Genomic DNA, 57,671 nt, shown 5'->3' on the forward strand with positions numbered 1-57,671 from the left:
GATGACGTCCAGAGTGGGCGCAACCCGGTCGAACTCGCGTTCGATATAGGAGGCGACGTTGATCGTGCTCAACCCATCGGAGGCGCGATACACCAGCTTGGCGGTCGGATTGATGCGCTTGGCGAGCTCGATAAAGGCCACGGCAATGCCGCTTTCGAACACGATGACATCCGCCTCGCGCATCCAGTCCAGCAACTGTTTCGGCGGATGTGCGGCATACCAGCGGAACATCGCATCTTCCACAGACTGCAGCCACGCCCTGCGCGTATTGAACGGATGCACCGTAGTACGCCAGAGATAGCACTCCACACCCTTGTGCGACACCACGGTATTGGCAGTGTCATCCAGCGGCAGCCGCATATCGCCCTTCATCCGCGACAGGCGGCTGTAACGCAGCGAAAAAAATCGCGTCGTCCCGCGCAGCGCGAGCTGATCGGTGATGAAGTGGATGTTGGCGCGGCGCGGTGTGCGGTAATCGTGTGCGGACAAGACCAGATAGCAAGGCCGGCGGATGCCGGAAGCAGCGGCGGCGGGTGTGTCGCTCATGGGCCGTGTCCTATGAATGAGTGGGAGAAAGCATGCCCGAATGCAGGCGAAGACAATGTCGATCTCATCGACGCGCCTTGGCCTGACTCAGCAACTTGCGGATGTTGACGATGGAGATCACATCGCGACGGAACGACGGCCAGATGCCCAGCATCAGCAGGCACACTGCAGCCATCGCCGCTGCGCCTGCGGCCAATTGCTGCCATAGCGGGCCGCCGACGGTGATCGAGGCGTAATACGCGCAGCCGCCGGCAACGCCATACGCCACCATCGCGCGTACCGCGTTGGTGAACAGCACGCCCACCGGCGTATCGGAAATCTTGCCGACCCAGATCAGCGACATCGGCCAGGTGACCAGCAGCCCGAACGAGTAGCCAACCGCGACCCCCATTGCGCCCCAACGCGAACCGACGAAGATGCAGGCGATCAGCACAACGCGACTGACCAGCGAGAACAGCAACTGCTCGCGCATCAAACCGCGCGCCAGAAACACCCAATATGTGGCGTAGGACGCGGTCTGGAAAATACCGCCCAGTGCGAGCACCTGGAACAACGGCACTGCCTCGCGCCATTGTTCGCCAAGCACCAGCACGATCAACGGCATCGCCACCGCACAGGCGAACGAGAACAGCGCCACGATCAGGTGCACCATCACCGTCTGCCCACGCAGCAGAAACGCGCTGAAACGCTCGCGGTCGTCCTGCAGCTGCGACAGCACCGGCAACGCCACGCTGGTCGCCGGTGCATTGATCTGGTTCAAAGGCATCATCAACAGCTGGAACGCGCGGTTGTACAGACCCAAAGCATCGGGCCCGGTGCGCCAGCCGATGATCACCTGCCCCACATTGCGGCTGGCGTAGCCCAGCAACTGCGCGGCCATCAGGTTCCAGCCGAAATTCATGAAATCGCGCATCGGCGCGTCGCGTCGATAGCCACCGGGCAGCCAACGTGCGCAGCTGCCCGCGATCACCAGGTTGACCACCGCCTGCACCACCTGCTGTACCACCAATGCCCAGTAGCCCCAGCCCAGCAGCGCAGCGGCAACGGCGGCGCCCAACCCCAGCACTTGCGAGCCCACATCGCTCAGCGCCACCTGCCCAAAACGCAACCCACGGCTCAGATGCGCGCGGTATTGCGTGGTCATGCCGTTGATCAGGAACGTCACCGCAAGCGCTTGCGAGATCGTGACCAGCGCCGGCTCTTTGTAGAAGTTGGCGATCACATGCGCCGAGGCGAACACCACCACCGAAAGCACCAGACCGATACCGCTATTGATCCAGAACAGGTTGTCGCGTTGTTCGCGGCTGACGTGCTTGGCCTGCACGGCGGCCGCCGACAAGCCGAAATCGCGCAGGATCTCGGCTGCACCGACAATCGCGGTGACCATCGCCATCAACCCGTAGTCGTAGGGTGTCAGCAACCGCGCCAGCAGGATGATGCCGCCGAACTGCACGACCATCTTGGCCGACTGGCCCAGCATGGTCACCGCCGCGCCGCCGGCAGCGCGCGAGCCCAGGCTGCGTTGCGGCGGCGGTGTGGGAGAAGACGTCGTGGGGGTTTCTGCGGTCACAGCGCGGCGTCTCCATCCTTGCCCAGCGCTTCGAGATAGGTGCGGTAATGCAGCTGCCCGATGCGCGGCCAATCGCGTTGCGATAGATCCGGTGCCGGCCCGCGTGGTGCAGCGCGCACCGTGTCGAGCATGCCGGTCAACAGCGCCGCATCGAATTCGCCTTCGTACAGAAACACCCAGCCCGGCCCCACTTCTTCGGCAATCGCCGCATTGGATTCGCTCCACGGCGCCAGCACCGGGCGGGCCAACGACAATGCGAGCAGCAACGTGCCGGAGTTATGCATCTGCCGGTACGGCAACACCACCAGCTCGGCCTCGCTGACCTCGCGTGCCAGCACCGGCTCTTCGACATAGGCGAGTAATGCGCTGATGCGCGGATCCTGCGCACTGGCTTCTTCCACCAGCGTGCGCATCTGCGGCGTGGCCGGGTTACCAACGATGCGTAGATTCACGCGTGGGTCGCTGACCTCGCGCATGACCTCCAACAGCGTTTCCACGCCCTTGTACGGACGAATCAGACCGAAGTGCAGCAGCCGCCCTGGCACGGTGGTGCCTTGCGGCATCGTCGCGAACCAGTCGCGGTAGTGACCATGCAGGATGGTGTCGGTAAACGGCGGGCGCACCGGCGTGGTGGCATTGATGCGGATCCAGCGGCGCGTCAGACGATCGGTCCAGCGCAACAAGCTACGTTCGCGCCAACCGCGATCTTCGTGCGGGGCCAGGTTGTGCAAGGTGCGCACCACCGGCGTACCGGTGACCTGCAACTTCAGCAGCAACAATGCCGCGCAAAGCTGCTTGGCCAACGTGCCCACGGCGCTGGGATGGCGCAGCAGGTATTCGGGCCAGTGCAGATGCAGCACGTCGTAGTGCGACAGCAAGGCATCGCGCATCGAAAAAAAGCGCGGCTGCACCGCATCGGGCAACGCGTCGTAGAGCTGGGTCAGATACGGGTTGGTGCTGGCATTGGGTTTTTCGGTGGAGAACAGCACCGTGACCTGCGGCTTGGCCGCCGCACGTGTCATTGATGCAGATGCAAGCGCGCTCATCGCGGCGTCTCCTGCGGGCGCGGCGTGCCCAGCGCACTGTGGTACTCGTCGATGTAGCGCCCCACCACATGCTTCCAGTCGTAGCGGCTCACGTAGGCCATCGATGCCGCACGACGCGTTGCGAAGTCGCCATCGGCCGTCAGTGCGAGCGCCTGCACTTGGTCGGCCGCCGCTTCGATCCTGTCGCGGTTGACGATCACGCCCTGCCCCGACTCGCTGGCCAGCCGCACGAACGGCGGAATATCGCTGAGGATGGGAATCAGGCCCGCGCTCATCGCCTCGACCGCGGCAATGCCAAAGCCTTCGTGGCGCGACAGGCAGACGAAGAACTGCGCCTGCTGCATCAATGCGCGCAGCTGTTCCTGAGACGGCGACATGCTCAGCTGCACCTTATCCTGCAACCCGCGCTCGGCAATCGCCTTGCGCAAGTCGGCTTCATTCAGATCGTATTCGCGGCCGGCGATGATCAGCTGCCAGTGCGGATCGCGCGCAAGCATCGCCTTCAGCAGCTCCAGCGTTTCGATCAGCCCCTTGTTCACCGACCAGCGCCCGAAATACAGCATCGTCCGACCCGGAGTAGCCGCACCCTGCCCCGCATATTTCTCCACGTCCACGCCGTTCTCGATCACCCGCAAGCGTGCCGGCGATACCACCTTGGCAAACAGATCGCCATCGTTTTCGCTGGTTGCGATCACCCGCGAATACGCCAACGCCGAGGTGCGCGTGAGTGTCTGGAACCACAGCTGCTTCATGCGCGACGCATACGCGGTATGGAAGAACCCACCGTGTGTGGACACCACCATCGGCTTGCTGTGCAGCAGTTTGGTCACTGCCAGATAGTCGTAGAAAAAATCGATTCCATGCAGATGCACCACATCAGCGGATCCAATCGCACCAAGTACCGATGGCGCCAACGGATAGCGCGACGAACCGCGATAGCCAATCCGGCGGATCGGCAACCCTTGATAGGTTTCCTGCGGCGCGAGCTGCGCACCCGGATCGGTGAACACGCGATCCAGTGTCACTACTTCCACCGTGTCGGCGCTGTTGGCCTGATGCTGGCGGGCAACATTGAGAACGACTTCTTCCATGCCCCCGATCGAGGGGTGGAATTGGCGGACGACATGCACCACTTTCATTACGCCAATCTCCTGTGCCAGTGACGCGCACGCATGTGCCGCGACAACTGATGATTCTTGAAATTCGTCATTGACTCTTCAACCCCAACATCCATGGCGCAGCACGCACCAGCACCGCGCGCATCGGCACCGCGCACGCGATCGCGAATGCGCTGAGCCCCATCGCCCACGCCGGCGTACCAATGAGGCCGCGATCGATGACTCCGGTGCGCGCAACCACACTAGTGACCACCAGGAACACCAGCGTATGCGTGCACAGAATCAGCAAGGTGTTGGTACCGATCCACTGCACCCACTGCCAGTGCCGGACGAAATACGCGACGCATAGCGTCATCGCAGTCCCCAACAGACTCACCAGCAGGAACAGCGCAGCCGATTGCCCGAACAGCAGATTGTTCACGTCCACCTGCCCGTTCGCTCCGGCCAGTAGCCACCATGCCGTTGCGACGACCGGCAGCGCCAACGCCCACACCCATGCCGGAAGCGCGCGCAGCGCATCGGCAAAGCGCGACAGCCATCCACCCACCGCAATGAAGAACAAAGCGATCGGCAACACGTCCAACGCGAGTGGCAAGCGCAGCTGCAACGAGGGAAACCATCCCGCCCATGCCAGGGCGATCGGCAAGCTGAGCGCCGCTACCACCGTCGTGCTCAAACGTGCACGCAATGCAATGTAGGTCAGCGTTGTGACAAACAACGCCGGCAAGAACCACAACGCCGGCAGCACGTAGAGGCGCGTGCCGTTGGCCCAGAACACGCCGAGGAAAGGGTCCCACCACGCCCGTGCGCCCGGCTGCTGGAACGCATGATTGAGCACGCCCGTCAGCAACCACAGGCCGTATGCCACCAGGAAGAACGCCAGGTACGGGATCAACAACGTCCGCGCCAGCTTTTTCACCGTCGACACATTCAACCCGCGACGTCCGAAGCGCTCGCCGACCCAGCCGGAAAGCACAAAAAACAACGGCACATGGAAGCTGTAGGCGAACAGTTTGTAGGCAGGCGGCATGACGCTCGCGTGCCCCAGCACGACCAGCACGATGGCCAGCGCCTTTGCCGCATCGATCTGCCAATCGCGGGCCAGCGCCGGCGCACGACCGGGCATTGCCACGGTTTTGTCGTGTCCGGCTTGCGGGGGATACGGAGCAGTCGTCATGCCGCGGCGCCGGTCATGCCGCCACCGTGCGCGCACCCAAGGCCCAGGGGGCAAAACGCATAAACACCCAGCGCATCGGCACGCACGCGACCAGCGCGAACACCGTCACGAAGACCGCCCAACCCAGGCCCGGCCGCCCTGCACCGAATCCGCCCGCCACCGCGGCAACACCGGACAGCACGAAGAACACCAGCATATGCGTGCACAGGATCAGCAAGGTATTGCGGCCGATCCACTGTACCCAGCCCCAGCTCTGCACCAGCCGCGCCGCGCAGATCACCATCAACGACCCCAGCACCGCACTGAGCAGGAACACGGCATGGTCGCGGCCGAAGCCGAGCATGTTGACGTCGATACGCCCGTTACGTTGCGCCAGCCACGCCACCGCAAGCGCCAATGCAACGGTCACCAGCGCACTGACCGGCAACGAGGTCGGCAGACGTGGCGACACGTAAATCAACAGCGCGCCAAGCGCGTAGAAGCACAACGACACCGGTAGCACATCGAGCCCGAAAAAAAGCCGCACTCCCTGCGCCGGGAACCAGTTCATCCAGAACCACGCCAGCACCAATCCCGCCGCCGCAATCGCCAGCGGCGGCAGCAAGCGGCGCAGCAATACGTAGCTCACCACAGTGACCAGCATCACCGGCAAAAACCACAGCGGCGGCTGCACATACAGGTCCGGACCGATCCCGGTAAACAGCGACACAATCGGCTCCCACCACGGGTGACTTCCCCAGCGTGCGGCCTTCTCGCCGATATTGCGGGTCAGCAGCCAGTACGCGTAGCCCAGCAGATAGAACGTGACATACGGCAGTAGCAGACTGCGCGCCTGCTTGGTGATCGTCTGCGCCATGCTGGTGGTACGCGAGGCATAGCCAGCAGCCAACCAGCCAGACACCAAAAAAAACAGCGGCACGTGGAAGCTGTAGGCAAACAAGGTCATGTCATGCGGCACGCCCTTGGCATGGCAAAACACCACCAACAAGATCGCGATGGCCTTGGCCGCATCGATCCGCTGATCGCGCGCCTTCCCGCCGGCCGCAATCCGCACGCCGGAATCAGACGCGACCGACGACGACGCTGCCGCCGCCGAGCTCATCGCCCCGCTCCCGCAGGCAATGGCAACTGCGCGCCATCAACCGTTGGATCATCCTTGATCGAAGCAGCGGAGACCGCCGACGCAGACCAGGTCGGACGCATATGCCACAGGCAGCCGCACACGAACCACCACAGCGCCGAGGTCTTGATCGAAAAGTAGCCGTTAGACACCAGCAGACTCAGCGCAAACGCGAAGATGGCCAGGTTCTTGAACAGCTGGCCTTCCTTGCTCGGCATCAGCAGCAGGAACGAATACGACAGCAGGAATGCCAGCACCCCGACGATCGACTGCGACGCGATGAAGTACGAAATGCCGCTGTCGAAGTAACGGTAGGCCTGCGCAAAATCCAGCCCCAGCCAGGACTCGAACGACAGGTTGTTCATCGAGTAAACGGTGAAAAATATCCGGCCCATGGTGGTGTCCTGGTAGGCCGTGATCCCGGTGATCCACACCAGCAGCCACGCACTCATGATCACCAACAAGAACACCAGAAACGCCAATCGCTGATCCAGGCGTTTCAATAGCGGCGTCAGCAACACCATCAGCACGCAGGTGCCCGCCGCCAATCGTCCATCCGAGGCGACGATCATGAAGCCGATCAACCCCACCGACAGGATCAGCGCCGCCGGCCGCATCCAGCGCCAGAACACCAGCACGATGGCGGTAAAGAAGCAGATGTAGTTACCCATCGTCACCGGCTCGATGAACATCGAGGAGGCGCGCGGGAGATTGGAACCCGGCAGGAAGTTGCGTTCGCCCGGCCGCGTGGCGCTGACGAACAGGTTGCTGTCTTCGTTCCAGAACCCTTCGGCGCTCATGCCACGCGCGTTGACGAAGAAGCTCTTCGGATTGACCAGGTCGCCGTAGGCCCTCGGCATTGCCAGCTCGAACGCGGCAACCAGCGAGACGATGATGGTCATGCGGATGAACAACTTGGGCACCGAGCCGGTATAGGCAGAGCCCAGCACCACGAACGCGAACACCACCAGGGCATCGCGAAAGAATTTCGGATCGACTTGCCAGTTCACCAGGAACCGCACGAACATCAGCAGGACGATCAATCCAAGCCCGCTGATGATCAGCGCAATGCGTTTACGGCTCAGCGAGCCCAGGCCCAGCAGGAAGCAGGCCGCGTAGATCATGAACTCGACGGCGTAGGTGATCACCGGACGCACGGTGAACACGTTCGCGTTGATCAGCGCCAGCACCAGGTTGTAGCCCACGCCGACCAGCAGCGTCAGTTCGATCAGCAGGTTATGCCAGCGAACGCGGGTTTCCTCGCTCATTCGGATCAGCATGCACACGCCTGCCTGAGAGGGGCGGCTGCACTGCAGCCGCCCGCGACGCCTGACGCACCAGGTCGCACGCTCCCCGCCATCATCAGTACGCGGTCTTCTGTCCGAACACGCGTACTGCAGTCAGCACGATGATGCGGATATCCAGCCACAGCGACCAACGACGGATGTAGTCCAGGTCGTACTGGATACGCTTCTTCATCGTCCGCAGCTCCGGGGTTTCGCCACGGAAGCCATTGACCTGCGCCCAACCGGTGATGCCCGGCTTGACGTAATGGCGCTGCATGTAATGGTTGATCAGCTTTTCGTAGTGCGTGTTGTGCTGCGCGGCGTGCGGGCGCGGGCCCACGATCGACATGCTGCCACCCAGCACATTGAAGATCTGCGGCAACTCATCCAGGCTGCTGCGCCGCAGGAACGCACCGAAACGGGTGATGCGGGTGTCGTTCTTGGTCGCCTGCTGGATGGTGGTGCCATGATCGTCATGCACGCGCATCGAGCGGAACTTGAACATGTAGAACTCGCGACCGCCCAGGCCGTGACGACGCTGGCGGAAGAACACCGGACCCGGCGAGCTCATCTTGACGCCGACGGCAATCGCAGCCATCAGCGGCCACAGGCCCATCAGCGCGATCACGGCCAGGATCTTGTCCTGCAGCGCCTTGGCAACGACGAAGTAATTGTCGCGATCCACACCGCCCTGACGCAGGTTGATCACCGGCGTGTTGCCGATCTGCTCACCAGACTGGTTCAACAGACCGAAGTCGAACAGATCGGGCACCAGCTTCACGTTGATCGGATAACGGTCCAGACGCTGCAGCAGCTGCTTGATATGGTCGCGCTCGCCCAGCGGCAGCGAAATCCACACCTGCTCGACCTGATTTTCCTTCAGGTAATCGATCAGTGCATCCGGTTCGCCCAGGCACGGCAGCGACTGGCGCTGTTCGGTCACGGCAATGTCATACGGCGTGCGGAAGTAACCGACCAGGTTCATACCGACCCACGGATTGCGGCTCAGGTAATGATTGATCTTCATCACCGGATGGCGCAGACCGACGACCACCACGCGCTGGACGTCAACGCCCTGCGCACGCAGGTGGTTCAGGAAGCCGCGCAACAAGGTGCGTGCCGCCACCAGCGATGCCAGGCCGCCAACGAACCACAGGCCGATCCAGCCGCGAGAGACCTGCTCTCCAACCTGCACGATCAGCGCATGCACCGCAAACAGCGCAAACACGCCGCCAAAGGCACCGCCCAGCACCATCAGCTCGCTCAACAATCCGCGACCGCGCCAGCTGCGATACAGCGGAAACAGCGCAAAGCAGATCACCGAATACAACAGCGTGGTGGCGATTGCGACACGATATGGCGCTGCCGGGACCCAGGAGCCGAACACGATGCGGTATGCGATCAGGCCCGACACGACCACCATGGTCAGGTCGAACACGCGCAGCACCAAGTCGGCTGCCGCCGAGTACTTGGACAACAATCGCGGCGAGGATGTCGTGTACGTCGCGCTACTCAAGTCTGCCAAAAGCATGGGGATGTCCTCCAAACTCGATACGGCGCATGCGGGGGAACATACGAATCGCACGCGAGCTTTCAATCATCTCCGTCGAGCGATCACCGCGGTAATACCTACCGACCCCAGATCACTCGACAGCCCTTTGTTTCAACAGAGACAAACTTTCAAAACGAGGGAGCCCGAAACATACGGGATCCGACTTTTTCTACGCTGAATCGGTTGTCACTTTAATTAACCACTGTTTTGCAACATCACGATGTCAGTTCAATCGTGTTTCCGGCCCGGTGCCCCGCAGGAAGTAACGCACAAGCGCCACAGCCAACCCAAGGAATACGCCAAAGATGAAGCCTAACGCGAGGTTCAATTTGAGTTTCGGCGAAGTCTTCGACGTAGGCACATCTGCAGTGTCGACGATGGTCACGTTGTTGGCGCCGACATTGCTCGCCACACCGATTTCCTTGTAGCGCTGCAGGAGCGCATCGTAGAGCTGACGGTTGGTATCGACGTCGCGCTTGAGCATGTTGTAGCGGATGCTGCGGCTCTGCAGGTCGAGTTCGTTGGTGCGCAGACCGGCAATGCGTTCGTTGAGCAATTGCTCCTGATGCACAGACGCGTCATAGGTTGCCTTGAGCGACTGGCGAACGTTGATGACCTCACCATTGATCTGACGGCGCGACTCTTCGATCTGCGCTTTCAGGCGCTGCATTTCCGGGTAATCCGGCTTGAAGGTCGACAGCTTCTGCTGATACTCACTGGTCAAGCGCACCTGCTCGCCGCGCAAGGTCTGGATCAGCGGGCTGCTCAACACCTGCGGCAACGACATCGCATCGCCGGTGGCGGCCTGACGCCAGGCGGCCTCGGCCTTGATGCGCGCATCCTGCGCCGACGCCAGCAACGCATTGAGGTCGGTCAGGTTCTGCGCCGGCAACGACGGCTTGTCGTCGCCTACGGAGACGATCTGCTCATCGGTCGAGTACGCAACCAACGTTTTTTCCGAGTCTTCCACCTTGTCGCGCAACTGCTCCAGACGCTCGGCAAGAAACTTGGTCGCAAACGAAGACGCCTTCATGCGGCGCTCCTGCGTGCTAACGATGAACACCTTCGGATAGGTGTTGGCAATCTTCGCCGCAAGCACCGGGTCCGGCGAATCGTAATTGACGTAGACCAGGCGCGAATTGAGGATCGGCTCGACCACCAGACCTGCTAACAAGGTGTCGGTCAGGCTGCGCTCGATGATCGCCTGACGCGAGTCCACCGACTTGCCCGCTTCCGGATTCTTGGCGGCTGCCTTTTCCAGCGCATCTTCGACTTGCTGCTTGAACGCCGGCTCCTGATCGAGCTTGGCTTCGCGAATCACCGCACGTGCGAGCGAACGGCTCTGCAGCAGCTGGTACTGGGTCTGGTAGAAGTCGCGATCCTGCGGCGACTCGACCGGCATCAGGTTGTCGACGTTCACCACGTTGAGCGAATCGCGCTCGATCTGCAGCGTACTGGTGGCGCGATACTTTTCCGGCATCAGGAAGGTGATCACCAGCGCCAGCAGCACGGCGGCGATCGTGATTAGGATGATCAACCAGCGCTGCGACACCAGGGCACGCCAGTAGTCGAGCAAGCTGACGTCGGCCAGTTCGAGATGCCCATGACGCTGCGACGGCGAGGAACGATTGTCGGAATTCATACTCATCGGTAAGCGCGCCACACCATCACTAAGGGGGTCAGTTCCAGCATGGTGCGCAACCAGACGCGCGCATCCGAGCGATACACCACGACGATGTCGCCACCGTAGATTTCAGGGTCAGGATTGGCGCCCTTCTCGATCTCGGTCAGGTCGAAGCGCGCGATCATTTTCTGCCCGTTGACCATGCGGAACACGATGACATTGCCGCGGCTTGCCACAGTGCTGACGCCCTTGGCCTGCGCCACGGCCTGTTGCAGCGTCAGATTGGCACCGATCACCGGGTAGATGCCGGGCTCGGTGACGGCGCCGGTCACGGTCACGCGACGGCCATTGGATTCCTGCACGAACACCGACACCTGCGGATTCTGCAGGTAGCCGCCGCGGTAGCGATCGGCGACCAGCTTTTCCAGCTCGCCGACACCCATGCCGGCGGCGTTGACGTCGCCGATCAGCGGCAGCGAGATGTGGCCGTTCTGATCGATGCGGACCTGCCGTTCCAGATCGTCGACCTGAAACACCTTGACCAGCAACAGGTCGCCTGGGGAGAGTCGATACTCGGGCTGCACCGCGGACATTGCCAGCGGATCGGGAAGCGGCAATGACGACGCCATGTTCTTCCCGGTGCTGCATGCACCCAGGGCCATCGAGCAGATCAACGCCAGGCTGAGGCCTTGGCAGAATCGTCCGATCAGTTTCTTCATGCGTATGGCTGGCTGCCTCGGTTGGGTGGGACAGGAGCTCGCGCAGCATTCAACCGGCCAACGCGCCAGCACGAACGTACGACAGAGAAATTCATCCCAGAAACATCGGGATCACGAAAAGGTACTGCGTGTTGCACTGCACTATGGCACAGAACGATCGCATCGCAAGGCATGACACGCCATTTTTTTGACGGCGTTGGCCTATTGATTCAAGTTCGTCGTTGTCGCGTTAAAAAACCGTGATCCACGTTCTAATCTCAAGCTAATGATTTGGAACGTTTCCGGACACTTAGCATCGTTCCGTGACCCAAGTCCATAGCGAACTGGACCGAAATAAACGGGCACTCGTGCACGGTTCATGCTGCACTGCGATATGCCGATCTACATAGTGAGCGACCGCTGCAGGGACACAAAAATGCAATGTTGCGACGCAACAAAAAAGCCCATGTCGGAAGGACATGGGCTCGATGTTTGGTCGGGGTAGCCGGATTTGAACCGACGACCACTAGTCCCCCAGACTAGTGCGCTACCAGGCTGCGCTATACCCCGAAGATGCTGCATCCCGTCGCGAGGACGGCCTGCGATTATAGCGGCTTTGCGACACGTTTTCCTAGCGGCGAAGCAGCTGCAGGACTTCTTCCAGTTCCATGCGCACCTGCTTGATGATCTGGTTGCTCAGCGCCGACTCGCTTTTGGCGCCATCGCCTTCCAGCCGCAGACGCGCGCCGCCGATGGTGTAGCCCTGCTCGTAGAGCAGGCCGCGGATCTGCCGGACCATCAGCACATCGTGTCGCTGGTAGTAACGGCGGTTGCCGCGTCGCTTGACCGGCTCCAGGCTCGGAAATTCCGTTTCCCAGTACCGCAACACATGCGGCTTGACGTCGCACAGCTCGCTGACCTCACCAATGGTGAAATAGCGCTTGGCCGGAATCGGCGGTAGTTCGCGATTACTGCCCGGATCCAGCATAAGCCTCCACCCGTTCCTTGAGCTTTTGGCCAGGGCGGAAGGTCACCACCGTCCGGGCCGAGATCGGAATTTCCTCACCGGTCTTTGGATTGCGACCGGGCCGTTGATTCTTGCGCCGCAAATCGAAGTTGCCGAACCCCGACAGCTTCACCTGACGACCCTGCTCCAGCGCATCGCGTAGCACGTCGAAAAACGCGTCGACAAATTCCTTCGCCTCGCGCTTGTTCAGACCAACCTCGTCGAACAGACGTTCGGCCATCTCCGCTTTCGTCAATGCCATGCCAATCCCCTGGTTACCGCCTCAACTCCGGATCCGGGCGCGGTGCTCGCGCTCGATCACGGCCACCACATCGGTAACGACCGCATCCACGTCCCGGTCGGTGAGAGTGCGCGAGTTATCCTGCAAAATCAAGCCCATAGCCAGACTCTTGAAACCTGGCTCGACCCCCTGCCCGACGTACCGGTCGAACAGCTGCACCTCGCGCAGCAACGGGCCGACCGTGGTCTGCACGCTGGCCGACAACGCCGCCCAAGTCACCTCGTCCGGCACCAGGAAGGCCAGATCGCGGCGCACCGACGGGAACCGCGACAGCTCGCCGGCGCGCGGCAGGGCGCGCTGCACCAGCGGCGCCAGCTGCAGTTCGAACGCGATCACATCGACGTCGATTTCCAACGCCTTGGTCAGGCGCGGATGCACCTGGCCGATCCAGCCGATGCACACGCCATCGCGATAGATATCAGCCGACCGACCCGGATGCCCGAACGGCTGGGCGGAGGGCTGAAACTCCAGCACCGCGCCGCTGGCCGCTGCCAAAGCGATCAGGTCGCCCTTCACATCATGAAAATCCACCTTGCGCGCGGGCTCGCCCCATTGCAACGCAAGCGCATCGCCACACACCGCGGCGGCGACATGCTGGGATTCCTGCGGGGCAGCGCCCGCCTGCGCGGAAGCCGCAAACACCTTACCCAGCTCGAACAGCCGCACCCGCCCAGCCTGACGGGCGGCGTTGCGGCCCAGTGTCGCGACCAAACCCGGCAGCAAGCGCGGACGCATGATGGCCAGCTCGGCACTGAGCGGATTGGCCAGCGGTACCAGGCCGTCGGTCAACTGCCAACGCTGCAGCAACGCCGCATCGACGAACGCGTAATTGATGGTCTCCTGCAGCTCGCGCGCCACCAGCTGGCGGCGCACGGTCAGCTCGTCGAGCTGGGTTTCGCTGGGCATCGCGATCCGGCTGGCACCGCCCGGCAGCGTGGTCGGTACGCGATCGTAGCCGTGGATGCGCGCCAGCTCTTCGATGAGGTCTTCTTCGATGGCGATATCGAACCGACGGCTCGGCGCAACGACCTGCCAGCCTTCGGAAACCGCATCGAGCTGCATGCCGAGCGCACTCAGAATGCGCACGACATCGGCGTCGTCGATGTGGATGCCAAGCACCCGCGCGATGCGTGCGCGACGCAGCAGAATGCGCGCGGGCTGCGGCAGATGCTCCGGCAGTTGCGCATGCACCACCGGGCCCGGCGTACCGCCAGCCAGTTCCAGCACCAGACGCGTGGCCACCTCGATCGCCTGCGGCGGCAACGCCGGATCCACGCCGCGCTCAAAGCGATGGCCCGCATCGGTATGCAGGCCGAACTTGCGGCCACGGCCCATGATCGCGGCCGGATCGAAATACGCCGACTCCAGGAATACGTTGTGCGTTTTGTCGGTGACGCGCGTGTCCAGCCCGCCCATCAACCCGGCCAGCGCCACCGGGCGGCCGGCATCGGTGATGGTCAGGAAACTGTCGTCCAACGTGACCTGACGCCCATCCAGCAGCGCCAGCTGTTCGCCACTGCGCGAGCGACGCACACCGATCGGCCCCTGCAAGGTATCCAGATCGAAGGCATGCATCGGCTGACCGAGCTCCAGCATCACGTACTGGGTGATATCCACCAGCAGCGAAACCGGACGCACGCCGCTGCGACGCAGACGCTCGGCCAGCCACACCGGCGTCTTCGCCAGCGGGTCGATGCCTTCGATCACCCGCCCGCAATAGCGCGGCGCCTCCTTGCCGGCCTCCAGCTCAACCGCCAGAGTCCGCGTGGACACCGGCGCAACCGCACCGGCGTCGAAGGCCACCACTTCGCTGGCGCATGCTGCAGCCACATCGAACGCAATGCCACGCACGCTGAAACAGTCGGCGCGATTGGGGGTGAGCTTGATTTCGATGCTGGCATCCGGCAAGCCCAGATACTCCGCAAGGGCTTGACCCACCGGCGCGTCGTCCGGCAACTCGAACAAGCCGGACGCATCGCTATCCAGGCCCAGCTCCTTGGCCGAGCACAACATGCCGTTGGATGGCACGCCGCGCAGCTTGGCGGCCTTGATGGTCAGCTCGCCGATCTGCGCGCCGACCAGCGCCAACGGCGCCACCAGGCCGGCACGCGCATTGGGCGCACCACACACGATTTGCAGCAACTCGCCCTGCCCCGCATCGACACTGCACACCTGCAGGCGATCGGCTTCCGGATGCCGCACGGCCTCGACGATACGCGCCACCACTACCTGACCAAGCGCCTCACCCAACGGCGTGACGTCTTCGACTTCCAGACCGATCGCCGTCAGCGTGGCGGCCAGTTCCTCGCGCGAGGCCTGGATCGGAACGTGGCTACGCAGCCAATTTTCAGAGAATTTCATGGAGAGCCGGGAATGGAGAATAGGGAATCGGGAATCGCAACAGCGGGAGGTCTTCGGAGATTTGGAAGGTGGGCTAGGAGCGCGCTTGGCTGCTCCGATTCTCCACTCCCGATTCCCGATTCCCCGCCGTCAAGCAAACTGCCTGAGAAACCGCACGTCATTTTCGAAGAACGCGCGCAGGTCGTTGACGCCGTAGCGCAGCATCGCAAAACGCTCCACGCCCAGACCGAACGCAAAGCCGGTGTAGCGCTCCGGGTCGATGCCGACGCTGCGCAATACGTTCGGGTGCACCATGCCGCAGCCCAGGACTTCCAGCCAACGGGTGCTGCCGTCGGGCTGCTGCCAGGCGATGTCCACTTCGGCACCCGGCTCCACGAACGGGAAATAGCTGGGGCGAAAACGCATTTCGAAATCGCGCTCGAAGAACGCGCGCACGAACTCGGATAAGGTGCCCTTGAGATCGGCAAAATTCGAATGCTCGTCCACCAGCAGACCCTCGACCTGATGGAACATCGGCGAGTGGGTCTGGTCCGAATCGGAGCGATACACCTTGCCGGCCGCAATCATGCGCAGCGGTGGTTTGTGCGCATCCATGTAGCGCACCTGCACACCGGAGGTATGCGTGCGCAGCAGACGACCGTCGCCGAAATAGAACGTGTCGTGCATCGCGCGCGCCGGATGATGCGGCGGAAAATTCAGTGCTTCGAAGTTGTGCCAGTCGTCCTCGATTTCCGGGCCATCGGACAACTCGTAACCCAACCGCGCAAAAATCTCGACAATGCGCTCGAGCGTGCGCGTCACCGGATGCAGGCCGCCGCGCTCGCCACGGCGGCCCGGCAGAGTGACATCGATGCGCTCGCCAGCAAGACGTGCGTCCAGCGCAGCGGTTTCCAGGGTCGTTTTGCGCTCCGACAACGCTGCGCTCAGCGTATCTCGGGTTTGGTTGATCGCCTCGCCCGCAGCCTTGCGCTGCTCGGCCGGCAGCGTGCCGAGCTGCTTGAGCTGGGCGGTGATACTGCCACTCTTGCCCAGCAAGGCGACCCGCAAGGCTTCCAGTTGGTCCGGTGTCTGCGCGGCGGCGACATCGGCCAGCGCGCGCTCGGTCAGGGATTGAATCTCACTCATTGCACTCGCGCCTCAACTACTCAGCCGAACGGTGTTTCCGGATGCACCGGAATGCATGACCACTCACTATGCTGCCAGCCCCTTGCATCACTCCAAGCTGGCAGCCCAAAACGCAAAAGGGGAAGGACTCGCGCCCTTCCCCCTGCATATCTGCGTTCCCTCGTCGACATCTGCACACGTATGTGCGGATGTCGCGATGACCTACCCCTTCAAAAGTCCGCACATGGATGTGCGGGCTCTTGCGAGGGACTCGCACCTACGCTGTGCGGGCTCTCGCGAGGGACTCGCACTTATGCCGCCAGCGCGCCCTTTGCCTTTTCGGCCAGCGCGGCAAAGCCGGCGGCGTCGTGCACGGCGATATCAGCCAGCACCTTGCGGTCCAGGGTGATGCCAGCCTTGAGCATGCCATTCATGAAACGGCTGTAGCTCAGACCATTGATGCGGGCAGCCGCATTGATGCGGGTGATCCAAAGCGCACGGAACACGCGCTTCTTCTGCTTACGGCCAATGTAGGCGTACTGCTGCGCCTTGATGACCGCCTGCTTTGCAACGCGGAAAACCTTACGACGGGCGTTGTAGTAGCCCTTCGCCAGATTCAGAATTTTCTTGTGGCGGCGGCGCGCCTGCACACCACGCTTTACTCGTGCCATGGTTCAGTCCTCAGAGATAGGGAAGCATACGATCGAGACGGCCTGCGTCCTCGGGACGGACGTGATTCGTCTGCCGCAAGTTGCGCTTCCGCTTGGTCGCTTTCTTCGTGAGGATGTGGCTACGGTTTGCGTGGCCGCACTTGTACTTGCCGGAGGCGGTCTTGCGGAAACGCTTGGCCGCCGCCCGGTTGGTCTTGATCTTGGGCATTGCAATGTCCTTGATGGTGTTTTGTCACTGACACGGGCGGCAGTCTTGCGACCACGCTTTCCATCCTTGCCCTTGCCTGCTTGTAAGTCCTTGATCGAACACGATCGGGACAGGTCCTGTGCCGCTTGCGCGGCTCCCGGCAAAACCGGGCCGCGCAGTCTACCCGTTGCCGGGAATTCTTGCAAATCGACGGATTCGCCACCCTGACGGACCCGCTCGGGGGCCGCCATGGTGCGGAATCAGATTTTCTTCTTAGGCGCGATCATCATGACCATCTGACGCCCTTCCAGGCGCGGACGGGACTCAATGACGATGTCTTCGCCCAGGTCGGCCTCGATCCGTGCCGCCATCTCGCGACCCAGTTCCTGGTGGCTCATTTCGCGGCCACGGAAACGGATGTTGACCTTGACCTTGTCACCCTCTTCCAGGAAGCGACGCATGTTGCGCAGCTTGATCTGGTAGTCGCCCTCGTCCGTGACCGGACGGAACTTGAGTTCCTTGATCTCGACCTGCTTGGTCTTCTTCTTGGCCTCGTTGGCCTTTTTCTGCTGCTCGAACTTGAACTTGCCGAAATCCATGATCTTGCAGACCGGCGGATCGGCCTGCGGCTGGATTTCGACCAGATCCAGGCCTTCTTCCTCGGCCTTGGCGAGCGCTTCGTCGCGCGACAACACGCCGACCATCTCACCGTCACTGCCGATCACGCGGACGCGCGGCACACGGATTTCTTGGTTCTTGCGGTTCTGTTTGTTGTCAGGGGTACTGATATTGCAATCTCCCAGGGGAATCGAACCGGCGCATCCGGATCATCCAGACCGGCCGGGGTTGGCTCACGCTGCCTGCTCTGCCTGCAGGCGTTCGATGAAGGCAGAGACCGTCATGGTCCCGAGGTCCTCCCCCGAACGCGTCCGCACGGCGACTGCGCCATTTTCCTTCTCGCGGTCACCGACGACGAGCAGGTACGGCACGCGTTGCAGCGTATGCTCGCGAATCTTATAACCGATCTTCTCATTACGCAAATCGGCGTTGACACGGAAGCCTTGATTTGCAAGGGTTTTCCGAACCGAGTCCACATATTCGGCCTGAGCGTCGGTGATATTGGCGACAACGACCTGGACCGGGGCGAGCCAGGAGGGGAACGCGCCGGCGTGATGCTCGATCAAAATGCCGATAAAACGCTCCATCGAACCGACGATGGCCCGGTGCAGCATCACCGGATGCTTTTTCTGGCTGTGCTCGTCCACGTACTCGGCGCCGAGACGGCCCGGCATCATGAAATCGACCTGCATCGTGCCCAGCTGCCAGGTGCGGCCGATGGCGTCCTTGAGGTGGTATTCGATCTTGGGGCCATAGAAGGCACCCTCGCCCGGTAGCTCCTGCCACTCCACACCGCACACGCCCAGCGCGCTGCGCAGCGCGGCTTCGGCCTTGTCCCAGGTGATGTCGTCGCCCAGGCGCTTTTCCGGGCGCAGCGCGATCTTGATCTCGATGTCGTCGAAGCCGAACGCGGTGTAGACCGCCAGTGCCTGCTGATGGAAGGCGGTGACTTCGGCTTCGATCTGCGATTCCAGGCAGAACACGTGGCCGTCGTCCTGGGTGAAACCGCGCACGCGCAGGATGCCGTGCAGCGCGCCGGAGGGCTCGTTGCGGTGGCAGGCGCCGAATTCGCCGTAACGGATCGGCAGATCGCGGTAGCTGTGCAGGCCCTGGTTGAACACCTGCACGTGGCCGGGACAGTTCATCGGCTTGACCGCGTAGGTGCGCTTCTCCGACTCGGTGAAGAACATCGCGTCCTGGTAGTTGTCCCAGTGGCCGGACTTCTGCCACAGCGATACGTCCAGGATCTGCGGGCAGCGCACTTCGCCGTAGCCGCTGTCGCGGTAGACCTTGCGCATGTATTGCTCGACCACCTGCCACAGCGACCAGCCCTTGGGGTGCCAGAACACCAGGCCGGGGGCTTCTTCCTGCAGATGGAACAAGTCCTGCGCCTTGCCGATGCGGCGATGGTCGCGCTTGTCGGCTTCTTCCATGCGCAGGATGTAGGCATCGAGCTGCTTCTTGTCGGCCCAGGCGGTGCCGTAGATGCGCTGCAACTGCTCGTTCTTGGCATCGCCGCGCCAGTAGGCGCCGGAAATGCGGGTCAGCTTGAAGGCCTTGAGGAAGCGCGTATTGGGCACATGCGGGCCGCGGCACATGTCCACGTATTCCTGGTGGTAGTACAGACCCATCGCGGTGATGTCGTCGGACATGTCCTCGATCAAGCGCAGCTTGTACTCCTCGCCGCGCTGGGCGAACACCTCGATCACTTCCGCGCGCGGGGTGACCTTCTTGATCACCTCGTAATCCTGCGCGATCAGCTCCTGCATGCGCTGCTCGATCGCCGCCATGTCGTCTGGCGTGAACGGGCGCTCGCTATAGATGTCGTAGTAGAAGCCTTCGGCGATGACCGGGCCGATTACCATCTTGACGTCCGGGTACAGCTGCTTGACCGCATGCCCGACCAGATGCGCGCACGAGTGGCGGATGATCTCCACGCCTTCGGGGTCCTTGGCGGTGATGATGCGCAGGCTGGCGTCATGGTCGATGACGTCGCTGGCATCGACCAGCTGGCCGTCGACCTGACCGGCGATGGTGGCCTTGGCCAGCCCGGCGCCGATCGACTGGGCGACCTGCATCACCGAGACGGGGGATTCGAATTCGCGGCGGCTGCCGTCGGGGAGCGTGATGTTGATCATGGGCAAGAATGAGGTCTGGGCTGGCTGCAGCAGTGAGCTGCCATGAGAGATCTGCCCACTGCTGGACAGGCTCGGAAAGAACGTACGAGACGTGCTGCGCGGGACAACGGCACGCGGGCGCTGGCTGCGCTGGGGCCGGTCCGGATCAACGGTGGGCGGTGATAGTGCTCATGTCGCACGCTGGGCCGGCGCGGAGCGCGGGCCACCTTCTCGCAAGGGGTCTTGGACGTGAATGGTAAACCAATCAGGCGGCCACCGGGCAGTGCGGCACGCCGCCACCGGGCGCGTGGCATGATGCCGGCCACTTGTCCTGTCCGTTGCCGACCATGACCATCAAGGGTAAAGCCACCTCGCTGGATATCGCCTACCTGGCCGGTGTGTCGCAGCCGACCGTCTCGCGCGCGTTGCGCGGCAGCCCGATGGTCAACGAGGAAACGCGCAAGCGGATTCTGCGTATCGCGCATGAGCTGAACTACAAGGTCGACAAGAACGCCTCCTCGCTGCGGCTGCGCAACGCCGGCACGCTGGCGCTGCTGTTCTTCGAAGACCCCACCGCCGACGATTCGCTGATCAACCCGTTCTTCCACTCGATGCTGGGCTCGATTACGCGCGCCTGCGCGCTGCAGGGCTACGACCTGCTGGTGTCGTTCCAGCAGCTGTCCAAGGACTGGCAGGCCGATTACGAAGACAGCAACAAGGCCGACGGCATTATTTTGCTGGGCTATGGCGATTATCAGGAATCGCGCCAGCGACTGCAGTTGCTGGTGGAGCAAGGCACGCACTTCGTGCGCTGGGGCGCGGCATTGCCGGGCCAGCCGGGCATTTCCATCGGCAGCGACAATTATCAGGGCGGGCTGGACATCACCGAGCACCTGTTGGCGCAGGGGTGCCGACGCATTGCGTTTCTTGGCCACGCGTCCAATCACTACCCCGAATTCGAAGAGCGCTACCGGGGCCACGTCGCGGCGCTGGCGCAGCAGGATCTGGTCGCCGATGCCGCGCTGCAGTTCGATGCGATCACCACCGAATCGTCCGGGCATGCGGCATGCCTGGCGCTGCTGGAGAGCGGCAAGGCGTTCGATGCGGTGTGTGCGGCCAGCGACCTGATTGCGATCGGTGCGATGCGCGCGTTGCGCGAACGCGGTTTACGCGTGCCGCAGGACGTGGCGATCAGCGGCTTCGACGATATCGCGCTGGCCGCATCGGTTGCGCCGGCCCTGTCTACCGTGCAACAGGACACCAAGCAGGCCGGCGCGTTGTTGGTGGAAAGCCTGGTCGCGCTGATCCGTGGCGAAGCCGCGCAGAGCCGCACGATCCCGGTGCGGCTGGCATTACGCGATTCTTCGCGCAGCAGCGGGTTGCAGCCACCGCTGGGCTGGTCGCCGGCCGCGGCGGCGGAAACCGGCGATGGCGGGCGTGGGCGAGCCGCTGATGTGCCTGGGACGCTTTGAGGATTCGGGATTCGGGATTCGGGATTCGGGAATCGGGAATCGTTAGAGCATGCACGACGGGCTGCAATAGTGGCTGCAGACCATTGATGCCTCGTAGGAGCGCACCCGAGCGCGACGAGGCGTTACCGATCAACTCCCATCGCGCCCGCGTGCGCTCCTATCTGTTGCGGGCGTCGCGGACGGCTTGATCGGCCATCTGGGCGTCGAGTTGTTTGCGTAGTGCAGGGTCGGTGATCGGCGCATCCGAGAGCAAGACGCGTAGACCATGCGCCGGCACCGGAAGCCGCAGGTGCCGCTGCACCGGCACCTGCTCACCACTCATCGCATCACGCCACGTGCCCGGCTGCAGAAAGCGCGTCACTTCGATGTTTGCGGCCGCATCGCCCTTGTTGAGCAACACCAGGGCGGTCTGGCTGGTTCCTGCGTGCTGATAGACGCGAAAAAAAGCAGCCTGGTTGCCGCGCAACATTACGTCGACCTGCACGCCGCGCTGCAGCGCGGGCGTGTCACGACGCACGCGGGCGATCTGCTTCAGCGGGCCGAAGATCGGGCTTTGCGGTGCTGCTTTAATGCGCTCGACGCCGAAGTAATTACGATTGCCCGCATGCTCCGCCCGCCCACGCATGAAGCCGATTTCCGAGCCGTAATAGATCACCGGGATGCCGCGCGCGGTGAACAGCCAGTTGTGCGCATCGATGAAGCCGGTGTCGCTGGCATCCAGCCGCGCCATGTCGTGGTTGTCGTAAAAGCTCATCAGCTCGTACGGGTTCGCATACGGCCCCTGACGCAGAAACAACGGTTTGGCGAGCTGTTCGAAGCCCTCTTGCGCGTGGCCGAAGACTGCCGACAGCTGCTGCTTCAACGGGAAATCCAGCACACTCACACCGGCGTTGCGTGCCCAGGTGTGGCCGGCAATCTTGTCGGCGTTGTAATCGAACGCCTCGCCAAACATGAAAAATCCCGGCCGTTTTTCGCGGATGCGCGCAACGAAGGCATGCCAGAAGCGGTCCGGCATCCAGCCGATGGTGTCGATACGGAATGCATCGGCACCCTGCTCCATCCATTGCAGATACGCGCCGGCCAGGTAATCGAGCACCGCCGGGTTGTTCTCGTTGAGGTCGGACAATTCCGCCAGACCGCCACCGGTGTTGTAGAAGGCGTGCAATGGATTGTGCTGCGGATCCAGCTGTGCCGGCGGCAGATTCTGGTGATCGGCAACCAAGCGACCACTGGCATCGTAGAGCTTGCCGAAACCGGGCTGCGCCACCGGCATGGTGTAGGCCGGCGAGCCGTGATTACCCACGATATCCAGCACCACCTTCAACTTGTTGGCGTGCATGGCGCGGGTGAAGCCGGCAAAGTCCAGTCCCGGGCTGGGGAGATGCTCGTCCAGCGTGTAAAAGTTGACACCCCAGTAACCGTGATAACCGGTCTTGCCGTGGTCGCTGAGCGTGCTGCCGCAGGTGATTGGTTTGCCGCCGGTAAATGCCTGGTCCGGGTTGTCGACGATCGGCGTGATCCACACCGCACCGAAACCAAGGTCGCGAATGTAGTCGGCCTGCTCGACGATGCCTTTGAAATCACCGCCCAGGTAGCCGATGTTGTCATCGCTACCATCGGCGCACGGGGTGGGCACATCGAAGGTACGCTGCGCACCGCCCTGCTCGCGCTGATCGTTGCCGGTATCGCCGTTGACGAAGCGATCGGTGACCACGAAATACACCGCATCGGCGGCGAACGGCTCCAGGGTGCCGTAATACTCCCTGGAGGCAGGCGCGGCGGGCGCCACGCCCGCATACATCGTCAATGCCAGATAGATCGCACTACGCATCACTGCCCTCCCGAGGCGACGGGGACCCGCACCACGCATACGCCTGCAATCAACAGGCTGAGCCCGCCGATGGCCAATGCATAGATGGGCTGGCCACCCAACCAGACGCGGAGCACAAAGCCCAGTGCGCTGGCAGCGACCAACTGCGGAATCACGATAAAGAAATTGAAGATGCCCATGTACACGCCCATCTTGGCGGCGGGTACGCTGTCGGACAGCAAGGCGTACGGCAGCGAGAGAATCGATGCCCAGGCAAAACCGACGCCCAGCATGGACAGCAGCAACCATTGCGGGTCACGAATCACCAACATCGACAGCAAGCCCGCAGCACCCAACCACAGGTTGCACAGGTGGCTCCAGCGCAGGCCAATCGCACGCACCAGCAAAGGAATGATCAACGCTGCCAGCGCTGCAAATCCGTTGTAGGCGCCGAACAGCACACCCACCCAGTTCGCACCATCGTTATAGGCTGCCGAGACCGTATCGGTCGCGCCGAAGTGCACCTGCGTCACCGCTGCGGTGGTGTAGATCCACATCGCAAACAGCGCAAACCAAGAGAAAAACTGCACCCAGGCCAGGCGTCGCATGGTCATCGGCATGCTGCGCAAGTCCTGCACGATGACGACCAGCATGCTGGTGCCCGGCAGTACACGCGTCAACGCGAGCAACGCGCCATAGGCGATGCACAGGCCGGCCAGCACATACAGCATGCGATCGCCGTGCTGCCAGGCGATGGCCGCAGCAAGCACGACGCCAGCAACGCACCATGCTGCGCTTGATGCCTGCGACGGCAGCGCACCGCTGCCCATTTGCGTTGCAGCGGGCGGGTGCGCATCGTCGAAGCTCGCCAGCTGCGCGGGGCTGTATTCGCGGGTGCGTAGCACCGTCCATGCGATCGACAGGAACAACACCGCCGCACCCAGGTAGAACGCGTAGCGCACGCTGTCGGGCAGTTGCCCGGGCGGTGCGGTATTGGCTACGCCCCAGCGCGTGAGCAGCCACGGCAGAAAGCTCGCCACGATCGCACCAACACCGATGAAGAAGCTTTGCATTGCATAGCCGGTGGGCCGCTGGGGGGGTGGCAGCTGGTCGCCCACCAGTGCGCGGAACGGCTCCATCGAAATATTGATCGATGCATCCAGCACCCACAGCGTGCCGGCAGCAATCCACAGCACCGGCGCGTTGGGCATCACCAGCAGCGCCAGCGTGGTAAACACCGCGCCGACCATGAAATACGGGCGCCGACGGCCCCAGGGCGTCCAGGTGCGATCGGACAGATAGCCGATGATGGGCTGCACGATCAGCCCGGTGAGCGGTGCAGCGATCCACAATCCCGGTACATCGTCGACCTGCGCGCCCAGGGTCTGGAAGATGCGACTGGCATTGGCGTTCTGCAGCGCGAACCCGAACTGGATGCCGAGAAAGCCGAAGCACATGTTCCAGATCTGCCAGAAGCTCAGGCGTGGTTTGGCGGTCATTGCGCTGTCTCCATGATGGCTGCAGGCCCCACGATCAACGCGCTGATCTGCGCCGTATTAACCACCCCATCACGACCGCCACGGCCGCCGTTGTACTGCGCAAAGTGCGCCAGGGCGCTCATGTTGAAACCATCGTCCAGCCGAAACGCACAGGCCTGCCCCGCCACCACATCGAAGCTCGCCTGCGTGGAGATCTGGTCGCCCACGCTATGCGGCATCACGATGACATGCGATTGCGCAGCTTTTCCTGGGCATTCCAGCACCAGCTGCTTCACTGCGGCAGTGACGCCGGTATTGATCGGGCCATTGTCGTTGCGATAGCGCAGCGACACGCGATGCTGGCCGCTACGCAACGGCTGCCACGTCCAGGCTTGGCTGCCGCGCAGTTCCTGCGCCGGACCAAGCGTCAACGAAGGACTGTGCAGCGATTCGAGACCTGCCACACGCCGGGTCAGGCTGAGCACATGCAACACGCCGTCATCGGCAAGATCCCAATGTTCATTGGCGTCCAACGCACGGCCATCCATGTACAGCGTCGCGCCAGCGGGAATGGCGATGCGGTGACCGCTGCCCCGCCGTTGCGCGACCGGCATCGCTGGCGTTTGCGGTGCAAACATCTGCACCGGCTGCGGCGGCGCGGCCAGATCGGCTTTGCGACCGACCAACTGCACCTGCGTGGTCTGGCCCCGCTGAGTGACACGGCCGGCCACCAGTAACTCGCCCTCTTCATTTGTCGGGCGCAACAACACGTACCGACGAGTGCCCTGCTCCAGCACGATCCGCTCGCGGTCGCCGAACAGCAGCGGCAGCAGGCTGCGCGGCAATTTCGGGGCAACGCTGCCATCGGCAGACACGCCGAAGACGCCGTCCAGCACCGCAGAAAGATAGCCGGCAACCGACCACAGCTGACGCGGCGAATTCACCACCGGGCCACTGCGCACGCCATCTTCCACATGCACGGCCAGGCTCTGCATCTCGTAGTTTTCCATGTTGGAGCCGGCCAGCGCGCTACCGCGCATCAGCGATTGCAGCTCCAAGGCAATGCGCGGCGCATCGTCCAGCGCACGTGCGGCGCGCAAGGCATAGGCACTGACGAATGGCCAGATGGCGCGATTGTGATAAATCGGCTGCGCCGCTTCCTGCGGCCACACCACCGGGCTGCCTCCGGCAACCACCGGATAATTGCGCAGCGCGGTGCGTGCGCGCTCTGCGGGAAACACATCGGCCAGCACGCCCAACGAGACGCCCAGCAGATCAACCTTGGCATAGCGCACCGGATGCGCCGCCGTGCCGAGATAACTCACGTACTGGCTGCTGCCTGCATCCCAGAAGCGTGCATCGATGGTCTGGCGCAATGCATCGGCCCACTGTGCGTAGTCGGCAGCGCGTGCGTCGCCATGCTGGCGTGCCAGCTGCTCGGCCAAGCGCAGCGCCTGGTAATGCAACACGTTGGTCGATAGCGCGAACGACTCGGCGATGAAGGCCACGTTCTCCCGCGTCCAGTCCGGATAGGTTTGCTCGCGCCAATCCAGAAACGAGGTTTCGCCACGGTAGAGGCCGATCTGCGCATCGAATACCGCATCGCGATCCTGCGCGATCGTCGCCTGCAGCGCCTGCCAGACCTCCTCAGCAAACTGTGTGTCGTCCAGCAATCCACGTGCGGCCAGAAACCACACCACGCGGTCGCTACTGATCGGCCAGCTGCCACCGGAGCCGGTGTCCTGCGCCACGAACACACCAGGGGTCTTCCCGTCGCGTGCGGCCGATAGCTTGAAGCGCAACGCATTGCGGGTGCGCTCCGGTTCCAGTCGCGCCAACGCCAGATCGGCGGCGAAACTGACATCACGCGTCCACACATACGGCCAGCGTTCGCCGGTCTCGAAGCAGTTGCACGGCACCGGCTTGCCGGCGTTGAAGGCCGGATCGCGGATCGCATCGACACGGTCGTCGGCCATCTCCTGCTGCGCCAACGCAAACAAGGTATCGAACATCGGGCTGGCGGTGTGCGTGCGCATCGGCTGTGCGGCAATGCGGCGCTCGCCCTGCGGCCAGCGCAACACAAAGCTTCCATCGTCCAGCGCCTGCGCATGTGCGCGGCGCCCCTGAAATTCCAACTCGTCGGCCAATACCGGCGAGCTTGCCGCAACGCCGAGCGTTGCAGCCATGCAGATCATCTTCAGCATCGAAGCGGCGAGACGGCTGGTGCCGTCGGCCTTCCTCCCTCGTTGCACGCGTTGTGGTGCGCGGCACAGGCGTGCCACGGTCGCGGACCCTCCCAGGTGCCGTACGCCATGGTAGACGCGCACCCTGCCCTGACGCATCACTGCATACGTATTCATGGCGGCAGCGAGCGCACAGCACGGCGCTTGCACGGTGTGCCGCTGCATAGTCGCCGCTTCTGCAACGGTCGCCTTGGGAGGGGATATGCCGCTGTCTTTACGTCGAGCACGCTCGACATTCGGCGCCGCCTGGATCGCGCGGCTGCTGGTTCTGACCTGCTTCGGCAGTCTTGCCTCGCTAGCGCACGCCGAGGTCACCACCATCGACGTGGCGTCGCCCGGCAAGGTACTGCAGGTAAGCCTGGACCTGGACGGCGGCACGCCGTACTACCGTGTGCAGCGGCTGGGACAGCCGGTCGTACAGCGCTCACGGCTGGGCTTTACCTTGCGCGATGGCCGTCTGGACCGCGGATTGGTGGTGCGTTCGCAATCACGCCAGAGCCATGACGACACCTGGGAGCAACCCTGGGGCGAAACACGCCTGGTGCGCAATCATTACAACGAACTGCGCGTCACCCTGGGCGAACGCGACGGTGCGCAGCGCAGCTTCGAGGTGATCTTTCGCGTCTACGACGACGGCGTGGGATTTCGCTACCACTTCCCGCAGCAAGCCGGATTGCGTGAAGCGATCATCGACGAGGAAGTCACCGAGTTCGCCATCGCACAACCAGCCGAAGCATGGTGGATTCCCGCAGGCGAGCCGATCCACTACGAGTATCTGTATCGGCGCACGCCGTTGAATCAGGTCGCACTGGCGCACACGCCACTGACGCTGCGCACCGACAGCGGGCTGCACATTGCGCTGCACGAAGCGGCGTTGGTGGACTACGCCGGCATGTGGCTACGTCGCACCGACGACCAGCGCCTGCGCGCGCAGTTGTCGCCGGCCGCCGAAGGCTGGAAGGTGCGCCGCAGCCTGCCGTTCGATACGCCGTGGCGTACGCTGCAGATCGCCGATCAGGCCACCGGCCTGGTGGAATCCAACCTGATCCTCAACCTCAACGAACCCAATGCGCTGGGCGCAGTGGACTGGGTCAAACCGTCCAAATATGTCGGTGTGTGGTGGTCAATGCATCTCAACCAACAGACCTGGGCCACCGGGCCCAAACATGCGGCCACCACCGCCACGACCAAGCGCTATGTCGACTTCGCCGCCGCACATGGATTTCGCGGCGTGCTGGTGGAAGGCTGGAACCCGGGCTGGGACGGCGAATGGTTCGGCAACGGCGGTAGCTTCGATTTCACAAAATCCACGCCGGATTTCGACCTGCCCGCACTGAGCACGTACGCCGCAGCCAAAGGCGTGCATTTGATCGGCCATCATGAAACGGGATGCGCAGTGGACCATTACGAAGACCAGATCGCCGAGGCGATGGACCTGTACGCACGCTTCGGCGTGGACTCGGTGAAGACCGGCTATGTCTGCGACGACGGCCAGGTGGAGCGACGCAACCCTGCGGGCGGTGCACCGTTGCGCGAGTGGCACGATGGCCAATGGATGGCGCGCCATCATCTGCGTGTGGTGCGCGAGGCGGCCGAGCGGCATATCGCAGTCAATGCACATGAGCCGATCAAGGACACCGGCCTGCGCCGCACCTATCCCAACTGGATCTCGCGCGAAGGCGCGCGCGGCATGGAATACAACGCCTGGGGCCAGCCGCCCAATCCGCCGGAACACGAGGTCAACCTGGTGTTTACGCGCCTGCTCGCCGGGCCGATGGATTACACGCCGGGCATCGTCAGCCTGAAGGGCCGCAACGGCCAGGCCATTCCCAGCACGCTGGCGCGGCAGCTCGCACTGTATGTGACGCTATATAGCCCGATCCAGATGGCCGCCGATCTGCCCGAGCATTATCTGCAACATCGCGACGCGTTCCGCTTCATCGAAGACGTGGCGGTGGACTGGGACCAGACCCGCGCGTTGAATGGCGAAGTGGGCGATTACGTGACCATCGCGCGCAAGGATCGGCACAGCCGCGAATGGTTCCTGGGCAGCATCACCGACGAACACGGCCGCCTGCTGCAGGTGCCGCTGGGTTTTCTCGAACCCGGCGTGCGCTACACCGCGCAGATCTATCGCGATGGCGACGACGCCGATTACCTGAGCAACCCGTTTGCCTTTGTGCGCGAAGAGCGCCAGGTCGGCAGCAGCGACACCCTCGAACTGCGCCTGGCACCTGGTGGCGGACGGGCGATCCGCTTCGTCCCGCTGGATGGCAAACGTTGAGTGATGCATCGCAGCACGCTTCGGTGCCGCCGACGCCAGTGATTGCATCTCACCACCGCGCCCCATCGCCACAGGTCGTGCATCGCGCCCATGCGTGATCTGCAGCAGCAGCTTCGTGCGCTGGATGCCTTGCGTGGAATCGATTTCATTGCGGTTGTGCGGGTTGAATACGTATGCAGCACCCGTTTGCATGCGGGTGCGGTGTCTACCATACGTTGCAGTCGTGACGTCCGTCCGGGCGTGCGACGCATGACATCCAGGCGTCTGCCGGATCAAAAAATCAAAGAACAACATGTACCTGGGAGGGGAAAATGTTGAAGCACAAGCGCTCTGCGCTGAGTATCGCCCTGGCCGTTGCCACGGCACCGACGCTGGCTGCCGCGCAGTCGGCAACGCCTGCACAAGCCACCACCACCGAACAAACCGCATCCAATCAACAGAACGGCGCAGTCACCGAGTTGGACAAGGTCCAGGTAACCGGCCTGCGGCGCGCGATCGAAGGTGCCATCTCGGTCAAACGCGACTCCACCTCGATCGTGGAAGCCATTTCGGCCGAAGACATCGGCCGCCTGCCCGACGTCAGCATCGCCGAATCGCTCGCGCGCCTGCCTGGCCTGGCCGCGCAGCGGGTGGCCGGTCGCGCGCAAGTCATCAGCGTACGCGGCCTGTCGCCGGACTTCTCCACCACCCTGCTCAATGGCCGCGAAGTGGTCAGCACCGGCGATAACCGCAGCGTGGAATTCGACCAGTATCCGTCCGAGCTGGTCAGCGGCGTCACCGTCTACAAGACCCCGGACGCCGGTTTGGTGGGCCAGGGCCTGTCGGGCACCGTCGATATGCAGACCGCGCGCCCGCTGAGCTACAACGAGCGGGTGATCGCCATCGGTGGCCGCTATCAGCGCAATTCGTTGGGCAAGGCTGCCAACGTCGACCCTTACGGCAACCGCTTCAACGTCAGCTACATCGATCAGTTCGCTGATCGCACCATCGGCCTGACCATCGGCTACGCCCACACCGACATGCCGATCCAGGAAAACCAGGTGGGCTTGTACGAACCCTGGCAGCAGGTCAATGCACAGCGTCAACGCCCTGGCGTGGCCGACGGCGTGTATTTCTCCGACGGCATCAAGGCGCTGCGCCGCACCGGCAACCAAAAGCGCGATGGCGTCATGGCCACGCTGCAATACCGCCCGTCCAACGCCTGGACCAGCACGCTCGACGCCTTCCACACCAAGGCCGAGCAGATCGACACGGCCAACCAGTTCGAGCTCAACCTCAGCAACTACAACGGCGGCTACACGCCGGGCCTGAATATCACCGACGTGCGCGTCAACGACAACAACAGCTTCATCGGCGGCACCGCCAGCGGCGTCTACCCGCTGGTGCGCGGCATGTACAACAAGCGCGAAGACAAGATCGAAGCGTTCGGCTGGAACAACGAAATCACCGCCGGCGCGGTCAAGATCATCGCCGACCTGAACTACTCCAAGGCCACTCGCGACGAGTTGAACATGGAGAACAATCTCCAGCGTGCCCCCATGCCACAGTTGGACACCGTTGGCGTGTCGGTCGTCGGCAACGGCTTCTCGCAGCTGGCGCCGGGCATGAATTATTCCGATCCGGGTGAGCTGTTCCTCACCAACACCATTTACGGCTCCGGTTATGGCAAGGTGCCGCGTGTGGAAGACGTGCTCAAGGGCGCGCGCCTGCAGGCCAGCTTCCCGATGCCCGAAGCGCTGAGCTGGTTCTCGGATCTGGATGTCGGCGTCAACTACGCCAACCGCGAAAAGCAGAAGACCCAGCCCGAAGGCAACATCACGCTGGGCGCGCAGGGCGAGGCCACGGTGGCAGCGGATCTCCAATACGCACCGGTCAATCTCGGCTTTGCCGGTCTCGGCTCCCTGCCCGCGTGGAATGTGCCGGCGGCGGTGTCGCGCTACATGCTGTTCAACCCCAGCGATGATGCCTCGTTCCTGGTCTCCAAGGCATGGACGGTCGAAGAGAAGATCACCACCGCCTGGCTGCGCGCCAACATCGATACCGAATGGGGCGAGGTCGGTGTGCGCGGCAATATCGGTGTGCAGCTGCAGAGCGCCGATCAATCCTCGCAGGCCAATTACTGGGATGCCTCGCAGCCGCCTGGCAGCGAAGTGCGGCCCATCGACGATGGCAAGAAGTATCGCGACTGGCTGCCCAGTTTGAACCTGGCTTTCCAGTTCCCGTACGAGCAGACACTGCGCTTTGCGATGGCCAAGCAGGTGGCGCGCCCACGCGTAGACCAACTGCGTGCCTCGCTGGAGTTTGGCGTGGACACCTCGACCGGCCGGCCCGGCGCCAGCGGCGGTAACCCGATGCTCGACCCATGGCGCGCCAACGCCATCGACCTCTCGTACGAAAAATATTTCGCCGAGCGCGCGTATGTCGCGGCCGCCTTTTTCTACAAGGACCTGAAGAGCTACATCTACACCCAGAGCCGCGACAACTACGATTTCTCCGCATTGGTCGCCGGCTACGTGCCGCCACCGGGCTCGGCACCGGTGCTCACCACCGGCACCTTCAGTGCACCGTTCAACGGCAAGGGCGGCACGCTGCGCGGCGTCGAGCTCACTGCATCGCTGCCGCTGGATCTGCTGTTCGCACCTTTAGAAGGCTTCGGCATCCAGGCCAGCGCCACCTTCAACGACAGTGACGTCAAGATCCGCGACCCGGAAAGCGCCTCCAGCGTCGGTGATGGTGAAATCAGCCTGCCCGGCTTGTCCGAGCGCGTCTACAACCTCACCGCGTATTACGAGCACAAGGGCTTCGAAGCACGCGTCAGCCAGCGTCGCCGCTCCGACTTCATCGGCGAGATCGGCAACTTCAACGGCAACCGCACCCTGCGCTACGTCGTCGGCGAAAACATCACCGACGCGCAGATCAGCTACAACTTCGCCGAAGGCAGCACCCTCGATGGCCTCACCCTGCTACTGCAAGCCAGCAACCTGAGCAACTCGCCGTACCGCACCTACGCAGAAACCAAGGACCGCCCGCTCGAATACATCGAATGGGGCCGCACCTTTGTGCTGGGTGTGAACTACAAGTTCTGAGTGGTTGGTATCACCACGTTCTGGAGACAAGACGCCTGAGTCGCTTCCGAAACGTCGGGTGAGCGTAATACCCCAAGTGCGCCTTCCACATCGGAAGGCGAACGAGACGCTCAAAGCCGCAGCGATCAAGAACAGCAAGATAGGCCCCTCTCCCACCGGGAGAGGGGTTGGGGTGAGGGTACGGCTCCCTCCCTTCCCTAAAGCCCAGGCATCAATGCTACAAAATCGATATTACTTCCGACGAAGTAAGCTCCGATAAAAGCAAGAAGCGTAGAGCACCAAACGACATTTCCATTGCGCCCCCTACATAAAAAAGACCCGCCGACATCAAGCCGGCGGGTCTTCTTTTTGAGATCTTCACCACGAAGTCCAACCTAACGAGATCGCGTAAGACAACTTGCAGCACATCCTTTCCTGTCACAGGCAACAGGTCCTAAGCTACGCGGCATAAGACCGACCTTCGAGCTGCACGCAGCGCATATGCGCTTAGCGACCCACTCGCAAAGGCAGCGGGCTGTTTAAAGAAGCCTTGCAGCGAGTCGCCGCTAGCCATAACGCCGAATGCTAGCCAAGCCAGCTAACAGATCGGAAGACGCATCAAAATTTATGCGCTCCTGACGACACCCTGCCACTCACTAGTGAGAAGGCCTGCAACGCCAGGGCTTCTCAACGATCCAGTACGCGAGAAGATCAGCCTGCTAAAAAGAACGGAGCGACATCGCAAAGAATGCCGCACCGTTTTTCAAAGCCATCTCAAGCTCACGCGTGGAAGTTGCAGCTAGTCGTACTCAGCCACCACCTACCGCAGCAACAACCGCATGCCCGGCCAACCTGATGTGTCCGCCCTCGATCGCCCCACGCTCAACACCAGGCACATCGATCTGCTCCCACTCGCCGGCAGGCGATGCCAGGTCGGCAGGTTCGCCAGACAGATTGAATGCAAACAGCACGACCTGACCCGCATGCTCGCGCCGAAACATCAGCACAGGCTCGGCCGTGTCGTAGAAAGCGATGGATCCCTCACGCAACGCCGGCATTTCCTTGCGCCAGGCAAGAAACGCACGTACTGCGCTCAACACAGAATGCGCATTGTCCTGCTGCACACTCACCGCAGCGGCACGATGTGGCTCCGCCAGCGGCAACCACGGCTTGCCACTGGTGAATCCAGCAGATGGCGCGTCGGTCCATGGCATCGGCGTACGGCAGCCATCGCGGCCCTTGAAGGTCGGCCAGAACGTAATGCCATACGGGTCCTGCAGGTCCTCAAATGCCACGTCCGCTTCGCCCAGACCTAGCTCCTCGCCCTGGTACAGGCAGATCGACCCACGCAGCGAACACAGCAGCGCCACCACCATCCGCGCAAACGCTGGCGACGCATGTTCGCCACCCCAACGCGTTACCGCGCGCACCACATCGTGGTTGGAAATCGCCCAGCACGGCCACCCCTCCAACATGGTGGCCTCGAGCCGGCTCACCGTCTCGCGGATATACGCGGCGCTATAGTCCTGCACCAAGAGCTCGAAGCTGTAGCCCATATGCAAGCGGCCCTGGGCGGTGTACTCGGCGGTGGTCGCCAGCGAATCCTCCGACGAAATCTCGCCCAGGCTCACCGCGTTCGGGTAGCGATCCAGCAGTGCACGCAAGCGCTCAAGGAACGCAAGGTTCTCCGGCTGCGTATTGTTGAAGTAGTGGTACTGATACGCGTACGGATTGTCCGCACTGAATCCCCGCCCTACTCGCTTGTCCGCTGGCTTGGCCGGGTTGTCGCGCAGCTGCGCATCATGGAAACAGAAGTTGATCGCATCCAGCCGGAAGCCATCCACGCCCCGATCCAGCCAGAAACGCACGTTGTCCAAGGTCGCCTGCTGCACCTCTGCACTATGGAAATTCAGGTCGGGCTGGTCCACCAGGAAGTTGTGCAGGTAGTACTGCTCGCGCCGCGGCTCCCACTGCCACGCCACGCCACCGAACAATGACAACCAGTTATTCGGCGGAGTCCCATCCTCGCGCGGATCGGCCCACACATACCAATCGGCCTTCGGATTGGTCCTGTCCTGACGGCTCTCCTGGAACCACGCATGCGCGATCGACGTATGGCTCAGCACCTGGTCGATCATCACCTTCAAGCCAAGCCCATGCGCCTTGTCGAGCAAGCGATCGAAATCGTCCAGCGTCCCGAACAAGGGATCGACCGCGCGATAGTCCGCGATGTCGTAACCAAAATCGGCCATCGGCGACTTGAAGAACGGCGAGATCCAGATCGCATCCACCCCCAACCCGGCGATGTAGTCCAGCTTGGCGATGATGCCGGGCAAATCACCGACCCCATCGCCATTGGAATCGAGAAAACTACGCGGATAGATCTGATAGATGACGGCCCCGCGCCACCATAGTGTCTGCAACATGTACGCCCCTCCCGGGCCAATGCGGGCGCGAGAGGGCGCCCAGCTAGTCGCACTAGCGTAGCTGCGCCACACAGCACAAACGCATTCGTGCATACGTATTCATCGATAAGCGACGATCAGAAAGCAGCCAAATCAAACAGCCTTAAATGGCTCGCACTAGCCAATTTTGAATCTTGTTCAGACTGCAGCTCTCCTAAGTCCTCAGCCCGAATAAATTTTTACAAAAGAATCGGGTTAAAAACCACATGCCCTGCATCACCGATTTAATACCACACCATCTTTGATGCTAATCAGAAAATCCAATAAGAAAAATTAAGTTCAGAAACTGATATATTTCAAGAATACTCAGAATAGGCAAAATTAATCATCTGACATTTCGCATCCGAACCCGCCCTACTTCCACATTTTTTTGTATTACGAGAAGCGATACCAATACTTTTTTATATCTATTGACTTATTAGCTTAACCCGAGACCGGAACAGAAAATGCGACGCACTTATTCCCATAGGTGAACGCAACTTTATAAGAATTCACGCCTTTCTTTGACAAAATGTCGAGCACCTCACGTTAAGTTTCTGTTTTAGATAATATCCCTACCGCTTTAAATGGAATTAAAATTTAAAAAAAACCGGCTTACTACATGCCGAGTAAACAACACGGCATCCTCCCCCCGTTTTCATCGCAATTGGAAACGGACCGCTTAGATGCGAAATCGATGCTTGGCCCCAGTCCAGTAGAAGCAGGCATATATTTGACGGTAGGCCACGCAAGCGCAACGCACTGATTACGGTACGTCGTCACCACCTTACATCTTTTTGCTCCCGCCTCGGAACATGTAGCTAAGGCTTGAGCTTTCGCCTTGGACTTGTCTGCCAGATCAGAGGCCGTACCTACATCAGCCGTATCTTCGTCAACAGCGATCGCCCCCCATCGAGATTCCCACTTACCAAGCGGCGTGGCTCTTGGAGCTTCTACATCTTCCTGACCACTTGAGGAAGTCTGCGGAGAAGGGCCGCAGACAGCGGAACCAGCCGTTGCACCGATTGAGCAGGCAGTCTGTGCAGCGGCTTCCCCAGAATAAAAAGAAGATAAAATTAGCGCACACAACGTTGATAGAAAAATCTTCATCCGCTTACCTCCAAATTCATCCAGAACCAAATAGAAATTACGCTTGGTCACTGTTATTGTAACCACCCTATGACCCGGCGACTAGTTCATTGGATTGCTGTTGACCTCTTATCGCTGGATTAGTGACGCCTGAATTGGCGCTACTAATACTACGATCTTCTCTGCCACCGTCTGAAGGCTGCGGCGGGACGTAACAATAAGATCCCGGCGGCTGCCCCTGCGGTCCTGGCCGACTCGCTGCTCCGGAATACCGATCCCATAAAACAGCCAGCGTTGGAATAGTGATTTGGTCTGCTCGAATAGTAGACATAGAGTGAAAAAAAGGCCCAAAGCCGACGAACAATGTCATAGCAATGCGATAAAGTAGCATCATGGAACCAGCGAAAACTGCGGATCAAATTGCCCGAAGCTCGATCAACAAATTTTGAACCCCTTTCTTTGCGGAACTTGGCGAGCTAACCCCGTCAAGCCGCTCGCCACTCCGAAATTGGATGACTTACTCCTCACCCAAGACGAGCGGAACAGTTGCCAAAAGGTTCCCTAACGATGCCGCCAAAATTGCCCAATTACTTCTAAATAATACCTTAAAAACCAAGGCGCATGGTTCCGAACTTCTCATTGATGCGTTTACCCTCGCCTGTTCCTTCCGAGCTGCAGGAGTCTAGGTAAGATTGACGAGCATTTTTCGTCTTGTTTTCGCTGTAGCCGCGACGTCCCCCCGCCCTGCGTAGCGGTCGGGTTTAGAGTCCAGGGTTGATGATATCGGTGTTTGCTAAATGTTGGGCATAAGCAGCCGGCGTCATGCCGCCGATTGCCTTCTTGGGTCGTTCCTCGTTGTATTCGCGTCGCCAGCGTTCGATCTCGGTGCGCGCATGCAGCAGTGTTGGGAACCAGTGTTCGTTGAGGCATTCGTCGCGTAGCCGGCCGTTGAAGGATTCGACGTAGGCGTTCTGGTTCGGTTTGCCTGGCTGGATGAGCCGCAACTGCACGCCACGGGCATGTGCCCAGACGACCATGGCCTTGCCGCAAAACTCCTTGCCGTTGTCGGTACGGATGACCTGAGGCAAACCACGACTGAGGGCCAGCCGGTCCAGCACCCGCGTCACGCCATGGCCCGAGATTGCACGCTCCACCTCAATGGCCACTGCTTCGTGTGTCGCGTCGTCCACGATCACCAGACACCTGATCACCCGGCCTTCGGCAGTACGGTCGAAGACGAAGTCCATCGACCACACCTGGTTGGCCCGCGCCGGCCGAAGCAGCGGCTGGCGCTCGCCCACCGGTACTTTTTTCCGCTTGCGGCGACGGACTTGTAGCTGCTGCTCGCGGTACAACCGCTCGACCCGCTTGTAGTTCACCAAGCGTCCTTCCTGTCGCAGTTTGAGATAGATCATTCCCACGCCATAACGGCGATGGCGATGCGCCAACGCACCGATACGTTCGCGCAGTTCGACGTTGCGATCTTCGCGCGGGCGATAACGCAGTGCACTGGCGCTCATGCCGATCACTGCCAACGCATGACGCTCGCTAGCACCACGCCCGATCCACTCGCGCACCAGCGTACGACGTGCCGGTGCGCTTACCACTTTTTTCGCAGTGCATCCTTGATCAAGTCGTTCTCGAATAGCTGCTCGGCTAGCAACTTCTTCAGTCGCGTGTTCTCGGCCTCAAGGTCCTTGAGCCGCTTGGCATCGGGTACGCTCATCCCGCCGAACTTGCTGCGCCACAGATAATAGGAAGCCTCGCTGAAGCCATGCTGCCGGCAAAGGTCCTTGATGGCCACGCCCGCTTCAGCCTCGCGCAGGAAGCCGATGATCTGCTCTTCGGAAAAACGCTTCTTCACGTCCAATCTCCTCGGGATAGGGAATTGGACTCCAAACTGATGCGCTACTCAAAATTGGGGGGACGTCGAGGACAGACGGGCTGGCTGACTTCTCTCAACCTCATTATCAGGCGGAATGTATACATATGAGCCAGCCGGCTGCCGTTGTGGACCGGGACGATTCACTTAACCACGAGCCCCCTGCGCTGCCCCCCCCCCTTGCCGCGCAGGGCGCAAACGTACCGGGTGCGCTCTCAAAGAGCTACGTCCATCGGCTTTGGAGCCTAAGCTACGAAGCCGATGGACGTAGCAATATCTCTTGACCTCTCGCCCAATCTATCTCAACTGAAAGCAAGTTAGAAACCCAACCGAATCGTGCCAAATTTTTCGTTGATTCGTTTGCCTTCACCGCTAGACTCGGAGCTGCAGGAGTCTAGATACGATTGACGGGCATTCTTGGTCTTGTTCGCGCTATAACCGTGACGATCAAAACGAACTATCTTAAAGTAATCCGCCATCGGCTCAGCGCAACTTTTACCGGTGCTGGCCCCTACTAACTTGCCAGACATACACATTAGAGTCGCACAAGCATCACCAGCTTTAACTGAAGCACTTACAGTCATTAATGAAAATACGCAGAGTAATAAGAATTTCACCACACTCTCCAACATGGGTTTATTTCAATAGAAAATTTCACTTCGATTGTTGTGACCACCTAAGCCTCTAACCTCAGCCTGCCTATCTAAATTTCAGAATCTCTCAAAAATTTGCTCAGAACATGCAGAATAAATTATGCTACAACTCCCTCTTTCGCGTGTTTTCTCGCAGAGTGATATTGCTTTTGAACTAGCTATTTCTACAGATCTTTCGCTAACGACAGCACTTTTGCCTAGTCTAGATTTTGGAAAAGCATATGCAACACATTGATTCCTGTAAGAAAGAGCGATATTACAATCTTTCTCGCCACCTTCGGAACAACGCGCCAAGGCTTCTGTTTCCGCCTCTTTTTTTGAGAGCTTCCCAACCGCTGCACCTGAACCACTGGTAGGAGAACTTGCAATCGCGCCCCATGTTTTAATCCAGCGGCCTAAGGGAACAGCACGAGGAGCAGGAATTTCTTGGCTCGAAGCATAACCAGTAGAAGACGAAGGCGCTGGCCCACATGTCGCACTACCCGCGGCTGTTCCTATTGGACAGGCGGTCTGAGCTTCAGCAATACCATCAAAGGTGAAATTGCATGCCAAAAAGAGAAAGGCGAAACCACCGCTTTTAGCCAAAGAAAATCTCATCAGAGTCACCATCAAGTAAGTAGAATTCTTTAGGTATTATCCGAAGAAGCTTGGCCTCTGGTACCTGCTAGCACTGTTGTAGAACTTTGCGGAGCTCCCGTTCTTACTGTTGGTAAGCTTGAGGAGGGTTGACTAGTTTGCTGACTTCTCTCCACCTCATTCTGAGGCGGCATATATCCAGATGAACCTGGCGGCTGCCCCTGCGGGCCCGGGCAGCTCGCAGCACCAGAAGCCCCAGTCGCCGCCCCCATTGCCGCATATGGTGTAAATGCGCCAAGCGTGCCCCGGAAGAACATCGTAGCCATCGGAGGTGCAGTCAGGATTAGTGTGGTCAGAATCAAGTCCATGCCGCCTTGCTGCAGTGCTTGTCCACTAATACCCGATGTAAAATCCTGCCTCAAAACGGAATCCAGCAGCGAAGAACCCCAAAAGGCATACGACACTTTGGTAACCAGGTCCAAGGCGATAGATGTCATGACTGCTAAGACCGACATGGAGAAGAAAGTACTGATTACATAGAACAGCCAGCGTTGGAATAGTGATTCCGTCTGCTCAAGTAGCAGACACAGAATGAACAAAGGCCCAAAACCAACGAGCAGTGCCATCGCGATGCGGTAGACCAGCATCATGGAACCAGCGACAACGGCGGATTAAATTGCCCGATGCTCGATCAACAAATTTTGAACCCCTTTCTTTCTTTGAGGAACTTGGCGAGCTAACGCCGTCAAGCCGATCTTCATTCCAAAATTGGATGACTTCCTCCCCACCCAAGACGGCAGGAACAGTTGCCAAAACACTCCCTGACGATGCCGCCAAAATTACCCAATTACTCCTGAAAAACAACTTAAAAACCAAGACGCATGGTTCCGAATTTCTCATTGATCCGTTTACCCTCGCCTGTTCCTTCCGAGCTACAGGAGTCTAGGTAAGATTGACGAGCATTTTTTGTCTTGTTTTCGCTGTAGCCGTGGCGGTCAAAACGAACTATTTTGAAATAATCTGCCATTGGACCGGCACACCCTTTACCAGTACTGGCTCCAATTAACTTTCCTGACATGCACATTAGTGTTGCACAAGAATCAGCCGCACTGGCGGGCCCACTAATAATCTGAAGAAAAAGAATAAGAAAAAAGCTATACTTCATAAACCCTCCATTGCAAATAAGTATTGACGCTATCAATACTTATGGAAAATCGGGAGACTACATGCTGAGTACACACTTCTGCAGCCCCCCCAAATTTATTGCAATTAGATACGGACCTTTCTATAGCAATGGTCTCATTGTCGTTTAGGCCAGTAGAAAATTTCTTATTTTCTACTGAAGGCCACGCCAGTGAAATACATTGATTACTATATGCTGCAACCGTTTTGCAATCCTTAGAACCGTCTGACTCACAATCTCTTTTGGCTTGAGATACAGCTTCCGATTTACGCCCGAGATTATTAGAAGTGCCAACACTTCCTGTAGACCCATCGACAGATATTGAACCCCATCTGGACTCCCATTCACCATTTGGCACGGCGCGAGGAGGAGGATTTTCTTCGACGCTTCCTCCTCCCGCACTTGGCGATGGACCGCATAAAGCGGAGCCTGCTGCAGTACCAATTGGGCAGGCAGTTTGTCCCGAAGCGGATGGAACAAAAATGACAGAAATAAACACTACTAAAATAAATAAATTCAAATTTTTCATAACATCTCCTATGAAACGGATCCGCCAGCCCGAACTCATATCAAACAGCTCCCCGGTCTTGATGAGCTCCCTTTGAACCCGCTAGCATTTCACCCGATGACGTGGTGTTCATTCTAGGAACACTGACCCGAGTACCGTTAGATTCTTCTCTACCTACATCAGATGGTTGAGACGGAGAGTATCCGTATGATCCAGGCGGCTGCCCCTGCGGTCCTGGCCGACTCGCTGCTCCGGAAGCTCCAGTAGCAGCACCCATGGCAGCATATGGAGTGAACGCACCTAATGTGCCCTGGAAGAACATCGCAGCCATGGGTGGCGCCGTCAGGATCAGAGTGGTGAGGATGAGCCCCATACCCCCCTGTTGCAGAGCCTGGCTACTGATACCGGAGGTGAAATCTTGACCGAGCACCGACCCTAGTAGCGAAGATCCCCAGAAGGCCATGGACACTTTGGTGACCATGTCCAAAGCAATGGATGTCATGACTGCCAGCACGGACATAGAGAAGAAGGTACCGATTCCATAGAACAACCAGCGTTGGAATAGTGATTTCGTCTGCTCAAATAGCAGACACAGAATGAACAGAGGCCCAAAGCCAACGAACAGTGCCATCGCGATGCGGTAGAGCAGCATCATAGAGCCTGCAACAACTGCAGGGCCGCCAGTGCCAACGCCAACCATCCACATCGCTCGGGACTTCTGTGAATCCAGCGTCGGATCTTGCACGACATCAAGAACGTCAATGCTAGACAAGGCGACCTGCATCCATCCCAAGCTCTCGTCTACCTGATCTTCTGGCGTCTTGTTTTCGCCCGTGATCGCATACGCAATTTCTTTTTTTACATCGTCATTAACGAATTTCTGAATGAAAGGACTCGACATCCCGATCGATGCCGCTATTGTGACGATCAATGCGCTTTTACACATCGTCACGATGAATGCGGCCATCGATTCACGGCTACGCCCGGTGATCATGTTGAAGCCCTGAATCATCACCCAGATCGTCAGCACGATCATCGCGACGCCTGAGACCCAGAGCGTAAACCGTCCCAGCAGATCGGCCTCAAACTCTGAGATTCTATTCGTCAGATAGCTCATGATCTGGCGATAGAACACGAAGTCTCCGACCGAAGAGACGGCCGGATATGGACTAAATGCCTGAACAATCAGGTGATTCATCCATTGCCCAAAATTTGAAATTCCATTTGTCATTACAACACCTCAATCAACGATTCGGGCAACGACGAACATTTCGACAACTCCACTCACTAGTCTTCCAGCGCTTTAGCGAGAGCAGCAGTTTTCACAACTGTCCCCAATATACTCTGTTTACCACGCAGCATATCTTGCGTCAGGGCGCGCTGATTATCTTCTAACGCGGCGATATACGTATCATACCCCTTGACTTGATTATTCACCTGCTCAAAAGTCTTGGTCATGCGCGCATTGGTATCATTTAAAGAATACATTGAAGAATTCAGATCGCCAGGCTTTACACTGAAATTGCGCAAAGACATCAATTTATTCAAACTCTGATCCATAGTCGGCATAGTTTCAGCTAGAAAACCGACAACGTAGTTGTAACGCTGATTCTTCATATACTGAATCGCTACGCAGAGCTGCTTTTGCTGCTCGCGTGGATTACTATTCGCAAACCCGGTAGAGCTACTAAGCATGCTTGTGATGGACGATAAGCTAAAGCTGATGCCACCACCGCAACGCTCAAATCCAAAGTTGGCCGATACCGGCTCAAGTTTGACGCCACTTGGCAATCCAAAAGTACTAATCATCGACTGCAACTGAACGAGGTTCTTCTGAAGAAGGTCAAACTGAGCAGTGTACTGAGTGTATTCAGTGCCCCACTGCTGCACTGTGGCAAGCATATTTCTGATAGATTCTCCAATCGCAGCCACGTCAATAACCGGAACGCCAGTAGCTCCTGCATTAAGCGGCACCAAGGTCAAACCAAGGCTGGCATACAAAGAAACCGCCAAGATCCGGGCTTTTAATTTTGGAAATCCAACTTTCAACTGACGACTCATGGAAACTCTCCTATTATTCATAGTTGCGACAACAGCTACCGAATCAAGCATCAAACAATCAACCGCTTATCTAAACTACTACTTTCCCTTTGCCGGAGCCCTTCCTATCCCTGTAAAAAGCCGGCAGCCACTCGTTTGGCGGTACATCATTTGCGTTGACGTGTAGCCGAGCAGCCGCATCATTGACTGAGGCATGCATGATTTCAATATTGTCGGTCGAGGCTGAAATCACTGCTAATGCATCGTCCATGCCTCGTAGATTGAGCTGGCAAACGCTGGAAGCGTGTCCTTGTTTGACAAGGAAACACCGTGAGCGCTCGTCTAATCCAATTACAACCTGATACTCCGCCTCGCTTAACTTCAATCCATTGATGTAGTCATCACGATCCGCGTTGGGATTAGGCAGAAGAATCAACGTCGCTGTTTGCTCGATCAACGCAGCCGAGATGTCGCTCTTCAAGGCGTCTTCTGGGCTCTGGGTCGCGAAAATGCCTAGACCATTCTGTTTACGAATGGTTTTTTGCTTGTTTTTCGCAAAGTCTTTCAAGGCACCGCCGCCATCAAGGATTTTCCAGAATTCATCCATGACGTAGATCAGCGGACGACCATCAATCAGAGTCTCCAACTTGTGGAGCAGATAATTAATCACTGGCACACGCACTTCAGGATTATCGATGACGTCCGTATAGTCGAAACCAATGATATTAGCGCGAGACAAATCGATAGTATCGACGGGATTGTCAAACACCCATCCAAGAGAGTTACCGGAGGTCCATCGACGCATACGTGCGAACAAGCCGTCATCACCCATATTGGGTAAGCTTTTCTGGAAGTTAGTCATGCTGCGCAGATGCATTGGTGTATCGAGCATATTTTCAACCGCTCGGAAGATGTCCTCTTCTTCTCTCGAACTGTATTCGCGCTTACCTGCCAGCACTTTAATCAAATCCGCTAAAAACTGCACATTACTTTCATTTCTTTCGCACTGGAATGGATTGAAACCGGTAGGCATCCCATTATCAAGCGCAAGATAATTGCCACCGCAGGCGCGCACGAAAATTTCGGCACCACGATCTTTGTCAAAGAAGAAAATTGTCGGCGCAGGTTCATACTTTTGCACTTGACTCAACAAAAAGTTGATAAGTGCTGTCTTACCCGTACCAGACTTACCAATCACCATTGTATTGGCGATCGCTTTCTCTCCAAATGAATTTTCACCCGGGTGAGTCGCATGAAAGTTGAAGAAGTAAGGCTGACCATTCGTGGTCTGGAGTGTAGTAACACAATCACCCCAAGGATTGTTACTTCTCTTGCCCGTCGCAAAATTATGGAGCGGCGACAAACCGAGAAAATTCAATGAACTGACACTGGCGATGCGTGTGCGATACCGCCAGTTACCCGGCAGCTGCGAATAAAACGACGATGCGACTGCAAGGTCTTCCTTAGCAGACACAAACCCCCCGTTTGACAATTCCGCGCGCGTAGAAGCGATATTTTGCGTCAAGGTTTCCTGACTGTCCGCATAAACAGCCATCGTGAAATGGTACTCACCAAGTACGAAATTACCGGAGGCAATCTGGTCCATCGCCATATCCAGCTCTATGATCTGGCTAACCGCTTTGTCTCCGGACGAGATCATCATTCCCTTTGTACGATCCAATACGCGCAGAGCATCCTGACGCCCGATAGGACTAAAAGAATGCGTAATCACATACTCAAAATCCAAGTATTTCAATCCATTCAAAATTCCTGGATATGTCCCCTCAGCATACTCTTTGACATTCAAAAGCGCGCCAAAATGGTTTACGCCATTAGGAGTATTGATTACGTAATCACCGCTTTTGGAGGAAAACATATGCCGACTAACAGGCAAATATTCATTGACTGGCGCAGTTAAAACTGGGACCGGCTCATCAATTCGGTTGATAAGATAAGCAAAGAACTCTAACGTCTCTGAAAAGACCACCCCATTTTTTGCTTCATAGATACCGAGGCGATAGGGAGCATAGTCCCGGATGACCGCCTCAACGTTGCCGGCGAGCTCGATCAGCTTCGCCACAGCCTGTTCTTGCGCGGCCTGCAACCGCTTGATGTCCTTAGATTTTTCTGCAAATCGCTTGCCGGCAACCATTGGCCGGTAAAGCATCGTCAAATAGAGCTCGTTTTGCATAAGCCGCTGAGACGACAACATTTCAAAGTATTTTTCAGACAACTGCCTGTTAAATAAATTACTGTAACTACCTTTCTGAGTAAGCTTTCTTCTGCGCCGCACGTCATGCACCCAGAAAGCAACATTCACAAAATCTGGCGCTCGCAAGGTCTGAAGCAATCTATTAAAGGTATTATGCCGGTGTTCAAGTTCCCATTCATCACGACCAACAAACGGCAAACCTTCCAAGTGCCATGTCAGCAAGTAGTCGCCCCCAGTCGTCTTGACTACATTGGGCGCAACATGAGACGAGAAAGGAATGAATTCGCTTATGGAAGTATCTGGGTTGAACATCAGCTTGACCTAGCCCCTGTGGGTAACACTGAAAACACAAGGAAGTCGGCGCCTAACGACGCCGACCCCCAGACTATCAAAAGCCCACCGATTTCACGGTGGCGGACTTTTCCGATAACTATTGGGTGTAAAAATCCATTTCCCTGAGTTGGCGCGAACATTCCTCACTCTGAATTTGAACTGCCAGCGTAACCCCAACAAGCGGAAAATCATCTCATCACGCCGCGCCATTTGACGCATTATGAAAATGATGACAGGAATCAGAAAAAGGTATAACAAATTGGTATACATGGAGAAAACAAGCGTTCCGCCCGCACCGATAAAAAACGGAACATAAGGCACACCCAAGAACATTGCGGGCCTGGTGCAACCGCGGAAGACGACGTTTTTCTTCATATCAAGCAGTCAGGAAAGGCATGCTATGGGTGACAAATGCGTTCACCGCTCCGCAGGAGCCACCAGCTCCAGTACCCAGCAGCATACGAGCAATCTGGCCAGCTGCTCCAATCAGAACACCACCGATCAAAATGGGCGCCACATCGCCAATCCGCTTATGTGCAAAGGCAATTTGATAACCTGCAAAAATCACGGCGATAGTGACCACTGCGATCGAAGCGATGTTGAGAATCCCGGTGATACTGGTAAAAAAATCACAGGTCTTTGTGTCGGTACCACCAAAGTTTTGCGCGAACGCTGACGATGCAGACAAGGCTGCAACAAATATTGCCGACTTAACAACGGTCTTCGCGGTTTGCTGGATTTCGGGGGAAGTGAATTTGGCATGTTTCATTGTAAATCTCCTTGTTAAGGCCCAACATGGTGCTGCACCTACCGGATCGGCCATGCCGGAGGCTAGAAAACGAATGCCGCGTCCCCTATTTTCACACTTTGCTGCTGTGAAGGGGGTGGTACAACAGCAGCGCTGCCAGCGGCCGCTTGCTTTGGAAGGGTACCTAGTATCACCGGTACCTGTGAACTCATCAATACGGCAACTTCTCCGTCGCCCGAAAGGCTTGGAGGTGCTTGAGAGCCATTTGGCAATCGTGACGCGTTTGCAGGCCTTGAACCCGCCATTTGCGTGCCCCCCCCGCACTTCGCTGGGCCTGGGGGAAGGAGCCCACTGCCCTGCCCTGGTCTGCGCGCTTCAACCCAGCCTCTATGCCAGCGGCATTTTGAGGAAATACTTGAGCCACATCTTGCTCCGGTACTGAGGTAGCGCTCTGTAAACGGTCATCTATCACACGCGACAACACACGATCCGGCAACGACTGGAGGGATGCTTTGACTGATTTCACCGGCTGCCGGACTTGACCCTGAAATTGGCCGATCAGCGGGATAGGAGCCGCACCCGACGTCGTACTGGCTTGTGCCATCGAATTGAACACCTTTTGCACATAGCCATGCCGAAAACCAGTCACAAAATTCCCTGAGTAGTAGCAACTCAATGCCTTTCCCCAATCTTTTCCAGAGCGCTGATAGCATTCAGAAAGGATAGCGGAGCCGGCTTTCAAGTTCGGGCACTGCTGGAATGCTTGCTCATAAGACTGCAAACCATATTTCGATAGGTTGTAGCGATTTACTTGAGCAAGTCCAAGCGAAAAGTTGTAGCCTTTCTCCTGGAGCATCTGAACAGTGGATAGTGCTTCGCCCAAATTCTTTGGCTGCCGTACAAGTCTTCCCCCCACAACCCCAATAGCATAGGGATTATGAGAAGACTCGACGTGGACGACGTGCTGCATCACCGAAAGCGGAGCAGCCATTTCTCCACATGCCATCATTTCGATTCCAGGAAGCACGCTATACTCCTCTCTCGTCGCCAACATTTAAGCGGACTGTGGATTCGAGCAAAGAAATACTCAAGGTGATTTCACCCAGGACTGGAAAAAGCGTGTTCCTTTTCCTCATCATGATTGAAAGCTCCTCTCCGGATTAAAATCAATACCGGTGATGTATCTACGACCTTCGTGCGCCTTAATGTGGACTACGATATCGATAGTCATCATCAGCAACCGCTTAATCACATTAAACTCCAAGCCAGACCCCTCGACAGACGCTTTTACCATCAATGCCAATTGATCCCACGTTTGCTCTGGGCTACCTGCATGGCAACTCGTAATCGACCCGGGATGTCCAGACGCACAGTTTCGTATGAAATAGAACGCCTCATCGCCACGCAGCTCAGCCAGGATGATTCGATCGGGCTTCATACGTAAGCAAGCTTCCATACAACTCTTGGCCGTGACGTTACTTGCACTTTGCCCGCCCTTTGAATAAAGGAGATGGACAACATTGGGCTGCGAAATAAAAAGTTCACGTGCGTCCTCGATCGTCACAAGACGCTCAGTCCCCGGAATATGGTTGACCAAGGACTTCATAAACGTCGTCTTACCGCTACCGGTGGCTCCGGACACAACAATATTCTTTTTATAGAGAACAGCCTGCCTGAAAAACTCTGCGTACTGTCGGCATTGGCGAAGCATCAGGAGTTCTTTATCATGCTCGCCGATCTCCCCGCTGTGCTCCAATATCTGATCGAAGAAACCATCCTCTTGGTACTGGGAAAGCGTTTTAGTGTGTTTAGAGGGTAGACGAATCGTAATCGAGACTTTACCGGCGTCACATGCGGGAGGAACGACAAATTGCGCTCGCTGCCCAGTTGGAAAAGTTAACGAAACAACCGGGTCAGCGTCGGTGATGCGCTGACCCGTATTACTTTCATTTACCACCGCTGTACAGAATTGACGCGCGCGCTCAAAAGTCAAGCCAGGCACCTCTACTCGCTCCCAACCACCACGGGTCTCCAAATACACTTCCCCAGGGCGATTTATGCAGATCTCAGTTACTTCTGACGACAGCATGTATCCCTGAATACCAAGCACGCTGTACTGGTACTCAAGAAATTCACTAGATGCTTTTGAGACGGGCGAAACTTCTACGTCCACGTGCGTTCTCGTTACCTTCTTGGCAGTACGTTTGTAAAATCGACATCTTTGGCAACATACACACTAACCAGCGAACCTTGATTAATAGTGACAGTTGCTGGCCGCCTCATACTTTCTGTTGCCGCATCATTCGCAATACGCTCCATCGTTCTAGCAGTAGCGCTTTCATAAGGCGACTGAACTTCAACACCCGTCTGGGAAACTGTCGTCTGTTCGGGACCGTACTCAGCAGCAGCATATTTAAAAGCATCTGCCAACAAACTAATCATCAAAGCCGAAGACAAGCGTTGGCCCCAGTGCGCATCGTACTGCCCAGGATGTCCAGCACCACCCAAGCCGTCTATACCAGGGCTTGACATAGACACATCGATCCCTGTCGGCGTAGTAATACGATCCCAGATTACGGAAACACGTCGTCCGGTCGGACCGCCGCTATAGCTCCCGTAAATTTTTGAGCCTTTTGGTAGCAACAACGTCCGCCCGTTTATTGAATAAACCGGCTCAGTGATAAGGCACGACGTAAAACCGGGGATGTCGGTGATCACCCGAGTTTCCAGAATGCATCGCAAATAAGTTCCACGGACGAGCAATGCATCTGGATGTCGAATGAACTGTGCGCTTGTTACCTTTTGCTTGTCAGCCTCGCTACCTTCCTCCGAGCCAGACGCCCCTCCCTCGCTTGCAGGATTAAGACCGGCCAAGATCGAATTGGAATACTCTTCGGCACTCATCGGGCTGCCGCCGCCAGAACCGGTAGCGCCACTACCTCCAGCGGATGCCATCCGTCGCTCAGCCAATGTTGGACCAGCAGGACTATTGCTCGGTGCATAAACCGGCTGCGGATAATCTGAAGTTTGCGGGGGAGGAAGGGGGGGCGTCGCAAGCGAAATGGGGGGAACGTCTTGCTGAACTTCAACCTGCGCCGGGGCGTTCCCCATTTTGGGAAGACTAGGAGCGGTTATAGTCGCCGTAGGCTCTTTTTTTGCTTCCGCGGCATTTCGGTTGGTAGCGCTCTTATAAAGGAAAAAAGCGAGCACAAGCAAAACAAGCACGATCGCACCAAGGAAAAATAGCGCTTTTCTATTGAGGCGCTGATCTTCCACCGAACGAAGTTCAGGAGCTGAAGCATCCAGGTTTGGCAACGGCTGCGCTTGAGTGCGAGCAAAATAGGGATTATTAGGATCTTGGCCGCTGCTTGGAGACTGTGAGCGGTCGTTATCGCTATTATCCTGGCGACCCTCATTATTCTCGGGAGGATTATTTTGGCTCATTTCTTTACGTTCCTCCGAAGACCGATGACATTACTTCCATGTCTGATAACCAGATAGGGATATGTCCCATGGACAATCAATACATTCCCTTCAACTGTGGTATTAACTACAAAATCTTCGCCGTGCTCTTTTTCACGACCGAACACTGCCGGGAAGTTTCCTGTCTGAAACTTGCTTGAGTCAGTCAGCTTCAAGTACGTAAATCGGCCATCATCGTATGCGCTAACTGGTACAAGCCACCCCAGCCGACTACGCGTAGCGTAGGAATAATCGAAATAATACTGCCTATCTTTGGATAGCTCGGTACTTAGTAAAGGCTTCGCATCTCCTTCAGCTGTGTCCTTTGCGACAGAGAACTGCGAGTCGCTAGGATAGTTGAAAACCACCTTGTACTGAACGCCGGCGCGACGCGCCTGCTCGAGCTCACGCCAGTCAGTAGCAACAACCTTGAGTTCAAAGATATATGAGTGCGTTTCGGTTCTGACCATCATGTTGGTATCAACATCGACGTTCTTCGGCTTTAGATAAAAAACATTATCTCGACGAGTCAGTTCCCAGCCACTACTGAATCCAGTGCTGTAGTCGAGAATTTTCTCGTTAGGATTCAGTTCGATCTGTGTTGTAATCCCTAAACCAGCGCGGATCGGATAGATCTGATCAGCCTTATAGTCGTAATAGTCAACAGCTTGCGCATGAACGCTAACTGCTGATCCGACTGCTGCTATCGCGGCCAAGAACCACACTATCAATTTATTCCTATACTTCATTGACCTCTTGCTCCGTCAGTTCCAATCGAAATCCCTTCGGCCGATCTCGCCGCGTCAGGCTCTGTCGTTGTGGGTACTGCAACGCCAATCGCGGGAGCAGCTAGGTCTGAATTCGGGTTTGCAATAACCTGAGGCTGGACGCCAACAACCGACACACTCGGGCCATTGGCAGGCGCACCTACGTCCGCCGGAGCCTTATCATAATCATTGTCGACGCGATATTCGGTCACTTGAAATCCCAAGGGATTCTGCAACCGATCTTGCTCATCTAACTTTAAATTATCATTGTAGTCAAAGGCCAAGGTAATCAACTTATTGTCAATAAAAGTCGAGATACCAGTAGTTTTTTCATACAGGTTTCGCTGTATTCTGACAGCAGCCCCTCTAAATCCGCCGGAAGCTCGCTGCCCCAAGGGAGTGATGCTTAAGATTTTAACGCGAATCGACTTTGCTTTTCCGTACTTCAGAAAAGGGTTATCCGGGTTATTTTCCATATACAGCTGCTTATGTCCAGCACCCACTTGTGCAGTAGACATGATAAAAACGAGATTCCAATCCCGCAGTGTCATAATCTCTGAATCGTAGGACTCGCGAGCAGTCACATACTGCGCAACGTTACTACGATTTATCGCCTCACTAGAGGTGATCTGCTGGTTGTAGAAGTCACCTTGGAGGCGAGCAACGGTGGCAGTTCCGGTGGAAGCATCAGCTATCACGAGATAAGGAACTTTTTCCTTAAGCGGCAGCATGTAGTAATAACCACCTGCCAACATGACAGATACCGCTAACGAAGTGGTTGCCACCATCCAGGCACGTCGTTGGCTACGTTGCGCAAGATCTGCAATTGTCAACTCATAGTTGACCGCTTTAGCAACCACTTGATCAACTTGATGACTGGGTTCTTTCTTACGGAACATAAGTAATCCGCTTCCACCTATTTTGCAAAAATGCTGCGTATTTTATTAGCGCAGAGACTAGAACTGAGGCATCATCCAGCTGACTGAGAGACGGGCTGAACCACTATCTGATTTCCAACAACTGAAACGTGCACTCCCTGGGCGGCATAAACAACACTAAGCTCGTCCACCGCTTGCTTTACGCTAGCTGTTTCGATTTTTGCGACCGCAGCGTAAAGCGTGTAATCAGAAGTGATGTTGTAAGCAAGCGTCATGTTTGAGTCCTTGACCCAACGCTCCAACATTGTTTTAAGCGTTCCGTCCATCGGAGTTGCCTGATAGACGTAAGAAGCATGCAGGGGCAACTCCATCGGAGTCTCTGCAAAACGATTTACCGGCTTCCATCTCCCGCCGAAATCTGCAGCAGGCTTTGTTGCACAGGACGCTAGCGCAAGCATGGTCAGCATAAGACATAGGATTTTCAACGAATGACCTCTTTTCACGCCCTAATCTCCATAACCAATAGAACATTTTTCTTTCGCGCCTGCGACGGCAGGTTTTTAGCTTTCAGCGGACCAACTCTAAAAACCGAGGACCTTCCAAGTATTTCAGGCATAACAAATCGCCCGCTAGTAAGGCGAACGCTTGTAAAAGATTTGGACAAGAATGTTTCGTCACACATAAAATATTTTTACACTCCATGTAACCCCATTCCTGAACAAGCCAGCAGATCGAGCTACCGCCAGATTGCCATCCCTGCCGCGCAATCTGCCTACTTACGGACCAACAGTCAAGCCAAAAGTGATGCAGCTCACTAATTTATGAGAAATTATCATAAATAAGTGACGCATGTCACGTTTTTATGTCAAGAATTGATACTTTTGTCTTAGCAAGCAGTCGTGAAGTGAAGTACTTATCTTCGTAGTACTTTATTTTCTCGCATTTCACAGGATGCGGGATGCCCTCGTACAGGAACACTTCCTTCTCGTTGCCCATCGCCTTGAGTTCCTGGGGCAACATCAATGCCCGCCGCTCTTCCGACACGCTGCGGGTTGTCTCCCGGCCCCGGGTGATGTTTTTCTTCTTAATCGTCGTATAGCCCAACATCTCCGAGTAGTCATTCGCGTCCTGCTGTTCGCGCGGCGCGTACAGAATCTGCAAGGCGTGGTTGGTGATGATGGTGCGCGACAGGTCCTTGCCATAAGTCGCATCCAGCTGCGCCATGCTCTGGATGATGGGCAACAGACGGATGTTGTAGCCGGCCATGTAGGCGACCGCCGTCGCGATGATGTCGACTTTGCCGATCGAGGTGAATTCGTCCATGAGCAGTAAGCACTGGTACTTGAGTTCTGGGTTGGACTTCGGCAACTCGCGGGTGTTGAGGTTGATGATCTGACTGAAGAGCAGATTGATGATCAGACGGCTTTCGGCCAGCTTGTTGGGCTGGATGCCGATGTAGATCGTCATCTTCTTCTTGCGTAGATCCGTCAGAAGGAAGTCGTCGGCGCTGGTGGCCGCATCCAGCACAGGGTTGATCCATGCATTGAGCGGTTCTTTCAGGGTGCCCATGATGGACGCGAAGGTCTCATCCGCCTGGGACAGCATATTGGAAAAGGCCGACTTGGCATTGCTGCTGAGGAACCGGCGCTCTGACAGTGACTTCAAGTACTTCTTGAGGTCGCTACCGTCGCCCGACGACAGGCGGTAGATTCCACCCAGCGTGGGAGCGCCTGCCCCGCCCGGAAAGCCGAGAGCAAGCTCTTCGTCCTGATTCTCGAACAAGTACAGGGCAAAGGCCAAGAACGCATTGCGCGCCTGGCTGACCCAGAATTTTTGGTCGTCCGATCCATCCGGGTACAGCATGGCGGCAATGCTCATCAGATCCGAGACGCGAAACGCGGGATCGTTCGACACGTAAGTCAGCGGATTCCAGCGATGCGTGCGCCGGTCTTCGGCAAACGGGTTAAACAGAAAGACCTCTTGCCCCTGGCTGGCACGCCAGCCGCTGGTCAGATCGAAGTTTTCCTGCTTGATGTCCAGCACAACGATCGATTCCTGGTACTCAAGCAGGTTCGGGATGACCACACCCACACCCTTGCCCGAGCGCGTTGGCGCGGCGAGGATCACGAATTGCTGCCCGCTCAGACGCACCAGCTTGCCGTTGAATTTGCCGACGACGATGCCGTTCCCACTCGGCTTGAAGAGCCCGTGCTTGGCAAGATCGGCAGCCCCGGCGAAGCGCGCATCGCCGTGCAGCGCGGGCGTCTTGGGCTTGAGAATCAGGGCAATGCCGATGATCCAAACGAGTGCCGGAAAACCGAAGCCGATGACACCAGACATCTTGATCTTGGTGGCATAGGCAGCAACTTGCGGCAACTCCAACGCGCTGTAGTAGCGGTAATAGGTGTCCCAGCTGTACAGGCTTGTATCGAGCCGCAGCAGCAGCAGGGTCACATAGCCGGACAGCAGATATCCGGCGAGCACCGCCACCGCAGTGGCGATCGCGATTATTTTGGCTTTGGACATGCGCCCTTCTCCCTAGGCTTGTATCTGGACGGCGTTCTAGCGACGGACGACAGGCTTGTGGTCGATCAGGTCCGTCTTGCGGCCCCCGCTCTCACTTTCGACGAGCGAGTCGATCCATACGTTGGCTTGATCCAAAGAAAGATCCGGCGTTATTCGCGTTCCCGCATCGGTCACGACCGCATACGCCACCACCGCATCGGGTGCATACACCTCGTCGCGCGTAATCGCCACAATGCGGTACCTACCCCTGGTCAGCACGGTGTGCTGATACTCGTCCATCGCCAGCCTTCCTTTCCGTCAGCGCGGAGGCGATGCTAAAGCAAGACGTGTGACGGAGAAAGCGGTTTCGGCGACACGCATGACCGCACAAGCCAACCTGCCTCGCTTCAGGACCCGAGCTGGCGAACCTGGTTCGACCTTTCTGCCGGGTCGGCTGCGGCCAAACAAGCGTCGGCCGGCCGTTTCAGCGCTATCAGCATTGGACGACCACCTCATGCGCGGCACGCGATCGAGCTAGATCGCGAGCTGGCAGGTTGCACGGCGGCAATCGAATGGGGGCGCTCGGCGAAGATTACGCCGCACTGGCAACGGCATGGTTCATACCAGATGCTTTCCGCCCTACCATCGCGATACGGTTGCGCCATGCGGTGCACCTGCGCGGGAAATGTCGGGCTTGCCAGGTCGTCACGCAGCTGGCCACACCCACAGTTACACGCGTTCGATTCGACGTATTTTGACGAGGCGAAGAAGGAAGTGGTTTGGATGTCTAGGACTTGGAAGAAGGCCTACCTGAGCTGCACCAGCCTCTGAGTCGCTCACGTCCAGGTCAATGGCAGCTGCTGCTACCAGTCTCTTACCCACTCAAGCCCTTGCTTTCTGGACTTGAAGTGGTGGGCGGTACAGGGTTCGAACCTGTGACCCCTACCATGTCAAGGTAGTGCTCTACCGCTGAGCTAACCGCCCGAATCCTGCGTCAGCATTGCGCTGTGCAGGGCGCGCATTCTAGCGCAGGGTTTTGCCGACCACAAGCCCTCCCTGCGCTTCGTGTGCCACTCCGCCCTACCCCAGGCTTGCCGCCTTCAATTTCTGGATCTGGTCGCGAATCTGCGCCGCTGCCTCGAACTCCAGATCCTTGGCGTGCTGATACATCTTTTGCTCCAGGCTCTTGAGCTTGCCGGCAATTTCCGCAGGCTTCATCGCACGATAGTCGGGCGTCTCTTCGGCAACCTGACGCGACTTCGACCGCCCCTTGCCGGCACGTTTTTCGGCCGCATCCTCGCGCGCGCCCTCCATGATGTCGGAGATCGGGCGCGCCACCGACTTCGGCGTGATGCCGTGTTCGAGGTTGTACTCCACCTGCTTCTCGCGACGACGGTCGGTCTCGTCGATCGCAGCCTTCATCGAGCGCGTCATCTTGTCGGCATACAAAATTGCCTTGCCGCGCAGATTGCGTGCGGCACGACCGATGGTCTGGATCAACGAGCCGGTCGACCGCAGGAAGCCTTCCTTGTCCGCATCCAGAATCGCCACCAATGACACTTCCGGCATGTCCAGACCTTCGCGCAGAAGATTGATGCCGACCAGCACGTCGAACTTGCCCAGACGCAGATCGCGAATGATCTCCACGCGCTCGACCGTATCGATATCCGAGTGCAGATAGCGCACGCGAATGCCGTGCTCACTCAGGTACTCGGTCAGGTTCTCAGCCATGCGCTTGGTCAGCGTTGTGACCAACACGCGATCGCCGAGCTTGATGCGCTCGTGAACTTCGGACATCAGGTCGTCGACCTGCGTGCCGACCGGGCGTATCTCCACGATCGGATCGATCAACCCCGTGGGACGCACCACCAGCTCGGTGATTTCGCCGGCAGACTCGCGTAACTCGTAAGGACCAGGCGTCGCGGACACATAGATGCTGCGCGGCGAACGCGCCTCCCACTCTTCGAAGCGCAACGGCCGGTTGTCGAGCGCCGACGGCAGGCGGAAGCCGAACTCCACCAACGTTTCCTTGCGCGAACGGTCGCCCTTGTACATCGCACCGATCTGCGGAATGGTCACGTGCGACTCATCGATCACCAGTAGCGCATCCGGTGGCAAGTAGTCGAATAGCGTCGGCGGCGGCTCGCCTGGCGCCTTGCCGGTGAGATGCCGCGAGTAGTTCTCGATGCCGTTGCAGAAGCCCACTTCGGCCATCATTTCCAGATCGAACTGGGTGCGCTGCGCCAGACGCTGCGCTTCGACCAATTTATTCTGCGAATACAACTGCTCCAGCCGCTCCTTCAGTTCGTCCTTGATCGTGTCGACCGCACTGAGCGTGCGCTCGCGCGTGGTGGCGTAATGGGTCTTGGGATACACGGTGTAACGCTGCAGCTTGCGCAGGGTTTCGCCGGTCAAGGGATCGAACAAAGTGAGCTGCTCGATGTCGCCGTCGAACAATTCGATGCGCAAGGCTTCGGTGTCCGACTCCGCCGGGAACACATCCAGCACCTCGCCACGCACGCGGAACGCGCCGCGTGTGAGCTCGAATTCGTTGCGGGTGTACTGCAGATCGGTGAGATGGCGGATCAACTGACGTTGATCGATGTGTTCGCCCACCGACAGGATCAGGCGCAGCGACAGATAGTCCTCCGGCGCGCCCAGGCCATAGATCGCCGATACCGTGGCAACCACCAGCGAATCGCGCCGCGACAGCAAGGTCTTCGTCGCCGATAGACGCATCTGCTCGATGTGCTCGTTGATCGAACTGTCTTTCTCGATGAAGGTATCCGACGACGGCACGTAGGCTTCGGGCTGGTAGTAGTCGTAATAGCTGACGAAGTATTCGACGGCATTGTTCGGGAAGAACGACTTGAACTCGCCATACAGCTGCGCCGCCAACGTCTTGTTCGGCGCCATCACCAAAGTGGGCTTCTGCACCTGCTGCACGACGTTGGCGATGGTGTAGGTCTTGCCCGAGCCGGTCACCCCAAGCAGGGTCTGCTTGGCCAGGCCAGCCTCGAAGTTGGCCACCAGCTTGTCGATGGCCGCCGGCTGGTCGCCGGCCGGGGAGTACGGGGATACGAGCTCAAAACGGTCGGTCATGGAGCGAATCTCGGGGGAAGGCTGCACGAAATATCGGAGGTCAGTGTCAGGAAAAGTCTGACGCCTGCATGAGTGAAGCAGGCGTTACCTGGCCGCCGGTCAACGTTGAGACTGCTCGCTCGACCCTAAGGAGAGGTGCGATGCGGGCAGTGACTCATTCGAGCGCGAGAGGGTACACCGCAGTCCAGTTGCTGATCGTGATGGCGGTCATCGGCATCGGTACAGCCATAGGGTTACCCAGCGTCAAAAGCCTAATCGAGTGGCAGCGAGCAACCACGCTCGTGCACTCGCTGACGGCGCATCTTGCGATGGCCAGAGGCCTCGCCGTGAGCCAAAGCGCGCCTGTCAGCATTTGCCCGTCTGCAGACGGCACGCGTTGCCACACAGATCGCGACTGGAGCCGCGGATGGATCCTCTTCAAGGATCCAGATCACGCCGGGCAGCCGCTAAGTGCCGCGTCCGTGATCAGAGTGGAGCATACCTCCGCCACCGGCGGCATCAACATCACCAGTACAGCTGGACGATCGATCGTCCGCTTCCTGCCGAATGGCCGCAGCAGCGGAACAAACGTCACCATCAGTCTCTGCAGCAACGCTCGGCGACTCGCCGACGTCGTGGTCAACAACTCTGGAAGAGCCCGCACCGTGCGCTATACCACCCTTGCCAGCTGTGCGGGCCGATAAGCAAGCAAACAAAAAGCCGCGACATGTCGCGGCTTTTTGAACATCTTGGCGCCCGAAGTTGGACTCGAACCAACGACCCCCTGATTAACAGTCAAGTGCTCTAACCGGCTGAGCTATTCGGGCGGGGAGGCGTATTCTAGACAGACTTTCCC

Annotated in this window: 46 protein-coding genes, 3 tRNA genes and 2 pseudogenes (1 of these 51 only partly in view); 4 read left to right on the forward strand and 47 right to left on the reverse strand. The window is 58.4% G+C overall.

Annotated elements, in window-relative coordinates; genetic code table 11:
• The 19 genes from ACZZ0O_RS19165 to thrS all read right to left on the reverse strand — a co-directional run.
• Positions 1-546: the 5' portion of a GumK N-terminal domain-containing glycosyltransferase gene (locus ACZZ0O_RS19165; RefSeq protein WP_115528103.1), read on the reverse strand. It extends 660 nt beyond the left edge of the window; the window shows 546 of its 1,206 coding nt (coding positions 1-546); its start codon is at positions 544-546; its stop codon lies off the left edge, out of view.
• Between the two features lie 64 nt (positions 547-610).
• Positions 611-2,116 (reverse strand): lipopolysaccharide biosynthesis protein, encoded by a 1,506-nt coding sequence (locus ACZZ0O_RS19170; protein WP_115528104.1) that lies wholly within the window; start codon positions 2,114-2,116, stop codon positions 611-613.
• Positions 2,113-3,162 carry a glycosyltransferase gene (locus ACZZ0O_RS19175; RefSeq protein ID WP_055851519.1) on the reverse strand — a complete coding sequence of 350 codons (1,050 nt, stop codon included), beginning with the start codon at positions 3,160-3,162 and terminating at the stop codon, positions 2,113-2,115. Before ACZZ0O_RS19175 ends, ACZZ0O_RS19170 begins: the two co-directional genes overlap by 4 nt.
• A complete protein-coding gene (locus ACZZ0O_RS19180; RefSeq protein WP_463591578.1) occupies positions 3,159-4,301 on the reverse strand; it encodes a glycosyltransferase family 4 protein in 1,143 nt (380 codons plus the stop codon). The genes ACZZ0O_RS19175 and ACZZ0O_RS19180 overlap by 4 nt, the downstream gene beginning before the upstream one ends.
• Before the next feature lie 67 nt (positions 4,302-4,368).
• Positions 4,369-5,406, reverse strand: coding sequence for an acyltransferase family protein (locus ACZZ0O_RS19185; protein WP_463592492.1), 1,038 nt, complete (start codon positions 5,404-5,406; stop codon positions 4,369-4,371).
• A gap of 64 nt (positions 5,407-5,470) precedes the next feature.
• The gene (locus tag ACZZ0O_RS19190; protein ID WP_463591579.1) at positions 5,471-6,559 is read right to left on the reverse strand and encodes an acyltransferase family protein; all 1,089 of its coding nucleotides are present in this window, start codon (positions 6,557-6,559) and stop codon (positions 5,471-5,473) included.
• Positions 6,556-7,845, reverse strand: coding sequence for a polysaccharide biosynthesis protein GumE (locus ACZZ0O_RS19195; protein WP_463592493.1), 1,290 nt, complete (start codon positions 7,843-7,845; stop codon positions 6,556-6,558). Before ACZZ0O_RS19195 ends, ACZZ0O_RS19190 begins: the two co-directional genes overlap by 4 nt.
• Positions 7,846-7,939: 94 nt before the next feature.
• Positions 7,940-9,394 (reverse strand): undecaprenyl-phosphate glucose phosphotransferase, encoded by a 1,455-nt coding sequence (locus ACZZ0O_RS19200; protein WP_055851505.1) that lies wholly within the window; start codon positions 9,392-9,394, stop codon positions 7,940-7,942.
• A 244-nt stretch (positions 9,395-9,638) separates the two neighbouring features.
• Complete coding sequence (locus tag ACZZ0O_RS19205) at positions 9,639-11,078, reverse strand: GumC family protein (protein ID WP_082473561.1); 1,440 nt, start codon at positions 11,076-11,078, stop codon at positions 9,639-9,641.
• Complete coding sequence (locus ACZZ0O_RS19210; RefSeq protein WP_055851503.1) at positions 11,060-11,758, reverse strand: polysaccharide biosynthesis/export family protein; 699 nt, start codon at positions 11,756-11,758, stop codon at positions 11,060-11,062. The genes ACZZ0O_RS19205 and ACZZ0O_RS19210 overlap by 19 nt, the downstream gene beginning before the upstream one ends.
• Positions 11,759-12,230: 472 nt before the next feature.
• Positions 12,231-12,307 (reverse strand) — tRNA-Pro (locus tag ACZZ0O_RS19215).
• Positions 12,308-12,368: 61 nt separating this feature from the next.
• The gene (locus ACZZ0O_RS19220) at positions 12,369-12,725 is read right to left on the reverse strand and encodes a MerR family transcriptional regulator (RefSeq protein ID WP_005995911.1); all 357 of its coding nucleotides are present in this window, start codon (positions 12,723-12,725) and stop codon (positions 12,369-12,371) included.
• Positions 12,706-13,005 (reverse strand): integration host factor subunit alpha, encoded by a 300-nt coding sequence (locus ACZZ0O_RS19225; protein ID WP_002811076.1) that lies wholly within the window; start codon positions 13,003-13,005, stop codon positions 12,706-12,708. The genes ACZZ0O_RS19220 and ACZZ0O_RS19225 overlap by 20 nt, the downstream gene beginning before the upstream one ends.
• Positions 13,006-13,026: 21 nt before the next feature.
• Positions 13,027-15,405, reverse strand: coding sequence for a phenylalanine--tRNA ligase subunit beta (pheT, locus tag ACZZ0O_RS19230; protein ID WP_463591580.1), 2,379 nt, complete (start codon positions 15,403-15,405; stop codon positions 13,027-13,029).
• Between the two features lie 129 nt (positions 15,406-15,534).
• Entirely contained in the window at positions 15,535-16,530 is a 996-nt protein-coding gene (gene pheS / locus ACZZ0O_RS19235; protein WP_055851500.1) for a phenylalanine--tRNA ligase subunit alpha, read from the reverse strand.
• Positions 16,531-16,820: 290 nt separating this feature from the next.
• Positions 16,821-17,180: a 50S ribosomal protein L20 gene (rplT, locus tag ACZZ0O_RS19240; RefSeq protein WP_006449140.1), complete on the reverse strand. Its 360-nt coding sequence runs from the start codon at positions 17,178-17,180 to the stop codon at positions 16,821-16,823.
• A 10-nt stretch (positions 17,181-17,190) separates the two neighbouring features.
• Positions 17,191-17,388: a 50S ribosomal protein L35 gene (gene rpmI, locus ACZZ0O_RS19245; RefSeq protein ID WP_006449141.1), complete on the reverse strand. Its 198-nt coding sequence runs from the start codon at positions 17,386-17,388 to the stop codon at positions 17,191-17,193.
• A gap of 239 nt (positions 17,389-17,627) precedes the next feature.
• Complete coding sequence (gene infC / locus ACZZ0O_RS19250; RefSeq protein ID WP_070690874.1) at positions 17,628-18,170, reverse strand: translation initiation factor IF-3; 543 nt, start codon at positions 18,168-18,170, stop codon at positions 17,628-17,630.
• Positions 18,171-18,218: 48 nt separating this feature from the next.
• Entirely contained in the window at positions 18,219-20,123 is a 1,905-nt protein-coding gene (gene thrS, locus ACZZ0O_RS19255) for a threonine--tRNA ligase (RefSeq protein WP_463591581.1), read from the reverse strand.
• A 326-nt stretch (positions 20,124-20,449) separates the two neighbouring features.
• Here thrS and ACZZ0O_RS19260 point away from each other — a divergent pair, with 326 nt between their 5' ends.
• On the forward strand, positions 20,450-21,574 hold the full coding sequence (locus tag ACZZ0O_RS19260) for a LacI family DNA-binding transcriptional regulator (RefSeq protein ID WP_463591582.1): 1,125 nt from the start codon (positions 20,450-20,452) through the stop codon (positions 21,572-21,574).
• 157 nt (positions 21,575-21,731) lie between these two features.
• Here the strand turns inward: ACZZ0O_RS19260 and ACZZ0O_RS19265 are convergent, their stop codons facing one another.
• The 3 genes from ACZZ0O_RS19265 to ACZZ0O_RS19275 are packed head-to-tail and all read right to left on the reverse strand — an operon-like array spanning position 21,732 to position 27,066.
• Complete coding sequence (locus ACZZ0O_RS19265) at positions 21,732-23,405, reverse strand: alpha-amylase family glycosyl hydrolase (protein WP_463591583.1); 1,674 nt, start codon at positions 23,403-23,405, stop codon at positions 21,732-21,734.
• Positions 23,405-24,883, reverse strand: a complete 1,479-nt coding sequence (locus ACZZ0O_RS19270) for an MFS transporter (RefSeq protein ID WP_463591584.1) — start codon at positions 24,881-24,883, stop codon at positions 23,405-23,407. The genes ACZZ0O_RS19265 and ACZZ0O_RS19270 overlap by 1 nt, the downstream gene beginning before the upstream one ends.
• Positions 24,880-27,066 carry a glucosidase family protein gene (locus ACZZ0O_RS19275; protein WP_463591585.1) on the reverse strand — a complete coding sequence of 729 codons (2,187 nt, stop codon included), beginning with the start codon at positions 27,064-27,066 and terminating at the stop codon, positions 24,880-24,882. The genes ACZZ0O_RS19270 and ACZZ0O_RS19275 overlap by 4 nt, the downstream gene beginning before the upstream one ends.
• 241 nt (positions 27,067-27,307) lie before the next feature.
• Between ACZZ0O_RS19275 and ACZZ0O_RS19280 the strand changes: the two genes are divergently transcribed.
• Positions 27,308-29,389, forward strand: coding sequence for a glycoside hydrolase family 97 protein (locus ACZZ0O_RS19280; RefSeq protein ID WP_463591586.1), 2,082 nt, complete (start codon positions 27,308-27,310; stop codon positions 29,387-29,389).
• A 60-nt stretch (positions 29,390-29,449) separates the two neighbouring features.
• On the opposite strand, the pseudogene ACZZ0O_RS19285 reads toward ACZZ0O_RS19280, so the two are convergent.
• Positions 29,450-29,645, reverse strand: a pseudogene (locus tag ACZZ0O_RS19285) (hypothetical protein); the annotation flags it as partial.
• A gap of 55 nt (positions 29,646-29,700) precedes the next feature.
• Between ACZZ0O_RS19285 and ACZZ0O_RS19290 the strand changes: the two are divergent.
• On the forward strand, positions 29,701-32,475 hold the full coding sequence (locus ACZZ0O_RS19290) for a TonB-dependent receptor (RefSeq protein ID WP_463591587.1): 2,775 nt from the start codon (positions 29,701-29,703) through the stop codon (positions 32,473-32,475).
• 788 nt (positions 32,476-33,263) lie between these two features.
• Here the strand turns inward: ACZZ0O_RS19290 and ACZZ0O_RS19295 are convergent.
• From ACZZ0O_RS19295 to uvrB, 23 genes and pseudogenes are all read right to left on the reverse strand, one after another.
• Positions 33,264-34,880 (reverse strand): alpha-glucosidase, encoded by a 1,617-nt coding sequence (locus ACZZ0O_RS19295; protein WP_463591588.1) that lies wholly within the window; start codon positions 34,878-34,880, stop codon positions 33,264-33,266.
• 636 nt (positions 34,881-35,516) lie between these two features.
• On the reverse strand, positions 35,517-36,008 hold the full coding sequence (locus tag ACZZ0O_RS19300; protein WP_463592494.1) for a DUF4189 domain-containing protein: 492 nt from the start codon (positions 36,006-36,008) through the stop codon (positions 35,517-35,519).
• A 249-nt stretch (positions 36,009-36,257) separates the two neighbouring features.
• Positions 36,258-36,399, reverse strand: a pseudogene (locus tag ACZZ0O_RS19305) (type IV secretion system protein); the annotation flags it as partial.
• Positions 36,400-36,748: 349 nt separating this feature from the next.
• Positions 36,749-37,851, reverse strand: a protein-coding gene (locus ACZZ0O_RS19310) for an IS3 family transposase (protein ID WP_463592495.1) whose coding sequence is annotated in 2 segments (ribosomal slippage) — positions 36,749-37,593 and positions 37,593-37,851 — 1,104 coding nt in all. Because the reading frame shifts where the segments join, the coding sequence is not laid out codon by codon here.
• Positions 37,852-38,579: 728 nt separating this feature from the next.
• Positions 38,580-39,119 carry a DUF4189 domain-containing protein gene (locus ACZZ0O_RS19315; protein ID WP_463591589.1) on the reverse strand — a complete coding sequence of 180 codons (540 nt, stop codon included), beginning with the start codon at positions 39,117-39,119 and terminating at the stop codon, positions 38,580-38,582.
• Positions 39,120-39,148: 29 nt separating this feature from the next.
• Entirely contained in the window at positions 39,149-39,745 is a 597-nt protein-coding gene (locus ACZZ0O_RS19320; protein WP_463602851.1) for a type IV secretion system protein, read from the reverse strand.
• 218 nt (positions 39,746-39,963) lie between these two features.
• Positions 39,964-40,263, reverse strand: a complete 300-nt coding sequence (locus ACZZ0O_RS19325) for a hypothetical protein (RefSeq protein ID WP_463591591.1) — start codon at positions 40,261-40,263, stop codon at positions 39,964-39,966.
• Positions 40,253-40,810 (reverse strand): DUF4189 domain-containing protein, encoded by a 558-nt coding sequence (locus tag ACZZ0O_RS19330; RefSeq protein WP_463602911.1) that lies wholly within the window; start codon positions 40,808-40,810, stop codon positions 40,253-40,255. Before ACZZ0O_RS19330 ends, ACZZ0O_RS19325 begins: the two co-directional genes overlap by 11 nt.
• Positions 40,811-40,850: 40 nt before the next feature.
• Positions 40,851-42,020 (reverse strand): TrbL/VirB6 family protein, encoded by a 1,170-nt coding sequence (locus tag ACZZ0O_RS19335; protein ID WP_463591593.1) that lies wholly within the window; start codon positions 42,018-42,020, stop codon positions 40,851-40,853.
• Positions 42,021-42,076: 56 nt separating this feature from the next.
• Complete coding sequence (locus tag ACZZ0O_RS19340) at positions 42,077-42,850, reverse strand: hypothetical protein (RefSeq protein WP_463591594.1); 774 nt, start codon at positions 42,848-42,850, stop codon at positions 42,077-42,079.
• Between the two features lie 70 nt (positions 42,851-42,920).
• Positions 42,921-45,353, reverse strand: coding sequence for a VirB4 family type IV secretion/conjugal transfer ATPase (locus ACZZ0O_RS19345; protein WP_463591595.1), 2,433 nt, complete (start codon positions 45,351-45,353; stop codon positions 42,921-42,923).
• 93 nt (positions 45,354-45,446) lie between these two features.
• Positions 45,447-45,749, reverse strand: a complete 303-nt coding sequence (locus tag ACZZ0O_RS19350; protein ID WP_055850146.1) for a VirB3 family type IV secretion system protein — start codon at positions 45,747-45,749, stop codon at positions 45,447-45,449.
• A 1-nt stretch (position 45,750) separates the two neighbouring features.
• Positions 45,751-46,143: a TrbC/VirB2 family protein gene (locus ACZZ0O_RS19355; RefSeq protein ID WP_463591596.1), complete on the reverse strand. Its 393-nt coding sequence runs from the start codon at positions 46,141-46,143 to the stop codon at positions 45,751-45,753.
• Between the two features lie 190 nt (positions 46,144-46,333).
• Complete coding sequence (locus ACZZ0O_RS19360; protein ID WP_463602912.1) at positions 46,334-47,149, reverse strand: lytic transglycosylase domain-containing protein; 816 nt, start codon at positions 47,147-47,149, stop codon at positions 46,334-46,336.
• Positions 47,150-47,257: 108 nt separating this feature from the next.
• On the reverse strand, positions 47,258-48,295 hold the full coding sequence (gene virB11 / locus ACZZ0O_RS19365) for a P-type DNA transfer ATPase VirB11 (protein ID WP_463591598.1): 1,038 nt from the start codon (positions 48,293-48,295) through the stop codon (positions 47,258-47,260).
• Positions 48,296-48,306: 11 nt separating this feature from the next.
• On the reverse strand, positions 48,307-49,566 hold the full coding sequence (locus ACZZ0O_RS19370) for a TraB/TrbI/VirB10 family type IV secretion system protein (protein WP_463591599.1): 1,260 nt from the start codon (positions 49,564-49,566) through the stop codon (positions 48,307-48,309).
• On the reverse strand, positions 49,563-50,333 hold the full coding sequence (locus ACZZ0O_RS19375) for a TrbG/VirB9 family P-type conjugative transfer protein (protein WP_463591600.1): 771 nt from the start codon (positions 50,331-50,333) through the stop codon (positions 49,563-49,565). Before ACZZ0O_RS19375 ends, ACZZ0O_RS19370 begins: the two co-directional genes overlap by 4 nt.
• The gene (locus ACZZ0O_RS19380) at positions 50,330-51,250 is read right to left on the reverse strand and encodes a VirB8 family type IV secretion system protein (protein ID WP_463591601.1); all 921 of its coding nucleotides are present in this window, start codon (positions 51,248-51,250) and stop codon (positions 50,330-50,332) included. Before ACZZ0O_RS19380 ends, ACZZ0O_RS19375 begins: the two co-directional genes overlap by 4 nt.
• A 71-nt stretch (positions 51,251-51,321) precedes the next feature.
• Positions 51,322-51,696, reverse strand: a complete 375-nt coding sequence (locus tag ACZZ0O_RS19385) for a hypothetical protein (RefSeq protein WP_055850137.1) — start codon at positions 51,694-51,696, stop codon at positions 51,322-51,324.
• A 385-nt stretch (positions 51,697-52,081) separates the two neighbouring features.
• Positions 52,082-53,755 carry a type IV secretory system conjugative DNA transfer family protein gene (locus ACZZ0O_RS19390; RefSeq protein WP_463591602.1) on the reverse strand — a complete coding sequence of 558 codons (1,674 nt, stop codon included), beginning with the start codon at positions 53,753-53,755 and terminating at the stop codon, positions 52,082-52,084.
• Between the two features lie 36 nt (positions 53,756-53,791).
• A complete protein-coding gene (locus tag ACZZ0O_RS19395) occupies positions 53,792-54,034 on the reverse strand; it encodes a hypothetical protein (RefSeq protein WP_323537288.1) in 243 nt (80 codons plus the stop codon).
• A 609-nt stretch (positions 54,035-54,643) separates the two neighbouring features.
• Positions 54,644-54,718, reverse strand: a tRNA-Val gene (locus ACZZ0O_RS19400).
• Between the two features lie 96 nt (positions 54,719-54,814).
• Positions 54,815-56,836: an excinuclease ABC subunit UvrB gene (uvrB, locus tag ACZZ0O_RS19405; RefSeq protein ID WP_055850131.1), complete on the reverse strand. Its 2,022-nt coding sequence runs from the start codon at positions 56,834-56,836 to the stop codon at positions 54,815-54,817.
• A 140-nt stretch (positions 56,837-56,976) separates the two neighbouring features.
• On the opposite strand from uvrB, the gene ACZZ0O_RS19410 reads away from it, so the two are divergent.
• The gene (locus tag ACZZ0O_RS19410) at positions 56,977-57,519 is read left to right on the forward strand and encodes a GspH/FimT family pseudopilin (protein WP_463591603.1); all 543 of its coding nucleotides are present in this window, start codon (positions 56,977-56,979) and stop codon (positions 57,517-57,519) included.
• Between the two features lie 46 nt (positions 57,520-57,565).
• Here ACZZ0O_RS19410 and ACZZ0O_RS19415 read toward each other — a convergent pair.
• Positions 57,566-57,642, reverse strand: a tRNA-Asn gene (locus ACZZ0O_RS19415).
• Positions 57,643-57,671: the final 29 nt, after the last annotated feature.

It is taken from the genome of Xanthomonas sp. AC360 (assembly GCF_979258225.1).

Excerpts from the sequence above, each read along its gene's own strand:
- ACZZ0O_RS19175 (WP_055851519.1), bottom strand. The coding sequence starts at position 3,162 with ATGAGCGCGCTTGCATCTGCATCAATGACACGTGCGGCGGCCAAGCCG.
- ACZZ0O_RS19180 (WP_463591578.1), bottom strand. The coding sequence starts at position 4,301 with ATGAAAGTGGTGCATGTCGTCCGCCAATTCCACCCCTCGATCGGGGGC.
- ACZZ0O_RS19185 (WP_463592492.1), bottom strand. The coding sequence starts at position 5,406 with ATGCCCGGTCGTGCGCCGGCGCTGGCCCGCGATTGGCAGATCGATGCG.
- ACZZ0O_RS19190 (WP_463591579.1), bottom strand. The coding sequence starts at position 6,559 with ATGAGCTCGGCGGCGGCAGCGTCGTCGTCGGTCGCGTCTGATTCCGGC.
- ACZZ0O_RS19195 (WP_463592493.1), bottom strand. The coding sequence starts at position 7,845 with ATGAGCGAGGAAACCCGCGTTCGCTGGCATAACCTGCTGATCGAACTG.
- ACZZ0O_RS19200 (WP_055851505.1), bottom strand. The coding sequence starts at position 9,394 with ATGCTTTTGGCAGACTTGAGTAGCGCGACGTACACGACATCCTCGCCG.
- ACZZ0O_RS19210 (WP_055851503.1), bottom strand. The coding sequence starts at position 11,758 with ATGAAGAAACTGATCGGACGATTCTGCCAAGGCCTCAGCCTGGCGTTG.
- ACZZ0O_RS19220 (WP_005995911.1), bottom strand. The coding sequence starts at position 12,725 with ATGCTGGATCCGGGCAGTAATCGCGAACTACCGCCGATTCCGGCCAAG.
- ACZZ0O_RS19225 (WP_002811076.1), bottom strand. The coding sequence starts at position 13,005 with ATGGCATTGACGAAAGCGGAGATGGCCGAACGTCTGTTCGACGAGGTT.
- pheT (WP_463591580.1), bottom strand. The coding sequence starts at position 15,405 with ATGAAATTCTCTGAAAATTGGCTGCGTAGCCACGTTCCGATCCAGGCC.
- pheS (WP_055851500.1), bottom strand. The coding sequence starts at position 16,530 with ATGAGTGAGATTCAATCCCTGACCGAGCGCGCGCTGGCCGATGTCGCC.
- rplT (WP_006449140.1), bottom strand. The coding sequence starts at position 17,180 with ATGGCACGAGTAAAGCGTGGTGTGCAGGCGCGCCGCCGCCACAAGAAA.
- rpmI (WP_006449141.1), bottom strand. The coding sequence starts at position 17,388 with ATGCCCAAGATCAAGACCAACCGGGCGGCGGCCAAGCGTTTCCGCAAG.
- thrS (WP_463591581.1), bottom strand. The coding sequence starts at position 20,123 with ATGATCAACATCACGCTCCCCGACGGCAGCCGCCGCGAATTCGAATCC.
- ACZZ0O_RS19260 (WP_463591582.1), top strand. The coding sequence starts at position 20,450 with ATGACCATCAAGGGTAAAGCCACCTCGCTGGATATCGCCTACCTGGCC.
- ACZZ0O_RS19265 (WP_463591583.1), bottom strand. The coding sequence starts at position 23,405 with ATGCGTAGTGCGATCTATCTGGCATTGACGATGTATGCGGGCGTGGCG.
- ACZZ0O_RS19270 (WP_463591584.1), bottom strand. The coding sequence starts at position 24,883 with ATGACCGCCAAACCACGCCTGAGCTTCTGGCAGATCTGGAACATGTGC.
- ACZZ0O_RS19275 (WP_463591585.1), bottom strand. The coding sequence starts at position 27,066 with ATGCTGAAGATGATCTGCATGGCTGCAACGCTCGGCGTTGCGGCAAGC.
- ACZZ0O_RS19280 (WP_463591586.1), top strand. The coding sequence starts at position 27,308 with ATGCCGCTGTCTTTACGTCGAGCACGCTCGACATTCGGCGCCGCCTGG.
- ACZZ0O_RS19290 (WP_463591587.1), top strand. The coding sequence starts at position 29,701 with ATGTTGAAGCACAAGCGCTCTGCGCTGAGTATCGCCCTGGCCGTTGCC.
- ACZZ0O_RS19295 (WP_463591588.1), bottom strand. The coding sequence starts at position 34,880 with ATGTTGCAGACACTATGGTGGCGCGGGGCCGTCATCTATCAGATCTAT.
- ACZZ0O_RS19300 (WP_463592494.1), bottom strand. The coding sequence starts at position 36,008 with ATGAAGATTTTTCTATCAACGTTGTGTGCGCTAATTTTATCTTCTTTT.
- ACZZ0O_RS19315 (WP_463591589.1), bottom strand. The coding sequence starts at position 39,119 with ATGAGATTTTCTTTGGCTAAAAGCGGTGGTTTCGCCTTTCTCTTTTTG.
- ACZZ0O_RS19320 (WP_463602851.1), bottom strand. The coding sequence starts at position 39,745 with ATGCTGGTCTACCGCATCGCGATGGCACTGCTCGTTGGTTTTGGGCCT.
- ACZZ0O_RS19325 (WP_463591591.1), bottom strand. The coding sequence starts at position 40,263 with ATGAAGTATAGCTTTTTTCTTATTCTTTTTCTTCAGATTATTAGTGGG.
- ACZZ0O_RS19330 (WP_463602911.1), bottom strand. The coding sequence starts at position 40,810 with ATGAAAAATTTGAATTTATTTATTTTAGTAGTGTTTATTTCTGTCATT.
- ACZZ0O_RS19335 (WP_463591593.1), bottom strand. The coding sequence starts at position 42,020 with ATGACAAATGGAATTTCAAATTTTGGGCAATGGATGAATCACCTGATT.
- ACZZ0O_RS19340 (WP_463591594.1), bottom strand. The coding sequence starts at position 42,850 with ATGAGTCGTCAGTTGAAAGTTGGATTTCCAAAATTAAAAGCCCGGATC.
- ACZZ0O_RS19345 (WP_463591595.1), bottom strand. The coding sequence starts at position 45,353 with ATGTTCAACCCAGATACTTCCATAAGCGAATTCATTCCTTTCTCGTCT.
- ACZZ0O_RS19350 (WP_055850146.1), bottom strand. The coding sequence starts at position 45,749 with ATGAAGAAAAACGTCGTCTTCCGCGGTTGCACCAGGCCCGCAATGTTC.
- ACZZ0O_RS19355 (WP_463591596.1), bottom strand. The coding sequence starts at position 46,143 with ATGAAACATGCCAAATTCACTTCCCCCGAAATCCAGCAAACCGCGAAG.
- ACZZ0O_RS19370 (WP_463591599.1), bottom strand. The coding sequence starts at position 49,566 with ATGAGCCAAAATAATCCTCCCGAGAATAATGAGGGTCGCCAGGATAAT.
- ACZZ0O_RS19375 (WP_463591600.1), bottom strand. The coding sequence starts at position 50,333 with ATGAAGTATAGGAATAAATTGATAGTGTGGTTCTTGGCCGCGATAGCA.
- ACZZ0O_RS19380 (WP_463591601.1), bottom strand. The coding sequence starts at position 51,250 with ATGTTCCGTAAGAAAGAACCCAGTCATCAAGTTGATCAAGTGGTTGCT.
- ACZZ0O_RS19385 (WP_055850137.1), bottom strand. The coding sequence starts at position 51,696 with ATGCTGACCATGCTTGCGCTAGCGTCCTGTGCAACAAAGCCTGCTGCA.
- ACZZ0O_RS19390 (WP_463591602.1), bottom strand. The coding sequence starts at position 53,755 with ATGTCCAAAGCCAAAATAATCGCGATCGCCACTGCGGTGGCGGTGCTC.
- ACZZ0O_RS19395 (WP_323537288.1), bottom strand. The coding sequence starts at position 54,034 with ATGGACGAGTATCAGCACACCGTGCTGACCAGGGGTAGGTACCGCATT.
- uvrB (WP_055850131.1), bottom strand. The coding sequence starts at position 56,836 with ATGACCGACCGTTTTGAGCTCGTATCCCCGTACTCCCCGGCCGGCGAC.
- ACZZ0O_RS19410 (WP_463591603.1), top strand. The coding sequence starts at position 56,977 with ATGCGGGCAGTGACTCATTCGAGCGCGAGAGGGTACACCGCAGTCCAG.